The organism is Vibrio sp. ER1A (genome assembly GCF_000733315.1).
Classification (GTDB): domain Bacteria; phylum Pseudomonadota; class Gammaproteobacteria; order Enterobacterales; family Vibrionaceae; genus Vibrio; species Vibrio mediterranei.
The window spans coordinates 54,586-112,256 of sequence record NZ_JPJA01000092.1 but is presented as its reverse complement, the minus strand read 5'-3'; the positions used below and the strand labels follow the sequence as shown (position 1 = coordinate 112,256).

General features: G+C 44.9%; 58 protein-coding genes, 8 tRNA genes and 1 other RNA gene (2 of these 67 only partly in view). 27 read left to right on the top strand and 40 right to left on the bottom strand.

Annotated elements, in window-relative coordinates:
• Positions 1 to 83, bottom strand: the 5' portion of a protein-coding gene (locus HW45_RS19095; RefSeq protein ID WP_038228961.1) for a YecA/YgfB family protein. The gene continues 499 nt to the left of window position 1, outside the view; only the first 83 of its 582 coding nucleotides appear in the window; it begins with the start codon at positions 81 to 83; its stop codon lies beyond the left edge, outside the window.
• Positions 84 to 368: 285 nt separating this feature from the next.
• Between HW45_RS19095 and HW45_RS19090 the strand changes: the two genes are divergently transcribed.
• From HW45_RS19090 to serA, 5 genes are all read left to right on the top strand, one after another.
• Entirely contained in the window at positions 369 to 680 is a 312-nt protein-coding gene (locus HW45_RS19090) for a cell division protein ZapA (protein ID WP_038228959.1), read from the top strand.
• Between the two features lies 1 nt (position 681).
• Positions 682 to 865, top strand: a non-coding RNA gene (gene ssrS, locus HW45_RS28990) — 6S RNA.
• 3 nt (positions 866 to 868) lie between these two features.
• Positions 869 to 1,462, top strand: a complete 594-nt coding sequence (locus HW45_RS19085; protein ID WP_038228956.1) for a 5-formyltetrahydrofolate cyclo-ligase — start codon at positions 869 to 871, stop codon at positions 1,460 to 1,462.
• 151 nt (positions 1,463 to 1,613) lie between these two features.
• Positions 1,614 to 2,270, top strand: a complete 657-nt coding sequence (gene rpiA / locus HW45_RS19080) for a ribose-5-phosphate isomerase RpiA (protein ID WP_006075606.1) — start codon at positions 1,614 to 1,616, stop codon at positions 2,268 to 2,270.
• A 291-nt stretch (positions 2,271 to 2,561) separates the two neighbouring features.
• The gene (serA, locus tag HW45_RS19075) at positions 2,562 to 3,791 is read left to right on the top strand and encodes a phosphoglycerate dehydrogenase (protein WP_031493620.1); all 1,230 of its coding nucleotides are present in this window, start codon (positions 2,562 to 2,564) and stop codon (positions 3,789 to 3,791) included.
• Positions 3,792 to 3,836: 45 nt separating this feature from the next.
• On the opposite strand, the gene HW45_RS19070 is transcribed toward serA, so the two are convergent.
• Together HW45_RS19070 and HW45_RS19065 are read right to left on the bottom strand one after the other, a co-directional pair.
• On the bottom strand, positions 3,837 to 4,532 hold the full coding sequence (locus HW45_RS19070; RefSeq protein ID WP_038228953.1) for an oxidative stress defense protein: 696 nt from the start codon (positions 4,530 to 4,532) through the stop codon (positions 3,837 to 3,839).
• A gap of 104 nt (positions 4,533 to 4,636) precedes the next feature.
• Entirely contained in the window at positions 4,637 to 5,533 is an 897-nt protein-coding gene (locus tag HW45_RS19065; protein ID WP_006075602.1) for a LysR family transcriptional regulator ArgP, read from the bottom strand.
• A 142-nt stretch (positions 5,534 to 5,675) separates the two neighbouring features.
• Here HW45_RS19065 and HW45_RS19060 point away from each other — a divergent pair, with 142 nt between their 5' ends.
• Together HW45_RS19060 and HW45_RS19055 are read left to right on the top strand one after the other, a co-directional pair.
• On the top strand, positions 5,676 to 6,296 hold the full coding sequence (locus tag HW45_RS19060; RefSeq protein WP_038228950.1) for a LysE/ArgO family amino acid transporter: 621 nt from the start codon (positions 5,676 to 5,678) through the stop codon (positions 6,294 to 6,296).
• 2 nt (positions 6,297 to 6,298) lie between these two features.
• The gene (locus HW45_RS19055; protein ID WP_038228947.1) at positions 6,299 to 6,802 is read left to right on the top strand and encodes a YbaK/EbsC family protein; all 504 of its coding nucleotides are present in this window, start codon (positions 6,299 to 6,301) and stop codon (positions 6,800 to 6,802) included.
• A 37-nt stretch (positions 6,803 to 6,839) separates the two neighbouring features.
• Here the strand turns inward: HW45_RS19055 and mscS are convergent, their stop codons facing one another.
• From mscS to epd, 4 genes are all read right to left on the bottom strand, one after another.
• Positions 6,840 to 7,706: a small-conductance mechanosensitive channel MscS gene (gene mscS / locus HW45_RS19050; RefSeq protein ID WP_038228944.1), complete on the bottom strand. Its 867-nt coding sequence runs from the start codon at positions 7,704 to 7,706 to the stop codon at positions 6,840 to 6,842.
• A gap of 261 nt (positions 7,707 to 7,967) precedes the next feature.
• On the bottom strand, positions 7,968 to 9,044 hold the full coding sequence (gene fbaA / locus HW45_RS19045; protein ID WP_031494713.1) for a class II fructose-bisphosphate aldolase: 1,077 nt from the start codon (positions 9,042 to 9,044) through the stop codon (positions 7,968 to 7,970).
• 136 nt (positions 9,045 to 9,180) lie between these two features.
• Entirely contained in the window at positions 9,181 to 10,344 is a 1,164-nt protein-coding gene (locus HW45_RS19040; protein ID WP_006075685.1) for a phosphoglycerate kinase, read from the bottom strand.
• A gap of 152 nt (positions 10,345 to 10,496) precedes the next feature.
• Positions 10,497 to 11,522 (bottom strand): erythrose-4-phosphate dehydrogenase, encoded by a 1,026-nt coding sequence (gene epd, locus HW45_RS19035; protein WP_038228941.1) that lies wholly within the window; start codon positions 11,520 to 11,522, stop codon positions 10,497 to 10,499.
• A 189-nt stretch (positions 11,523 to 11,711) separates the two neighbouring features.
• Between epd and HW45_RS19030 the strand changes: the two genes are divergently transcribed.
• Positions 11,712 to 11,942 (top strand): hypothetical protein, encoded by a 231-nt coding sequence (locus HW45_RS19030; protein ID WP_038228938.1) that lies wholly within the window; start codon positions 11,712 to 11,714, stop codon positions 11,940 to 11,942.
• A gap of 66 nt (positions 11,943 to 12,008) precedes the next feature.
• Here HW45_RS19030 and tkt read toward each other — a convergent pair whose 3' ends face one another.
• A complete protein-coding gene (gene tkt / locus HW45_RS19025; RefSeq protein ID WP_038229628.1) occupies positions 12,009 to 14,021 on the bottom strand; it encodes a transketolase in 2,013 nt (670 codons plus the stop codon).
• A gap of 307 nt (positions 14,022 to 14,328) precedes the next feature.
• Here tkt and metK point away from each other — a divergent pair, with 307 nt between their 5' ends.
• The 8 genes from metK to ruvX all read left to right on the top strand — a co-directional run bounded on the left by metK (position 14,329) and on the right by ruvX (position 20,861).
• Positions 14,329 to 15,480, top strand: a complete 1,152-nt coding sequence (gene metK / locus HW45_RS19020) for a methionine adenosyltransferase (RefSeq protein ID WP_006075173.1) — start codon at positions 14,329 to 14,331, stop codon at positions 15,478 to 15,480.
• Between the two features lie 358 nt (positions 15,481 to 15,838).
• Positions 15,839 to 16,633, top strand: coding sequence for a DUF2189 domain-containing protein (locus HW45_RS19015; protein ID WP_038228936.1), 795 nt, complete (start codon positions 15,839 to 15,841; stop codon positions 16,631 to 16,633).
• A gap of 82 nt (positions 16,634 to 16,715) precedes the next feature.
• Positions 16,716 to 17,225, top strand: a complete 510-nt coding sequence (locus tag HW45_RS19010) for a SprT family zinc-dependent metalloprotease (protein ID WP_038228932.1) — start codon at positions 16,716 to 16,718, stop codon at positions 17,223 to 17,225.
• 97 nt (positions 17,226 to 17,322) lie between these two features.
• Complete coding sequence (locus HW45_RS19005; protein WP_038228930.1) at positions 17,323 to 18,033, top strand: endonuclease; 711 nt, start codon at positions 17,323 to 17,325, stop codon at positions 18,031 to 18,033.
• A gap of 80 nt (positions 18,034 to 18,113) precedes the next feature.
• Entirely contained in the window at positions 18,114 to 18,845 is a 732-nt protein-coding gene (gene rsmE / locus HW45_RS19000; RefSeq protein WP_038228928.1) for a 16S rRNA (uracil(1498)-N(3))-methyltransferase, read from the top strand.
• Positions 18,846 to 18,858: 13 nt separating this feature from the next.
• Complete coding sequence (gshB, locus tag HW45_RS18995; RefSeq protein WP_038228926.1) at positions 18,859 to 19,806, top strand: glutathione synthase; 948 nt, start codon at positions 18,859 to 18,861, stop codon at positions 19,804 to 19,806.
• Positions 19,807 to 19,823: 17 nt separating this feature from the next.
• Positions 19,824 to 20,393 (top strand): YqgE/AlgH family protein, encoded by a 570-nt coding sequence (locus HW45_RS18990; RefSeq protein WP_038229626.1) that lies wholly within the window; start codon positions 19,824 to 19,826, stop codon positions 20,391 to 20,393.
• Positions 20,394 to 20,435: 42 nt separating this feature from the next.
• Complete coding sequence (gene ruvX, locus HW45_RS18985) at positions 20,436 to 20,861, top strand: Holliday junction resolvase RuvX (protein ID WP_006075166.1); 426 nt, start codon at positions 20,436 to 20,438, stop codon at positions 20,859 to 20,861.
• Positions 20,862 to 20,951: 90 nt separating this feature from the next.
• On the opposite strand, the gene luxS is transcribed toward ruvX, so the two are convergent.
• The 22 genes from luxS to pncC form a co-directional block, all read right to left on the bottom strand.
• Positions 20,952 to 21,470 (bottom strand): S-ribosylhomocysteine lyase, encoded by a 519-nt coding sequence (gene luxS, locus HW45_RS18980; RefSeq protein WP_031493706.1) that lies wholly within the window; start codon positions 21,468 to 21,470, stop codon positions 20,952 to 20,954.
• Positions 21,471 to 21,563: 93 nt separating this feature from the next.
• Positions 21,564 to 23,156, bottom strand: a complete 1,593-nt coding sequence (gene gshA / locus HW45_RS18975) for a glutamate--cysteine ligase (protein ID WP_038228925.1) — start codon at positions 23,154 to 23,156, stop codon at positions 21,564 to 21,566.
• Positions 23,157 to 23,267: 111 nt separating this feature from the next.
• A complete protein-coding gene (locus HW45_RS18970; protein WP_038228924.1) occupies positions 23,268 to 26,126 on the bottom strand; it encodes a M16 family metallopeptidase in 2,859 nt (952 codons plus the stop codon).
• 9 nt (positions 26,127 to 26,135) lie between these two features.
• The gene (locus tag HW45_RS18965) at positions 26,136 to 26,591 is read right to left on the bottom strand and encodes a YqaA family protein (protein ID WP_031495418.1); all 456 of its coding nucleotides are present in this window, start codon (positions 26,589 to 26,591) and stop codon (positions 26,136 to 26,138) included.
• Positions 26,585 to 27,535 carry an NADP-dependent oxidoreductase gene (locus HW45_RS18960; RefSeq protein ID WP_038229624.1) on the bottom strand — a complete coding sequence of 317 codons (951 nt, stop codon included), beginning with the start codon at positions 27,533 to 27,535 and terminating at the stop codon, positions 26,585 to 26,587. The genes HW45_RS18965 and HW45_RS18960 overlap by 7 nt, the downstream gene beginning before the upstream one ends.
• A 192-nt stretch (positions 27,536 to 27,727) precedes the next feature.
• Positions 27,728 to 28,858: a sodium ion-translocating decarboxylase subunit beta gene (locus HW45_RS18955; RefSeq protein ID WP_006075160.1), complete on the bottom strand. Its 1,131-nt coding sequence runs from the start codon at positions 28,856 to 28,858 to the stop codon at positions 27,728 to 27,730.
• Between the two features lie 9 nt (positions 28,859 to 28,867).
• Positions 28,868 to 30,655: a sodium-extruding oxaloacetate decarboxylase subunit alpha gene (gene oadA / locus HW45_RS18950; protein ID WP_038228922.1), complete on the bottom strand. Its 1,788-nt coding sequence runs from the start codon at positions 30,653 to 30,655 to the stop codon at positions 28,868 to 28,870.
• A gap of 32 nt (positions 30,656 to 30,687) precedes the next feature.
• Positions 30,688 to 30,945 carry an oxaloacetate decarboxylase subunit gamma gene (locus HW45_RS18945; RefSeq protein ID WP_006075158.1) on the bottom strand — a complete coding sequence of 86 codons (258 nt, stop codon included), beginning with the start codon at positions 30,943 to 30,945 and terminating at the stop codon, positions 30,688 to 30,690.
• Between the two features lie 411 nt (positions 30,946 to 31,356).
• Positions 31,357 to 31,433 (bottom strand) — tRNA-Arg (locus tag HW45_RS18940).
• 76 nt (positions 31,434 to 31,509) lie between these two features.
• Positions 31,510 to 31,586, bottom strand: a tRNA-Arg gene (locus HW45_RS18935).
• Between the two features lie 76 nt (positions 31,587 to 31,662).
• A tRNA-Arg gene (locus HW45_RS18930) sits at positions 31,663 to 31,739 on the bottom strand.
• Positions 31,740 to 31,815: 76 nt separating this feature from the next.
• Positions 31,816 to 31,892, bottom strand: a tRNA-Arg gene (locus HW45_RS18925).
• 89 nt (positions 31,893 to 31,981) lie between these two features.
• Positions 31,982 to 32,058, bottom strand: a tRNA-Arg gene (locus tag HW45_RS18920).
• A 69-nt stretch (positions 32,059 to 32,127) separates the two neighbouring features.
• A tRNA-Ser gene (locus tag HW45_RS18915) sits at positions 32,128 to 32,220 on the bottom strand.
• A 26-nt stretch (positions 32,221 to 32,246) separates the two neighbouring features.
• A tRNA-Arg gene (locus tag HW45_RS18910) sits at positions 32,247 to 32,323 on the bottom strand.
• Positions 32,324 to 32,368: 45 nt separating this feature from the next.
• A tRNA-Ser gene (locus HW45_RS18905) sits at positions 32,369 to 32,461 on the bottom strand.
• Positions 32,462 to 32,670: 209 nt separating this feature from the next.
• Positions 32,671 to 32,868, bottom strand: a complete 198-nt coding sequence (csrA, locus tag HW45_RS18900; protein WP_004415691.1) for a carbon storage regulator CsrA — start codon at positions 32,866 to 32,868, stop codon at positions 32,671 to 32,673.
• 92 nt (positions 32,869 to 32,960) lie between these two features.
• Positions 32,961 to 34,148: an aspartate kinase gene (locus tag HW45_RS18895; RefSeq protein WP_038228920.1), complete on the bottom strand. Its 1,188-nt coding sequence runs from the start codon at positions 34,146 to 34,148 to the stop codon at positions 32,961 to 32,963.
• A 218-nt stretch (positions 34,149 to 34,366) separates the two neighbouring features.
• Complete coding sequence (gene alaS, locus HW45_RS18890; RefSeq protein WP_038228918.1) at positions 34,367 to 36,952, bottom strand: alanine--tRNA ligase; 2,586 nt, start codon at positions 36,950 to 36,952, stop codon at positions 34,367 to 34,369.
• Positions 36,953 to 37,099: 147 nt separating this feature from the next.
• On the bottom strand, positions 37,100 to 37,564 hold the full coding sequence (gene recX / locus HW45_RS18885) for a recombination regulator RecX (RefSeq protein WP_038228916.1): 465 nt from the start codon (positions 37,562 to 37,564) through the stop codon (positions 37,100 to 37,102).
• A 75-nt stretch (positions 37,565 to 37,639) separates the two neighbouring features.
• Positions 37,640 to 38,677: a recombinase RecA gene (recA, locus tag HW45_RS18880; protein WP_006073329.1), complete on the bottom strand. Its 1,038-nt coding sequence runs from the start codon at positions 38,675 to 38,677 to the stop codon at positions 37,640 to 37,642.
• Positions 38,678 to 38,874: 197 nt separating this feature from the next.
• Positions 38,875 to 39,375 carry a nicotinamide-nucleotide amidase gene (gene pncC, locus HW45_RS18875; protein WP_006073327.1) on the bottom strand — a complete coding sequence of 167 codons (501 nt, stop codon included), beginning with the start codon at positions 39,373 to 39,375 and terminating at the stop codon, positions 38,875 to 38,877.
• A 135-nt stretch (positions 39,376 to 39,510) separates the two neighbouring features.
• On the opposite strand from pncC, the gene mutS reads away from it, so the two are divergent.
• Entirely contained in the window at positions 39,511 to 42,072 is a 2,562-nt protein-coding gene (gene mutS / locus HW45_RS18870) for a DNA mismatch repair protein MutS (protein ID WP_038228914.1), read from the top strand.
• Between the two features lie 131 nt (positions 42,073 to 42,203).
• Here mutS and HW45_RS18865 read toward each other — a convergent pair whose 3' ends face one another.
• Together HW45_RS18865 and rraB are read right to left on the bottom strand one after the other, a co-directional pair.
• Positions 42,204 to 43,004, bottom strand: coding sequence for a glycosyl hydrolase 2 galactose-binding domain-containing protein (locus HW45_RS18865; RefSeq protein WP_038228912.1), 801 nt, complete (start codon positions 43,002 to 43,004; stop codon positions 42,204 to 42,206).
• A gap of 120 nt (positions 43,005 to 43,124) precedes the next feature.
• Entirely contained in the window at positions 43,125 to 43,541 is a 417-nt protein-coding gene (gene rraB / locus HW45_RS18860) for a ribonuclease E inhibitor RraB (protein WP_038228909.1), read from the bottom strand.
• Between the two features lie 563 nt (positions 43,542 to 44,104).
• Between rraB and arcA the strand changes: the two genes are divergently transcribed.
• From arcA to HW45_RS18835, 5 genes are all read left to right on the top strand, one after another.
• On the top strand, positions 44,105 to 45,325 hold the full coding sequence (gene arcA / locus HW45_RS18855) for an arginine deiminase (RefSeq protein ID WP_038228908.1): 1,221 nt from the start codon (positions 44,105 to 44,107) through the stop codon (positions 45,323 to 45,325).
• Between the two features lie 123 nt (positions 45,326 to 45,448).
• Positions 45,449 to 46,453, top strand: a complete 1,005-nt coding sequence (gene argF, locus HW45_RS18850; protein ID WP_006073317.1) for an ornithine carbamoyltransferase — start codon at positions 45,449 to 45,451, stop codon at positions 46,451 to 46,453.
• Between the two features lie 300 nt (positions 46,454 to 46,753).
• Complete coding sequence (pyrB, locus tag HW45_RS18845) at positions 46,754 to 47,683, top strand: aspartate carbamoyltransferase (protein ID WP_006073315.1); 930 nt, start codon at positions 46,754 to 46,756, stop codon at positions 47,681 to 47,683.
• 12 nt (positions 47,684 to 47,695) lie between these two features.
• Positions 47,696 to 48,157 carry an aspartate carbamoyltransferase regulatory subunit gene (gene pyrI, locus HW45_RS18840; RefSeq protein ID WP_006073314.1) on the top strand — a complete coding sequence of 154 codons (462 nt, stop codon included), beginning with the start codon at positions 47,696 to 47,698 and terminating at the stop codon, positions 48,155 to 48,157.
• Positions 48,158 to 48,262: 105 nt separating this feature from the next.
• Positions 48,263 to 48,652 (top strand): RidA family protein, encoded by a 390-nt coding sequence (locus HW45_RS18835; protein WP_038228906.1) that lies wholly within the window; start codon positions 48,263 to 48,265, stop codon positions 48,650 to 48,652.
• Between the two features lie 49 nt (positions 48,653 to 48,701).
• On the opposite strand, the gene HW45_RS18830 is transcribed toward HW45_RS18835, so the two are convergent.
• The 8 genes from HW45_RS18830 to mlaF form a co-directional block, all read right to left on the bottom strand.
• Positions 48,702 to 49,430, bottom strand: a complete 729-nt coding sequence (locus HW45_RS18830; protein WP_006073311.1) for a 1-acylglycerol-3-phosphate O-acyltransferase — start codon at positions 49,428 to 49,430, stop codon at positions 48,702 to 48,704.
• Between the two features lie 70 nt (positions 49,431 to 49,500).
• Positions 49,501 to 50,769 (bottom strand): UDP-N-acetylglucosamine 1-carboxyvinyltransferase, encoded by a 1,269-nt coding sequence (gene murA, locus HW45_RS18825; protein ID WP_006073309.1) that lies wholly within the window; start codon positions 50,767 to 50,769, stop codon positions 49,501 to 49,503.
• A gap of 9 nt (positions 50,770 to 50,778) precedes the next feature.
• Positions 50,779 to 51,033, bottom strand: coding sequence for a BolA family iron metabolism protein IbaG (gene ibaG, locus HW45_RS18820; protein WP_006073308.1), 255 nt, complete (start codon positions 51,031 to 51,033; stop codon positions 50,779 to 50,781).
• Positions 51,034 to 51,042: 9 nt separating this feature from the next.
• A complete protein-coding gene (locus HW45_RS18815) occupies positions 51,043 to 51,345 on the bottom strand; it encodes an STAS domain-containing protein (protein WP_420883067.1) in 303 nt (100 codons plus the stop codon).
• The gene (gene mlaC / locus HW45_RS18810) at positions 51,342 to 51,983 is read right to left on the bottom strand and encodes a phospholipid-binding protein MlaC (protein WP_038228904.1); all 642 of its coding nucleotides are present in this window, start codon (positions 51,981 to 51,983) and stop codon (positions 51,342 to 51,344) included. Before mlaC ends, HW45_RS18815 begins: the two co-directional genes overlap by 4 nt.
• A gap of 4 nt (positions 51,984 to 51,987) precedes the next feature.
• Entirely contained in the window at positions 51,988 to 52,470 is a 483-nt protein-coding gene (gene mlaD, locus HW45_RS18805; protein ID WP_038228902.1) for an outer membrane lipid asymmetry maintenance protein MlaD, read from the bottom strand.
• Positions 52,471 to 52,487: 17 nt separating this feature from the next.
• The gene (gene mlaE, locus HW45_RS18800) at positions 52,488 to 53,276 is read right to left on the bottom strand and encodes a lipid asymmetry maintenance ABC transporter permease subunit MlaE (protein WP_006073293.1); all 789 of its coding nucleotides are present in this window, start codon (positions 53,274 to 53,276) and stop codon (positions 52,488 to 52,490) included.
• Between the two features lies 1 nt (position 53,277).
• Positions 53,278 to 54,072 (bottom strand): phospholipid ABC transporter ATP-binding protein MlaF, encoded by a 795-nt coding sequence (mlaF, locus tag HW45_RS18795; protein WP_006073291.1) that lies wholly within the window; start codon positions 54,070 to 54,072, stop codon positions 53,278 to 53,280.
• Between the two features lie 292 nt (positions 54,073 to 54,364).
• Between mlaF and HW45_RS18790 the strand changes: the two genes are divergently transcribed.
• The 5 genes in view from HW45_RS18790 to lptA are tightly spaced (at most 8 nt apart) and all read left to right on the top strand, a layout consistent with a single transcriptional unit that may run on beyond the window.
• Complete coding sequence (locus HW45_RS18790; protein ID WP_038228901.1) at positions 54,365 to 55,336, top strand: calcium/sodium antiporter; 972 nt, start codon at positions 54,365 to 54,367, stop codon at positions 55,334 to 55,336.
• An 8-nt stretch (positions 55,337 to 55,344) separates the two neighbouring features.
• Complete coding sequence (locus HW45_RS18785; protein ID WP_086027636.1) at positions 55,345 to 56,316, top strand: KpsF/GutQ family sugar-phosphate isomerase; 972 nt, start codon at positions 55,345 to 55,347, stop codon at positions 56,314 to 56,316.
• A complete protein-coding gene (kdsC, locus tag HW45_RS18780) occupies positions 56,316 to 56,873 on the top strand; it encodes a 3-deoxy-manno-octulosonate-8-phosphatase KdsC (protein ID WP_038228899.1) in 558 nt (185 codons plus the stop codon). The genes HW45_RS18785 and kdsC overlap by 1 nt, the downstream gene beginning before the upstream one ends.
• Positions 56,870 to 57,433, top strand: coding sequence for an LPS export ABC transporter periplasmic protein LptC (gene lptC / locus HW45_RS18775; protein WP_038228897.1), 564 nt, complete (start codon positions 56,870 to 56,872; stop codon positions 57,431 to 57,433). Before kdsC ends, lptC begins: the two co-directional genes overlap by 4 nt.
• A protein-coding gene (gene lptA / locus HW45_RS18770) for a lipopolysaccharide transport periplasmic protein LptA (RefSeq protein ID WP_038228895.1) crosses the window boundary here: on the top strand, positions 57,414 to 57,671 show its 5' portion. Its footprint extends 240 nt past the window's final position; 258 of the gene's 498 nt are visible here — the first part of the coding sequence; it begins with the start codon at positions 57,414 to 57,416; its stop codon lies off the right edge, out of view. Before lptC ends, lptA begins: the two co-directional genes overlap by 20 nt.

Sequence of the window (57,671 nt, the reverse complement as noted above, 5' to 3'; positions counted from 1 at the left end):
AGTTCCGCTGGCGATACCGCCAATCCCGCTTGTTGCAGCTCAGTGGCAATCGTAATGTAATTAGGTAGTGTTGTTTCACTCATAGCAATACTCGTTTCAATGAATTAGCACCATGTTTATGAATAAGCTCGCTATTCATAACATAGATTTTTGAATCTGACCTGCAATGCTATCACTTCCCACCTCCGGCGAAAACGCCATCCCACACGTTTCTGAGTAGCTTTTGTGCGAATTGTCGATTTCGTGTGTTGTTAGCCACGCAATTAGCACCGACACTACAGAAAAGCTTGAATCTTAATGCTCGTTTACCTATAGTTTCTTCCTCAACATTACCTAATGTGGTGATACTTAAAAGAGTTCTTGTCATTATGGAAAATCAAGCTGTCGAAGTCGAAATCTTGGGAAAATTGACACGGGTGAATTGCCCCCCAGATCAGAGAGAAATCCTGATTAAAGCAGCCCAAGACCTAGATAATCGATTGCAAGAAATGTCCCAAAGGACTAAAGTAACCAACGAGCTTAAACTGCTTACCATTGCGGCATTGAACATGTCGTATGAACTCAATAATCGTAGCGATGAGTCACAACAAGAAGTGGCACAAATGAACGAGCGTATGGAACAGCTCGCCGCATCTCTAGAAGATGCAATTAGTAAAGTAAAGCAAGGACAGCAAACCTAATTTTACCCTGGGGTGTACGTCAGTGGATTTAAGTCCCTGAGCCGATAAGCAATACCAAAGGGTTAGTATTTGATAACTATTGAGCAAGCTCGGCTCGTACCGAGAAGCCTACGGTTAACATTGCTGATCCGCCTTGAACCAGCTGGTTCAAGGGCCACAATCCTCAACGGCACTCTGGGGTATTCCTAATGTCTCTTTCTACAAGACAACAAATACGTACTCTTGTACGCTCTCGTCGCCAATCGATAAACCAAGATCTACAAGCCATCTACGCCAATAACTTAATGACAAGAGTTGGCGAATTGAGCATCCTTAGTACCGCCAGAAAAGTCGCGTTGTACCTAGCCACAGATGGTGAACTGGATACGTTACCGACCATTCAATGGTTTTGGCAACAGGGTATCGAAACCTATTTGCCAGTGATTCATCCCTTCTCAAAAGGTCAGTTACTTTTCCTACGCTACGCTCAAGATACGCCTTTAGTCCTCAATCAATATAAGATTTTAGAGCCCAAGCTTGATCAGCGAGCTATTTGTCCTGTGTCCGAGTTGGATATTATCTTTACTCCTTTGGTCGCCTTTGATGATTCAGGTCAACGCTTAGGCATGGGAGGTGGATACTATGATCGAACGTTAGCTCCTTGGGAAAACACTGATTTAGGGCCGACTGCTATTGGCCTTGCGCATGATTGCCAACGAGTAGACACACTGCCTAGCGAGTCATGGGACATTCCACTAGCCACCATAGTCACACCAAGTAAGATCTGGCACTGGAACAAATAGCTTCCTACTTCACCTCCAAAGAGAAATAGAGCAATCGATTGCTGTTTTTCGCAGTTTTTTGTCATATCACTATTTTTTCAGCGCATTTGTCGCCGAAATTGATATATAATTCGCCCGCATTTTCACCTTAAATCAAAACTGGGATTCAACCATGACTCAAGACGAGATGAAGAAAGCTGCTGGTTGGGCGGCGCTAAAGTATGTCGAAAAAGATAGCATTGTTGGTGTTGGCACAGGCTCAACTGTAAACCACTTCATTGATGCACTAGGCACAATCAAAGAAGATATCAAAGGTGCAGTATCCAGTTCGATTGCTTCAACAGAGAAGCTAGAAGCGCTAGGCATTGAAGTCTTCGACTGCAACGATGTGGCTTATCTTGATGTTTACGTTGATGGCGCAGATGAAATCAACCCAACTCGTGACATGATCAAGGGCGGTGGTGCAGCACTAACACGTGAGAAGATCGTAGCCGCTATCTCAGACAAGTTTGTATGTATCGTTGATGGTACTAAGGCCGTTGATGTTCTTGGCCAGTTCCCACTACCTGTAGAAGTTATTCCAATGGCACGTTCTTACGTGGCTCGCGAACTAGTGAAACTTGGTGGTGACCCGGTTTACCGTGAAGGCGTGATTACAGACAACGGTAACGTCATTTTAGACGTACACGGTATGCAAATCACTGATGCTAAAGATATGGAAGACAAGATCAACGCTCTAGCAGGCGTGGTAACGGTAGGTTTATTTGCACACCGTGGCGCTGATGTGATCATTACTGGCACTCCAGAAGGTGCAAAAATCGAAGAATAATGACTAAACGGGTTCTAATAGTACCTAGCAAAGCTGGTCAATATATTAAACGCGATTACGTCATTAGACTACAAACGGCACCTTAGGTGCCGTTTTTTCGTTTTTCTATAAGAAAATTATGCCTTATTCCGTAATTTTCTTACCCAACGTACAACTTTTTTGTTACTTTATTGGTCACAAGACGCACAAGGAAAACGTTTGCCTCAAGCAGTTGGAAGCTCCCTCCTCGATATTCTCACTGTCAAATGTGCGCTAATTAAGCCCGAATTTCCCATGTTAAGGATGAGTTAAATGGCCAAAGTTTCACTGGAAAAAGATAAGATAAAGATTCTGCTACTTGAAGGTTTACATCCATCTTCAGTAGAAGTTTTGCAAGCGGCTGGATACACCAATATCACCTATCATAAAGGCTCCTTACCAGAAGAAGAGCTGATTGAAGCCGTTAAAGACGTTCACTTTATCGGGATTCGTTCACGAACTAACCTGACTGAAGAAGTGATTAATGCCGCAGACAAATTAGTCGCAATCGGCTGTTTCTGTATTGGTACCAACCAGGTTAACCTTGATGCTGCTGCGAAACGTGGCGTCCCTGTTTTCAACGCACCATTTTCTAACACGCGAAGTGTTGCAGAATTGGTTCTTGGTCAAATCCTGTTACTACTGCGCGGTATCCCTGAGAAAAATGCCCTTGCCCATCGTGGAATCTGGAAGAAGAGTGCCGATAACTCATACGAAGCGCGTGGTAAGCGACTCGGTATCATTGGCTACGGTCACATCGGTACCCAGCTTGGCATTATTGCTGAAAACTTAGGTATGCGTGTGTACTTCTACGATATTGAGAACAAACTATCACTTGGTAATGCAACTCAGGTTCATACCATGACTGAGCTACTCAATAAGTGTGATGTTATCTCTCTGCATGTGCCAGAGACCCCAGGAACCAAGAATATGATGGGAGCCGCTGAGTTTGAAAGAATGAAGCCGGGTGCCATCTTCATTAACGCTGCTCGTGGCACAGTAGTGGATATCCCTGCTCTTTGCGATTCCCTCGAAGCAGGTCACCTTGCAGGGGCTGCAATTGACGTATTCCCTGAAGAACCAAAGACCAATGCAGACCCATTTGAGTCTCCATTGATGAAATTCGATAATGTGATCCTAACGCCGCACGTCGGTGGCTCTACGCAAGAAGCTCAGGAGAACATCGGTGTAGAAGTGGCTGGAAAACTGGCGAAATATTCTGACAATGGCTCAACGCTTTCAAGTGTTAACTTCCCAGAAGTATCACTGCCAGAGCACACCGAGTGTTCACGACTATTGCACATTCACAAAAACCGCCCTGGTATTCTAACTCAGATAAACACCATCTTTGCGGATGAAGGTATCAACATTGCAGGTCAATATTTGCAGACAGCTTCAGATATCGGTTATGTGGTTATTGATGTCGAAACAGCACGCTCTGAAGAAGCGCTGGCTAAGCTAAAGTTGATTGAAGGCACACTACGAGCTCGTATTCTGCACTAAGCGAACAACAGCTAAAAAAACGCCCTGACTAGTCAGGGCGTTTTTTTATTTTCCAATTTGATAGGTAACATCCACTCGGTCACGAATAGTGATTACCGAATCTTGATAGCTATTAGACTCCATTTTACTATCCATCGCCATACTGCGCATCACTACGGGTTGGTTCATCGGTTGACGATATTCAATGCGCCATACTTTGCCAAGATTTTGATCAAATCCTTTCGCTAAAGAAGCAGCTTTGCTTTGCGCATCTTTAATGGCCGCCATGCGTGCCGCTTCCTGGTATTGACCTTGGTCTTTCACTTTAAGTTGAATGTTGTCAACTTGGTTAATCCCTGATTCAAGCGCAAGATCGAGATAGTTATTAAGATTCTCTAAGTCCATCACCTGAACAGTCACTGTACGCGATGCACGATAGCCAACCAACTCAGGTTTACCTTTTTCTGGATAATGGTACTGAGGCGATAAGTACAGGTTTGAGCTCTGAATATCTTTCTTTTCGATGCCTTCAGACATCAAGCCAGAAAGAAACTTGTCTACCACAGAGTCAACACCTTGTTTTGCTTGGTCAGCATTCATTTGAGACTGTACAACTCGCACTGAAAACTCTGCCATATCTGGTGTTGCCTCTATCTCACCATAACCCGTGGTCGAGATATGAGGGAAATCCGGTTGGTTAGCAAAAACTGGCGCAGCAAACAGGGCAACCACTAATGTACCTAGTGCAAATGAGCGTTTCATTGAAGAATCCTCGTTCTGTTTTTAACCTTTATACTCAAGATTAGGCATAAGTTGAGAATATAGGTTCCCTAAAAAGTAAACACTGACACAAACATGACGTTCCACTACTGAGGCAAGTACTGTCTCGCGTGACTAATAATGGCGTCTGAAACCTCACCAAGCACCCCACTTTCAAGTTGCCAGTGGTGCCAATAAATTTGATGAGACAGCAAAATATTAGGCGTAAGCTCAATTAACGCCCCCGATGCCAGTTCATCTTGAATTTGTAACTTGGGGATAAGACAGTAAGCCACACCGGCGACCGCAAGCTTCACAAAGGCTTCTGAGCTGCGCACCGTATGTTTGAGTATGCTGCCCGGCATAATATTAAAGTGTTGATTAACAAATCGCTGATGCATCTTATCATGTTGGTCAAAAGCCACTGCTGGCGCTTTAATTAAACTTTCTCGGTTCACTCCTTGGCTGAAGTAGCGTTTAATAAAGCTTGGGCTTGCCACACAAAGATAATCGACTCGCCCTAAATAGTCAGCCACACACCCAGGGATAGATTGCGACTCTAAACTTATTGCGCCGACTACTTCACCGTTTTTGAGCTTTTCGATGGTGCGACCTTCATCATCAACAATGAGATTGAGCTCAACTCGTTTCGCTTCCAAAAGCGGAAACAAACTCGGAAGCAGCCACGTCGCCAAGCTATCAGCGTTGGTTGCTAATGACACTGAAAGCGGTTTATCCCCCAAGTCAGCCGCGAGTTCTGGCACCAGTTCTTGCTCAAGTAGCCGCACTCGACGATATAAGCCTAAGAGCTTTTTCCCTACAGCGGTCGGTCTTGGTGGCTGCTCTCGAACAAGGACAGGCTGAGCCAGCCATTTTTCTAATTGCTTAACTCGCTGAGACACGGCAGACTGAGAAATATACAGGTGTTCTGCCGCTTTATCGAAGCTTCGTTGCTCAACAATTGCGTCCAACGCTTCGATCCATTTGTAATCTAATCCGCGCATAAATCGCCCTCTTTTTCATCGCTTTGATTACAAATCACACATCATAAGTATGACTTATTTCTCATTAATATTATTAACTATCCTAATCATAAACGAATCGCTATTCTCACGCTCTCTTTTATGCTGCGGTGAGGAAATTAAAGTGAATTTTTGGGTGCTTCTTCAAGGTTTCGGATTGGGCGCGACAATGATTATCCCAATTGGCGCTCAGAACGCTTACGTTTTAAATCAAGGAATTAAGCGTAATCATCATCTTACGACGGCAACGGTTTGTAGCCTGCTAGATATGACGTTTATCTCTTTGGGGATCTTCGGTGGCGGTGCGATATTATCACAAAATGAACTGTTGCTTACCGGGGTAACGTTAGGCGGCATTGCATTTTTAACTGGCTATGGTCTGCTCTCTCTAAAGAGCGCTTTTAAAAAGCCATCGGCTCAAGAGTCTTCAGGTGAAGTCTTAGCTCGCGGTCGCCGCACTGTCGTTCTAGGAGCATTAGCGGTTACGGTATTAAATCCTCACCTGTATCTGGATACCGTGGTCATTCTAGGCTCCATTGGTGGTCAGTTTGAAGGAAATGATCGTATCGCTTTTGCAATTGGTACTGTACTCGCATCGTTTGTTTGGTTTTATTCCTTATCACTTGGCGCCGCAAAACTGGGACCAACCTTGTCTAAACCAAAAGTGAAGAAAGGTATCGACTTGGCAGTGGCCGCTATGATGTTTACTATCGCCTTGCTACTGACTAAAGGATTGATGGCCTAACGATGGATAATACCCAGCAGATATATTTGACCAATGTCGCCCTACTCAATGAGCATGCTATTTCATTTAATCAATGGCAACATGAGCCTATTCTCGACTTTGCCACTGATGAACGAATTGCCAAAGAGCTAGGATGGACAGGCACTCATAGTAAGAGTCTATTTTTGAAGAAGAAAGGAGGCGGGTTTGCACTCTTTCTCACCGATAAAGATACCCGACTCGACAAAGCTCTATTGAAGCAAGCGGTGGGGAAGCGCACTTCAATTTGCAGCAACGAAGATATGACTGAACAAATAGGTTGTGTACCAGGAGCGGTCTGTCCTATTGGGTTACCAGACGAGATAATGATTGTCGTTGATAAGGCTTTGTTTTCAGCTCAGGAAGTCTTATACACCCCGGGGTTACCTGAATGGACTTTCGGTTTGTCAGGAACAGATTTACAACGAGTACTGTCTCTGCTGCCCAATGACATCATAGAAATAGACATGAAAAAAGGTGAAGCATAATGCTTCACCTTTTGCTTTTTTGACAATAAAACGCTGATTAGCTCTCAACTTTGTTCAAATGAACATCCATCTGAGGGAATGGAATTTCGATGCCTTCTGCGTCTAATGCTTCTTTGATCGCTTGGAGCGAATCAAAATATACATCCCAGTACTGCTCGGTACGAACCCAAGGACGTACAACAAAGTTCACTGAAGAGTCTGCAAGGGCTACAACGCCAATCGTAGTACCTGGCTCTTTTAGAATGCGCTCATCTGCCTCTAGTGTTCTACGAATCACTTCTTGAGTCTTCTTCAGATCTGCCCCGTAAGAGACACCGATAACATGGTCGATACGACGCGTGGCGTGGCGAGAGTAGTTCGTGATTGGTGAGCCAATAACCGAGGCATTAGGTACAACAACCATCTTATTGTCTGGCGTGGTAAGAATCGTTTGGAAGATTTGAATAGAGTCAACTGAACCAGCCACTCCACCGATCTCAACATAGTCACCTGACTTGAAAGGACGGAAACCCACAATCAAGACACCTGCGGCAAAGTTTGATAGTGAACCTTGCAGTGCTAGACCTATAGCTAAACCAGCGGCACCAATTACCGCTACCACTGACGCAGTTTGAACACCAATTCGGCTTAATGCGGCAATTAAAACAATAACGAATAATGTGTAACGAACAATACCGTGGATAAATTCAACAACGGCCTTATCCATTTTCTTCTTATGTAGCAATTTAGAAACGCTATTAGCCACCGCTTTTACAACGATGTTACCAATAAACAGAATCAGAATAGCTGAAATGATATTCACGCCATATTGAACAAGTAAATCGGAGTTGTTGGTTAACCACTGCTCCGCTTTCGACAATCCATCCACAATAGGTGCTTGGATATCAACTGACTCATTGGCCATATTGTTTACCTCTTGAAAATATAAATAGTGCGTAGCGAACCTTAGCTAATACCACTGTACTATTAGCAAAGGCGCACTTGGTGAGATGCATTGAGAGTATGAATACCAATACACATTACTTAACAAAAGGTTACGCAAACATATGCGTTTATGCCAGTTTTTTTAAGCACAATCACATAATTTTCATCAGGCACAAAAAAAGCCGCTCTAAAGAGCGACTTTTTTCATCTTACTATCAGTTAAATCTTATACGATTTAATCTTATAGTACGTCGATAGCGTTTAGGTCAGCGAATGCTTTCTCTAGACGAGCAACCATTGAAGATTGACCAGCACGTAGCCATACGCGTGGGTCGTAGTACTTCTTGTTTGGCGCATCTTCACCAGTTGGGTTACCGATTTGACCTTGTAGGTAATCGTGGTTCTCAGCTTCGTAAGAACGGATACCGTCCCAAGTTGCCCACTGTGTATCAGTATCGATGTTCATTTTGATAACACCGTAGCCGATAGACTCTTGGATTTCTGCTTCAGTAGAACCAGAACCACCGTGGAATACGAAGTTTAGAGCGTTAGGTGCAATACCGAACTTCTCTGCACAGTATGCTTGAGAGTCACGTAGGATAGTTGGAGTTAGAACAACGTTACCTGGCTTGTATACACCGTGTACGTTACCGAAAGAAGCAGCGATAGTGAAACGTGGGCTAACAGCGTGTAGTTTCTCGTATGCGTATGCTACGTCTTCTGGAGAAGTGTATAGCTCAGATGCGTCCATGTGAGAGTTATCAACGCCATCTTCTTCACCACCAGTACAACCTAGTTCGATCTCAAGAGTCATACCCATTTTCGCCATGCGAGCTAGGTACTTAGCAGAGATTTCGATGTTCTCTTCTAGAGACTCTTCAGAAAGGTCGATCATGTGAGAAGAGAATAGTGGCTTACCAGTTTGAGCGAAGAACTCTTCACCCGCATCTAGAAGACCGTCGATCCAAGGTAGAAGTTTCTTAGCAGCGTGGTCAGTGTGAAGGATTACTGGGATACCGTAAGATTCAGCAACTGCGTGAACGTATTTTGCACCAGCAACTGCACCTAGGATTTGCGCGCCTTGACCTTCAAGCTTAACGCCTTTACCAGCGAAGAAGCCAGCACCGCCGTTAGAGAACTGAACAACAACTGGAGCTTTAACTTTAGCTGCTGCTTCAAGAACACCGTTGATAGAGTCAGTGTTAACTACGTTTACTGCAGGAAGAGCGAAGTTGTTCTCTTTAGCAACTTCAAATACTTTTTGAACGTCATCGCCAGAGATAACACCTGGTTTTACGAAGTCGAAGATCTTAGACATGGAATAAGTCCTATTTTCTGTCGTTTTAAATAAAAATTGGCAATCGTTTGCTCACAATGGGCGGCATTGTATCAAAGTTAATCACCCATTGCAGCATAGATAAAAGCGGACCAATAAGCCCGCTCTATAAAGATGATTATGCTTTAGCACGCTCTTCAAGCATTGCTACTGCTGGTAGTACTTTACCTTCAACGAACTCAAGGAATGCACCGCCACCTGTAGAGATGTAAGAAACGTCAGCTTTGATACCGAACTTGTCGATAGCCGCTAGCGTGTCACCACCACCTGCTACAGAGAAACCGTCTGATTCAGCGATCGCTTTAGAAATGCCTTCAGTACCTGCTTCGAAGTTCTTGAACTCGAATACACCTACAGGGCCGTTCCATAGGATAGTTTTAGCATCTTTTAGGATTTTCGCTAGTTCAGCTGTTGAATCTGGACCTAGGTCGAAAATCATATCGTCGTCTTGAACTTCAGAAACGTGTTTGATTTCTGCTTCAGCGTTCTCGTCGAATGCTTTTGCACATGCAACGTCAGTTGCCACTGGAATTGCACACTCATCCATTAGCTTCTTAGCCGTATCTACTAGGTCTGCTTCGTAAAGAGACTTACCTACGTTGTGACCCGCAGCTGCGATGAACGTGTTCGCAATACCACCACCAACAACAAGTTGGTCAGCGATTTTAGATAGAGATTCAAGAACCGTTAGCTTAGTAGAAACTTTAGAACCACCTACGATAGCAACCATTGGACGAGCTGGCTTATCCATTGCTTTACCTAACGCTTCTAGTTCGTTAGCTAGTAGAGGACCTGCACATGCAACTGGTGCGTTCATACCAACGCCATGAGTAGATGCTTGTGCACGGTGAGCTGTACCGAATGCATCCATAACGAAGATGTCACATAGTGCTGCGTATTTCTTAGATAGCTCTTCTTCGTTCTTCTTCTCGCCTTTGTTGAAGCGAACGTTTTCAAGAACAACAAGTTCACCTGTGTTCAGCTCAAGACCTTCTAGGTAGTCTTTTGCTAGCTTAACTTCGCAATCAAGAGCGTCGTTTAGGTAGTTTACAACTGGTTGTAGAGAGAACTCTTCTGCGTACTCGCCTTCAGTAGGACGACCTAGGTGAGACGTAACCATTACTTTAGCGCCAGCTTCTAGACAGTGCTTGATGGTTGGTAGAGACGCTAGGATACGCGCGTCAGAAGTTACTTTACCGTCTTTTACAGGTACGTTCAGATCCGCACGGATAAATACGCGTTTACCTGCTAGTTCCAGGTCAGTCATCTTGATTACAGACATGTTTAGTCCTCTCAACTAAAAAATAAATAAAGTTTTTGAAAACCCGGCTTCTTGCCAAGTTTTGGAATTCATCAACTGCTTACTTATATTGGGCTTATGAATATTAATTTCAAGCATCAAAATTAATATTTTCCCAAATTGCGCCCTTGATACTACTTGGACGCCTGCATTGCTAAAGCAGTGTCTAACATACGATTAGCAAAGCCCCACTCGTTGTCACACCAAACCAACATCTTGACCAAGCGACCATCGCTTACTCGGGTCTGTGTCCCATCGACAATGGCACTGTGTGGGTCATGGTTAAAGTCTATCGAAACCAGCGGTGCTTCAGTATAGTCAACAATGCCGTCTAATGTACACCGAGATGCGTTAATAATGACTTGATTTACGTCATTAACTTTCACATTCGTATTTATAGTTACACTTAAATCCATAGCGGTGACGTTAATTGTTGGCACTCTGACAGAAATTGCTTCAAATTTGTTAGAAAATTTCGGAAAAATGCGTTCAATACCTTTATGCAATCTAGTATCAACTGGAATAATAGAATGGCTCGCAGCACGCGTTCTTCGTAAGTCACTATGATAAGCATCAATAACTTGTTGGTCATTCATCGCCGAGTGAATAGTGGTAATGGTACCGGAATCGATGCCGAATGCTTCGTCTAACGCTTGAATGACAGGAACAATACAGTTAGTGGTGCAAGAGCCGTTAGAAACAATAACCTGCTCTTGTGTCAAGGAGTCATGATTCACACCATAAATAATAGTGTTATCAAGATCGTGTGAACCAGGGTGAGAAAATAGCACTTTTTTAGCACCCGCAGCGATATGTTCTAGGCCATCGGCACGGCAACCAAATACCCCGGTGCAATCCAAGACGATATCAACGTCCAAATTACGCCAAGGCAGCAAATTTATCTCAGCAGAGTGTAAAATTCGAATCGTATCGAACTTGCCATCGCTGTGATTAACATACAGGTGCTCTTGATCGTGAGAGATCTTCTTGGCAAATCGACCATGACTAGTATCGTATTGAAGCAAATGTGCCATTGCTTCAGGTTGAGCAAGCTCGTTGACCGCGACGACTTGTATTTTATCGTTTTTGCCGCTTTCATAGATTGCTCGAAGTACATTTCGTCCAATGCGACCAAAGCCATTAATAGCCACTTTTAACATCGCACTACATCCTTAGTTCACGTTATGAAGGTGTGCATAGTAACCGATCAACTGTCATTTCGCATTAACAGTTGCGAGGCAAGTCTCCAAAACACGCCATCCGCTAAAAGTTCACTCTGCTACCATGGTTAAAGGGTGCATCTCTCGTGCCATTTAACGACCTCGTTTTCACTGCACAGGAGGTGTCCCATGTTTACTGGTCAGCATTACTGCCAATCATGTAATAAAGAAACTGTTCATAACGAAGTCTTGATACGTAAACCAAGTCGCTATGACAAAGACCCAAAGATCCTTGGTCGAATTAAGTTATTGCTGCACGCGTTTATCAATGGCGGGCACTACTATGATATGGACCGCTATGTCACCTGCCAAATCTGTGGCAGACGCGAGTTGGATAACAAAGGTAGTGAATTTGAATAGCCATAAAAAAGCCGAGCTCTAAGGCTCGGCTTTTCATGTACTAACGATGCTTATTGAGTCTTCTAATTAAGCAAGTAGCTCTTTTGCTGTGTTTACAACGTTTTCGGTTGTGAAGCCAAACATCTTAAACAGCTCACCCGCTGGCGCAGATTCACCGAATGTTGTCATGCCGATGATCTTGCCACCGAAGCCAACATACTTGTACCAGTAATCCGCAATACCTGCTTCAACAGCAATACGCTTAGTCACTGCAGCAGGAAGAACTGCTTCACGGTATGCTTCATCTTGCGCATCAAATACGTCAGTAGAAGGAAGAGACACTACGCGTACTTTCTTACCTTCAGCCGTCAGTTCAGCGTAAGCGTTTGTTGCTAGCTCAACTTCAGAGCCAGTAGCGATAAGGATAAGCTCTGGAGTACCTTCACAATCTTTCAGGATGTAACCACCCTTAGCAACATTGGCTAGCTGCTCTGCGTTACGATCTTGTTGTGCAAGATTTTGACGAGAGAAGATTAGCGATGTTGGACCGTCTTTACGCTCAATCGCGTATTTCCAAGCAACCGCAGACTCTACTTGGTCACATGGACGCCATGTGCTCATGTTTGGCGTTACGCGTAGTGATGCGATTTGCTCAACTGGTTGGTGCGTCGGACCATCTTCACCCAGACCGATAGAATCGTGAGTGTAAACTTGGATGTTTTGCACTTTCATCAGTGCAGCCATGCGCATTGCGTTACGAGCGTATTCCATGAACATTAGGAAGGTTGCACCGTAAGGGACGAAACCACCGTGCAGAGCGATACCATTGATGATCGCCGTCATACCGAATTCACGTACACCGTAGTGGATGTAGTTACCAGACGCATCGTCAGCCGTTAGCGACTGAGAGCCAGACCACATAGTGAGGTTTGATGGTGCAAGGTCAGCAGAGCCGCCCATGAATTCTGGAAGCATCTTACCGAACGCTTCTAGAGCATTTTGAGACGCTTTACGAGATGCAATGTTTGCTGGGTTCGCTTGAAGATCAGCAATGATCTTGCTTGCTTCTTGTTCCCACTGAGCTGGAAGCTCACCGTTCACACGACGCTTAAACTCAGCTGCTAGTTCTGGGTAAGCCGCTTCATAAGCCGCTAGCTTCTCGTTCCAAGCTGCTTCTTTTGCGCTACCCGCTTCGTTTGCATCCCACTCTGCTTTGATGTCAGCAGGGATTTCGAATGGACCGTGTTCCCAACCAAGGAATTCACGTGCTGCTGCAATTTCGTCGTGACCTAGTGGTGCACCGTGACAGTCGTGAGAGCCCGCTTTGTTTGGTGAACCAAAACCGATGATGGTTTTAGTACAGATAAGTGTTGGACGTGGATCCGCTTTTGCCGCTTCAATCGCTGCATTGATCGCGTCAGCATCGTGACCGTCAACTGCAGGAATTACGTGCCAGCCGTATGCTTCGAAGCGCTTAGGTGTGTCATCAGAGAACCAACCTTCCACTTCACCATCGATAGAGATGCCGTTGTCGTCCCAGAAAGCGATCAGCTTACCCAGACCTAGGGTACCCGCTAGTGAACACGCTTCGTGAGAGATACCTTCCATCAGACAGCCATCACCCATGAAGACATAAGTGAAGTGGTCGACAATATCGTGACCTTCTTTGTTGAACTGAGCTGCAAGAGATTTCTCAGCAATCGCCATACCAACCGCGTTGGTGATGCCTTGACCTAGAGGGCCAGTCGTCGTCTCGATACCTGGTGCGTAGCCGTACTCTGGGTGACCTGGTGTTTTTGAGTGCAGTTGACGGAAGTTTTTAAGATCGTCAATTGATAGCTCGTAACCGCTTAGGTGAAGCAGAGAGTAAATCAGCATTGAGCCGTGGCCGTTTGACAGTACGAAACGGTCGCGGTCAGCCCACTCTGGGTTTGACGGGTTGTGATTTAGGTGAGAACGCCAAAGAACTTCAGCGATATCTGCCATACCCATTGGCGCACCTGGGTGACCTGAGTTAGCTTGTTGAACACCATCCATGCTTAGCGCGCGGATTGCATTAGCGAGTTGTTTACGAGAAGACATGTAGGCTCCTGAGTGCATTAAGCGAATTCCAAGTTTTTCATAAGCTGAACGAATAATCAGCGGCGCTATTGTCGCAAAGCCCCATACTCTCTGCAAACGTTTTACCGTCATTTTTTGGCTTTTTGCCGCGATAATGTCTTACTAAAGCGCGTTTCTTTAACAAAATTAGGCAAACGATTGGCTATAACTTAAAAGCAAAAATCGCTTGCTAATCGAACATTGATGAATAGAATAGACGTCTAGATGTAGATACACCTACAATATATCATTGAATTTTCTATAAGTGAGTACGATATTCTCACTTTAAAATGTAATTGGAGCTCTCATGGCTAAGCACCTGTTTACTTCTGAATCTGTATCAGAAGGCCATCCAGATAAAATCGCTGACCAAATTTCTGATGCGGTACTTGATGCAATCCTAGAACAAGACCCAAAAGCACGTGTTGCTTGTGAAACGTACGTTAAGACTGGCATGGTGATGGTAGGTGGTGAGATCACTACTTCAGCATGGGTTGATATCGAAGAATTGACTCGTGAAACTGTTCGTGAGATCGGTTACGTTCATTCAGATATGGGCTTTGACGCTGATTCTTGTGCGGTACTAAACACTATCGGTAAACAGTCTCCAGACATCAACCAAGGCGTTGATAAAGCAGACCCTAAAGAGCAAGGTGCTGGTGACCAAGGCATCATGTTCGGTTATGCAACTAACGAAACTGACATCCTAATGCCAGCTCCTATTACTTACTCTCACCGTCTTGTTCAAAAACAAGCGGAAGTGCGTAAGAACGGTACTCTACCTTGGTTGCGCCCAGACGCTAAATCTCAGGTAACGTTCCAGTACGATCAAGGTAAGATCGTTGGTATCGATGCCGTTGTTCTTTCAACTCAGCACTGTGATTCAATCTCTACACCAGACCTACGCGAAGCTGTGATGGAAGAGATCATCAAACCAGTACTACCATCAGAGTGGATCAACAAAGAAACTAACTTCTTCATCAACCCAACCGGTCGTTTCGTAATCGGTGGTCCAATGGGTGACTGTGGTCTAACAGGTCGTAAGATCATCGTTGATACATACGGCGGCGCAGCTCGTCACGGTGGTGGTGCATTCTCTGGTAAAGATCCATCAAAAGTAGACCGCTCTGCAGCATATGCAGCACGTTATGTAGCGAAAAACATTGTTGCTGCTGGTATGGCAGATCGTTGTGAAATCCAACTTTCTTACGCTATCGGTGTTGCTGATCCAACCTCTATCATGGTGGAAACATTCGGTACTGAAAAAGTATCTCACGACATCATCGTCGAAGCAGTACGTCAAAACTTCGACCTACGTCCATATGGTCTGCAAGAGATGCTAAACCTTCTTCAGCCAATCTATAAGAAGACAGCAGCATACGGTCACTTCGGTCGTGAAGAGTTCCCATGGGAAGCGACAGACAAAGCAGCAATCCTACGCGACTTTGCTGGTTTATAATCTGCCAACTCTGAACTAATACTCTAAAAAGCCTTCAAAATATTTTTTGAAGGCTTTTTTGTATTTATTGCTAACCATTTCAAACACTTTGTTTCAACATTGTTAAAAATGGATATTGCAGCACGTGATTTATACCCTTCTAAAAATTGTGTTTTCTCACAACTCGGTTAATAGTTAATCAAAAGTGCCCTTGCAAACAGACCTTTTCAGGTCTGAGGTTCGTACTGTAAATAGAGCACTTATGAGGGGAAGACGCTAAACAACGACATTTTGCTAGATCTGTTCGTGCTGAATAACCAGCATCGTTAGCGCCATGCCCTGAGAAACGTAGGCCAGTTTGTCAAATCAGGGAGGACATATGCCTCGAACTGTAAATACCGACGACTTCCACAAGAAACACGAAGTCAGGGATCAAGATTACGCTAAAACTATTCCTTGCAATCAACTGAGTGTGTCAGCACCATTTCACTGGTTAGCACTTGGTTTGCATGACCTTATTCGGATGCCAATTATCAGCGCATTTTATGGCTTATGCTTTACTGCTGCCGCTGTCGCGATTGTGCTACTAGTACAATGGCAAGGAACTCATCTAGTCATCATGCCGAGTTTGGTGGTTTATATGCTCATAGGGCCATTTTTGGCACTTGGATTGTATGACGCTGCTTGGGAAAGAGAAAAAGGACACAAACCCAGTCTGTTCCACTCCATGAAAGCCATCGGTAGAAATTCCACCTCACAGTGGGCATTTGCTGTTTTACTCGCTGTAGCGATGATTTTCTGGATGAGAATCGCAGCCTTGTTGCACGCTCTCTACCCTTCTGTTCAAGGCGCACCCTTAACTGATTTTGCACCATTTTTGATTACGGGTAGTATTATTGGAGCTGTGATTGCTTCGATTATCTTCAGCATTTCAGCGTTCTCGATTCCACTCATGATGGAGAGACGCGTCGATGTGATGACCGCCGTGTTTACTAGCTTCAATGCGGTCAAATCTAATATTCCAGCCATGATTGTATGGGCTTTGGTAATCTGTGGCGGAATCTTGATTGGCTTCGCTACCTATGGCATTGGGATGATCATTACTATGCCAATCCTAGGCTATGGTACATGGCACGCCTATCACGAAACCATTAAGAAAAAACATCATCTTTAAGCCAACGAGCAATATATTGCAAACATAACCAATGTCTCTAGAATAACGCCCTCATTTGGGCGTTATTTTTTGATTGAGTTAAATGAAATCATCTCCATCCGAAGAGCTGCACTACCTCGCAGTAAAAAAGCTAGCACAATGTATCGAACAGGCTCGCCACTACTTAGAGCGAGACTTTCCTATGCCCGCCCTAAACTACCAACTTCGTGGCAAAGCGGCGGGAAAAGCCTACTTACAAACATGGGAGATACGATTAAACCCTGTCTTGTTTGCCGAGAACCAACTAGCTTTTATCAACGAAGTGATTCCACATGAAGTCGCTCATCTCATTACGTTTGCTTGCTTTGGTCGAGTGCGCCCACATGGAGCGGAGTGGCAAATGGTTATGAGCCAAGTCTTTTCGTTAACACCGAAGACCACACATTCTATGAATGTTCAATCCGTTCAAGGTCGTACCTTCGAATACCACTGTCAGTGCGACACTTTCCCCGTATCCATAAGAAGACACAACAAAGTGTTGCGTCAGCAGGCCAGTTATCGTTGCCGAAAATGTGGCAGCCAAATTAAATTCACGGGCAAACAACTCAGTTAAATTGAGGAGCCTTGCCGAGTAATCTACATATCTATCGGTAGATTAGGCACTTTTTGCGAGTTAAACTAGGTTATCTCAACCTTTTTAAAGACTTGCAATGAATCGTTATTTATCTTTTGTCTTGGCGCTATTCATCGGTTTAACCTCATTCTCAGCGCTTAGTGCTCCACCTAGTAGCTTTAGCAAAGCGAAGAAAGAAGCCGTCAAAATCTATGCGGATCACCCTATCAGTTTTTACTGTGGGTGTGATATTCAATGGCAAGGCAAAAGAGGCGTTCCAGACCTGTCATCTTGTGGTTATCAAGTCCGCAAACAGCAGAAACGTGCAAGTCGTATTGAATGGGAACATGTCGTACCCGCATGGCAATTTGGCCACCAGCGTCAATGCTGGCAAGAAGGTGGCCGGAAGAACTGCACTCGAAACGATAAAGCTTTCAAATTAATGGAGGCAGATTTACACAATCTCACACCGGCTATCGGTGAAGTCAATGGCGACCGCTCCAATTACAACTTCTCTCAGTGGAATGGTATTGATGGCGTCAGCTATGGCCGTTGCGAGATGCAAGTCAACTTCAAACAACGCAAAGTCATGCCACCAGACCGAGCTAAAGGTTCCATCGCCCGTACCTACTTATATATGAGTAAAGAGTACGGGTTTAAGCTATCCAAACAACAAACACAGTTAATGCAAGCTTGGAATAAAACTTACCCTGTCGACACTTGGGAGTGCACTCGCAATGAACGCATCAAGCGTATTCAAGGCAACGATAACCCATTTGTGGCAGAAGCCTGTAAAAATCCTAGCTAAATCGAGACGCCAGCCCTTGTAATTTTATGGGCGGGCATCCATCTTATACCTCTATACAGTTTTGTTCTTTGGAAGTTTTTATGCGTATACCTCGTATCTATCACCCTGAACCAATCCACGCTTTAGGGACTCTTGCACTAAGTGAAGATGCCGCTGGCCATGTGAGCCGCGTATTGCGCATGAAAGAAGGTCAAGAAGTGTTGTTATTTGATGGCTCGGGTCATGAATTTCCAGCCACTATTACTCAGATTGGTAAAAAGAATGTGGACGTCGACATACAAGAAAAAGTGTCGGCCAGCATAGAATCACCTTTGGATCTGCATTTAGGTCAGGTCATTTCTCGTGGTGACAAAATGGAGTTCACTATTCAAAAGTCGGTTGAGTTAGGCGTCAATACCATCACCCCGCTTATCTCAGAGCGCTGCGGCGTTAAGCTCGATGCTAAACGCTTTGAAAAGAAACTGCAGCAATGGCAAAAGATTGCTATCAGTGCTTGCGAACAATGCGGGCGTAACACCATTCCTGAAATTCGACCGATTATGTCGTTAGAGCAATGGTGTGCAGAGCCATCGGAAGCCCTTAAGCTCAACCTACATCCAAGAGCGAAATATTCAATCAATACCTTGCCAGAACCTGTTACTAAGGTTCGCCTGCTTATAGGCCCTGAAGGAGGTCTATCGGCGCAAGAAATTGAAATGACAGAACAATATCAATTCGAAGAAACCCTGCTTGGTCCTCGTGTTTTGCGAACAGAAACGGCGGCATTAACGGCCATCACTGCACTGCAAGTACGCTTTGGCGATTTAGGTTAACGGGAGAAAAATAATGCTCAAACTCGGTATCGTGATGGATCCAATTTCATCCATCAACATTAAGAAAGATTCTAGTTTCGCAATGATGTTGGAAGCCCAACGTCGTGGTTATGAAATCCATTATATGGAAATGAACGATCTGCATTTAGATCAAGGCACAGCCGTTGCCGATACCAAGATTGTCACGCTGAAAGAAGACCCAAATGGTTGGTATGAATTCACTTCTGAGCAAACTATTGAGCTGTCAGAACTTGATGCCGTATTGATGCGCAAGGATCCACCATTTGATACTGAATATATTTACGCCACATATATCCTTGAGCGCGCAGAAGAGAAAGGCACATTAATCGTTAACAAGCCACAAAGTCTACGTGACTGCAACGAAAAGCTGTTCACAGCTTGGTTCCCGGAGCTTACTCCAACGACGATTGTGACTCGCAAAGCCGAGAAGATTAAGCAGTTCCGTGACCAGCATGGTGACGTTATTCTTAAACCACTAGATGGTATGGGCGGAGCCTCCATTTTCCGCGTTAAGCAAGATGACCCTAACGTGTCCGTTATTATTGAAACATTGACCAATCACGGTCAAAACTACGCGATGGCACAGACTTTTGTTCCTGACATCAGCAATGGTGACAAGCGCATCCTTGTCGTTGATGGAGAGCCTATGCCATATTGCTTAGCTCGCATTCCAGCGAAAGGTGAAACGCGTGGTAACCTGGCTGCAGGTGGCCGCGGTGAAGCTCGTCCCTTAAGTGAGACAGACAAGCAAATAGCCGAAGCCGTTGCTCCAACTTTAAAAGAGAAAGGCCTAATATTTGTAGGTCTGGATGTAATTGGCGACAAACTAACTGAAATCAATGTCACCAGCCCAACTTGCATTCGTGAGATTGAGGCAGCCTTTGACATCTCTATTACTGGCAAGCTGATGGATGCCATCGAGCGCCGTTTAGGGAAGTAACCGTGGGAGAGGCCATGATGAACCTAGCCAACCATTTTCTTGTTGCTATGCCAGGGATGCAAGACCCCTACTTTCAGCGCAGTGTCATTTATGTATGTGAACATAATGAAGAAGGCGCAATGGGGATTATGATCAATACCCCTATTGATGTCACCGTTGCCAACATGCTCAAGCAAGTGCAGGTCGAGTTGCCCATTGCCTCTCAAACCACTCATAGTAAGAGCCTCGATGAACCGGTGCTCAATGGAGGGCCGGTGTCTGAAGATCGAGGTTTTATCCTCCATAAACCCAAAGATAAATATCAATCAAGCATACAGATCACGGACAAGGTTTCCGTCACGACCTCAAAAGATATTCTGGCGGTACTCGGTACTGATGCACAGCCTGATAACTACCTGGTCGCTCTTGGCTACTCTGGATGGAGTGCCGGCCAACTTGAATCTGAGTTGGCTGAGAACTCTTGGTTAACCATTGAAGCTGATCCGAGCATCATTTTCGAGACTCCAGTCGAAGAAAGATGGAGCACCGCCGTTGCTATGCTTGGCATTGATATTGCCCAGTTATCCACGCAAGTCGGGCATGCCTAACCTCCCGAACCGTTTACTGCACGACGTAAGAGACAAAACACTATGACATCCAGAACCATTATCGCCTTCGATTATGGAACCAAGAGTATTGGTAGCGCCATTGGTCAAGAAGTCACTGGCACTGCAAGTCCACTGAAAGCCTTCAAAGCCAAAGACGGCATTCCAAACTGGGATGATATTGAGGCTATGCTCAAAGAGTGGCAACCAGATCTGATCGTTGTTGGATTACCGACGGATCTGCATGGCAAAGCACTAGAGGAAATTACCGCACGAGCGAAAAAGTTTGCTAATCGAGTTCATGGCCGATTTGGGCTTCAAGTAGAGTTGCACGATGAGCGTCTGTCCACCGCGGAAGCGCGAGCAGAATTATTTGAGATGGGTGGTTATAAAGCTCTATCGAAGGGCAATGTCGACTGTCAGTCAGCGGTAGTGATTTTAGAAAGCTGGTTTGAAGCGCAATGGGCTTAAGTTCAGTAACAAAAAAGGATGACCAATGAGTCATCCTTTTTAATCGATTATGTCTACTCAACCTACTAAGGTCATTAATTAAACACGTAATTAATCGACTTTCAATTCTTGAAGCATTGACTCTGGCAGAGCTAACTCGTCGTTTTTGTTTACTTGAATACCCGCCGCAATAATCGCTTCCGCAATCGCTTTTGCCTCTTCTAAAGAGTGCATAGCCGCCGTACCACACTGATACTCATTTAGCTCAGGAATCTTGTTCTGGCTTTCTACCTTCAGAACGTCTTGCATCGCGCTTAACCAAGCGTCCGCTACTTGTTGCTCTGAAGGTGTACCGATTAAGCTCATGTAGAAACCTGTACGGCAGCCCATTGGAGAAATATCGATGATTTCAACAGCATCACCATTTAGGTGTGCACGCATAAAGCCAGCGTATAGGTGCTCAAGCGTGTGGATGCCTTTCTCAGAAAGGATATCTTTGTTTGGCGCCGTGAAACGTAAGTCAAACACCGTGATGGTGTCTCCTTTTGGGGTTTGCATTGTTTTCGCTACACGTACGGCTGGTGCGTGCATCTTTGTGTGGTCTACCGTGAAGCTATCCAGTAGTGGCATGATTGATTCTCCTTAGCGTTACTCACCGCAAAAGCCGTGAGTAAGTGATTAGTGGCTCGATTGTAAGGGGCTACACCAAGAGGTGCAACTCGCTTACTTGTTAATCGCCTGCATACGTTCTGGGGTGAGATACGCAAAATAGTTCGTTAAGAAATCATCGAAGCTTTCTTTGTCTGAAGCTTCAATCACTTTCTGAACTTCAACCGACCGAATCACTTCCGTTTCCATAAGGTCAGACGAATAAGCATGATATTGATGATCTAAGTTCTTCTGGCGGTATTCTTTACCAAGCTCGCAACCAACTTTACCTAGACCACCTAATGCCTTTGTTTTCTCAAGTAAACGGCCAGAAATGGACAGTTCAGGGTCGTCGTTCCAAGCTTCCAGTGTGTCACACACTTTTTGATATTCGTTGCCACCGTGAGCAGCATCCATATGTTTAGCGATTTCTCGAAGGTCGACAAACACACGTTTTACCCATGATTGGCTATCAAGCACTTCACCGTCACAACCAATTTTCAGTTCAAGACCAACTTGTCGGCCTTCAACAATCACTTTGTTCCAGTTTTCACGCCAGCATTCAAGTTCACAATTGTCCATAGGCTCAGAGTCTTTCAAAACGCACCAGGTTAAGAAGAGATCTAAGAAACGAATCTGATCCGCAGTAATTCCAATTGGACTAAATGGATTCACATCTAAAGAGCGAACTTCAATGTACTCAACACCTGCACGTGATAGCGCTTCTGATGGTTTTTCACCGCTTTGAGCCACACGCTTAGGACGAATCGGAGCATACAGCTCATTCTCAATCTGCAACACATAGTCGTTAAGCTGGCGATACTCACCTTCTACTTTTACGCCAATCTTGGCGAAATCTTCAGAAGGTGTGTGGATCGCTTGGTTTAGCCCTTCAAGATACTGGTCAAGGCTGTTAAAACCAATTTTAAGTGCACTCTGCGCGCTATTGGTATAACCCAAATCACTCAGTCTCAGCGACGTTGCTTTTGGCAAATAGAGCGTGCCGCCCACTTTCTCAAATGGCAGTTTAGTCTCCTTTCCTTGCAGGAAAGACGAGCAAATGGCCGGTGACGCACCAAAGAAATAAGGAATTAACCAGCCAAAACGGTAATAGTTTCGGATAAGACCGAAGTAGGCTTCCGATTTCGCATCTTGGCGTGCTTTTTCGTCTTGCTCACCAAATAGCGCATCCCAGAATGACTCTGGGAATGAGAAGTTAAAATGCACGCCGGAAATGATCTGCATTAAGCTACCGTAGCGATGCTTTAGTCCTTGACGATAAAGTGTCTTCATACGTCCAGAGTTCGAGCTGCCATATTGAGCTAAGGCGATATCATCTTCACTGCCCACATAACAGGGCATAGACAGTGGCCACAATTTCTCGTTGCCTAATTTCGTCTGAGTAAAATGATGGATATCAGATAACTGATTGATCAGCGTATCAACATCACGAGAAACTGGAGTAATAAACTCCAGTAGTGACTCGGAGAAATCCGTCGTAATGTATTCGTTCGTTAGGGCTGAGCCTAGCGCCTCTGGATGCGGCGTTGTCGCTAAGTGGCCATCGTCGGTATAACGCAACGATTCCCTTTCCACACCTCGTCCAAACTGTTTAAAAATGGTTTGGTCTTTAGCAACTTGATCCAGTCGCGCAGCAAATTTAGTCACAATGCGATTCGCTTATAGTTCGTTATTCCAATTGAAGACTGGGGACACCATACACGCTATCTTATTGAATAAACAAGAGCCGATGCCACCCATCCCTTCTATATGGTCACTCTATTGTGTGATTTCAAGTTCTTCAATTGGAATATTCAGTTTCTCAAGTTGCGGTTTTAGACTCTTCGCGTCTCCCACAACTATGATTTGGTATTTGTTTGGATCGAACCACTTCGCAGCCAGCTCATTAAGCACCGATTTGTCGACCGATTCTACAATGTCATTGCGCTGCTGGAGGTAATCCTTATCCAAACTATAGGTTAAAATTGACGACAACAAACTGGCTTTTTGACTTGGTGTTTCGTAAGTCAATGCATCTTGTTGTCCCACAGCAAGGCGCATAAACTCTAGTTCTTCATCGGTCATACCATTTTGGCTGTAGTCTTTTAACTCTTTAATGAGCTCTTCAATTGAAGGAATCGTCGCGTTAGCTCTCACTTGAGCACTAAAGACAATCGCTCCAATTTCACGATTACTCGCGAAATAACCACTCGCACCATAGGTGTAACCTTTGTCCTCTCGCAAATTCTGATTGATCCTGCTATTGAAGTTACCCGCCAAATTAAAGTTAGCCAGTCGACTCAAATACAGCTCGCCCGTTGCGTCAAACGGCAACCCTCGGCGCACCAAACGTACAATACTTTGTGGTGCAGCTGGCTTATCTACCAAGAAGATATGCTGACCAGTTAAAGGCGCTACTGCTTCCGGACAAATCAATGGCGCCGCTTCTCCACTCCAAGACTGCCAAAATGCCAATTGCTTCTTGATCTGTTTCTGGGAAATATCGCCAACCACCACTATTTGAGCCCCTTGTGGTGTGTAGTGCTTGCGATAGAAGCGCTTCACGTCATCAAGCGTAATTGAAGCAATCGACGCTTCAGTACCATCAGATGAGCGGCCAAATACAGAGTCTCCAAACAACACCTCTCTTGTCGCTTGTGATGCCATCCAGCTTGGTTTCTGATGTTGGTAAACCAATCCTTCTAGCGTTTGTGCTTTCAAGCGGTCAAAGTCTTCCTGTTTCATGGCAGGGTGGAATAGCGCATCCTCGAGCAGCGCTAAGGTCTCTGGCAAGTTCTTCGCTAGAGCCGAGACCGACACGCGTGTGGTGTAAGCTCCTGCGCTAAACCCAATTCGGCTACCTAATCGATCGAGCTCTGCTTGCAGTTCTTCCACGCTGCGTGTTGTGGTTCCTTCTTCCATCATGGAAGCTGTTAGCCCCGCTAAGCCTTCTTTTCCTTTCGCAACATAGCGATCGCCTGCAGGCAATTGGAAGTGAATCTCTACCGTTGGTGTTTCTCGTGTTTCTGTACCTAGTAGCTCACTGCCATTATCAAACTGCAAGCTGTAAAGTGCTGGCATCTTAGCTTTAACTCCTTCCGCTACTTTAGGCATAACGCTGCGATCAAAGGTGTCAACAGGTCGTCGGAATACCAATTGCTCTTCCGTCACTTTGCTATATTTCGGTAATGTTCTCGGCGGAGTCTCGAAGTTAGCAGGCTCTACCGCCATATCTTTACGGCCTTTAGGCACCACACTCAAGGTTACTTTATGCTTATCGTTGATGAAGGTGTCGTAAGCATTAGTCACATCCTGAGGAGTAACCGCACGTATCTGCTTTAATTGCTGTTCTAAGCGATCTGGTTGACCAAAGAAGGTTTCGTTAGAGGCTAACTGAGAGACCTTACCTTTGACACTTTGCAGTGCGAAAACAGCGCCTGATTCAGAAAGGCCTGTGATCTGTTTCAGCCTCTCTTCACTGATGCCTTGTTTTTCAAACTCATTTAACGTCGCTAACAACTCGTTGTATAGCGCTTTTAGACCATCTTTATCTGTTGAAGCGCCCATAGCGTACACGTAGAAGTTACAAGCTAGCTCATTACAATCGTTGAATGCCCCAGCATCGAGCGCCTTTTGCGTCTTGATCAGTTTTTGATACAACAAACTATTGGTGCCACCACCGATGGCGTCAGCCATTGCCTCAAGCACAGCTTGATCTTTTGCGCCTCGATAGCTCGTCGTAGGCCAACCAATCACTACCATCGGCTGACGAATACGATCTTCTAACGTCACGTAACGATCGTTTGGCAACACAGCTGGTTGTTTTGGATCTTTGTCGACTTCAGGTCCTCTCGGAATAGAACCGAAGTATTTTTCTACCCATGCCAATGTTTGTGCTTTATCGATGTCACCACCAATGGTGAGCACGGCATTATTTGGTCCATACCAACGTAGGAAAAATGCTTTAAGATCATTCACGTCAACACGATCAAGATCTTCAACATATCCAATTGGCTGCCAAGAATAGGGGTGCCCTTCAGGGAACATGGCTTCACCCATTTTCTCCCATATCAGGCCATAAGGACGGTTATCGTAGTTTTGAGCACGTTCGTTCTTCACCGTATCACGCTGAATTTCAAATTTTTTCTGAGAAACTGCCCCAAGCAAAAAGCCCATACGATCCGCTTCAAGCCACAACATTTTCTCTAATTGGTTAGATGGAACGGTTTCAAAATAATTAGTGCGATCGCGCGTGGTCGTACCGTTTAAAGTGCCACCCGCTTCGGTAATGATCTTAAAATGTTGCTGATCACCGACGTGTTCTGAACCCTGGAACATCATATGTTCAAAGAAGTGTGCAAAACCGGACTTTCCGACCTCTTCACGAGCCGATCCCACATGGTAGGTGACATCCACATGTACTAAAGGATCCGAGTCATCGGGCGCTAAGATAACAGTGAGGCCATTTTCCAAACGGTATTTAGAATAAGGAATCATGACCTTGTCTGGGTCAGCTTTGGCCTCTTCAATTAAAGTGACACCTTTAGGTAAAGCACTACTGGCTTGATTTGACGGCTCGTTACTACTGCAACCGTATAGAAAGACCAGCGATAGAACGCCGAGCCAGATCTTTTTCATAAATGCTCCTTAGAAAAGACCGTAGAAGATAGCGGTCAGCGCGATATAACGTAGCGCTTTACCAATCGCAATAAGCACAACACATGGCAGAAACTTCATCCGCAGCCAACCTGCTGCTAAACACAAAGGGTCGCCAATGACGGGTAACCAACTCAACAATAACGTCCAGTAACCATATTTCTGTATCCATGCCATGGCTTTATGACCATGTTTCTCTTCCTGAGTTCGATTTGGCAACCAAATACCAATCCAGTAGTTGGTTAACCCTCCAAGAGTATTCCCTATGGTAGCAACCAAAATCACCATGGCCGGAGTGTATTGTTGCAAACTTAAGGTTGCCACTAGCCCGGCTTCTGAGCCACCTGGAAGTAAGGTCGCACTTAAAAACCCAGAAATAAAAAGAACCGCAAGTGCGGAGTCGGCAAACCATGACTCCGCTAGGTATTGAGAAAATGTTTCTAGCATTGCATATCAAGTAGGACTTTGCCGCGAGTACGGCTGGTTTCGACTTGTTGGTGAGCCTCAACCACTTGTGAATAAGGGAAAACGTGCTGAATTTCGGTTTTTAACAGTCCAACACCTACCATATACAGTAAGGTTTCCATTTGTTTGGTATCGGGAGACACTAACATTCCACTCGCTTCAAAACCAAGAAGTTTGGCTTTTTCGCATACTAGCTCTGCCGTAATCGTCGGAATGGTGATAACTCTAGCATTATCTTTAAGACACTTAAGTGCATCTAACGCGACATCACCACCGACTAGGTCAATCAGTACATCGACATCGCTTAGTCGCTCTGAAGCTGGCGCGAATTCATAATTGATAGCATGAGCGCCTAATGTAGCCAAATAATCGAGATTGCGCTCACTGCAAGTGGTGTACACCTCTGCTTTAGTCGCCACTGCTAGTTGAACCGCGATGTGACCAACGCCACCTGCACCCGCTAGGATTAACACTCGCTCGCCCTCTTGCACCTGAGCTTTATTAATTGCTTGTGCTGCTGTTTGCCCAGCCAATGGCAACGCTGCTGCTGCCTCTAAGGTAACCGTGTTAGGCAACGCAGTAAGCTCTGTTTCGGGTACACACACATATTGACTATAACCACCCGCACGAAGAGGAAACCCAATAAATCCCACGACCTCTTGACCTACTTCAAACGCCTGTGCGCCTTCACCTAAACCAGCAATTGAGCCCGAGATATCATAACCCGGTACCCAAGGTAAGTTATCTTTGTTTTCAGCTGCCGCCCACCCCAATCCAGCACGCGTCTTCACATCAATAGGATTAATGCCAGCATAGGCGACTTTTACCAGCACCTCACCGGCTTTTGGTTGAGGAATATCGACCTCCTGAAATGCCAATACTTCTGCTGAACCAAATTCTGGGATGACTATTTGTTTACACTTCATCGCGGCTTCCTCTTCCAATTTGAGATTCCATAGTAACGAAATACCGGTTTGAGTCTAGATTATCTTTTCATCAACCCACATCCAGTATGTAACAAATTCAATCACTTTTGTGACTCATTATCTTGGCCTGATAACCAAAGATAAAAAAAGGGGAGCCTAAGCTCCCCCGATTAATACAATATGGATTCGCATTTAGCCTACCAGAGCTAACAAGATACCTGCAGCTACTGCCGAGCCTAATACGCCAGCTACGTTAGGACCCATTGCATGCATCAAAAGGAAGTTTTGTGGGTTAGCTTGTAAGCCCACCTTATTTACGACACGCGCAGCCATAGGTACCGCAGAAACACCAGCAGCACCAATCAACGGGTTAATATCTTCTTTGGAGTACTTGTTGAGCAGCTTCGCCATTAACACCCCTGCCCCAGTACCGATACTAAAGGCAACAGCGCCGAGAGCGAGAATACCCAAGGTTTCAAAATTTAGGAACTCTTCTGCTTGAAGCTTCGAACCCACACCAAGACCTAAGAAGATCGTCACAATATTGATGAGCTCATTTTGTGCCGTTTTCGATAATCGGTCGACAACGCCCGCCTCTCGCATCAAGTTACCCAGACAGAACATACCCACTAAAGGTGTTGCTGAAGGGAGGAACAAGATAGTCATCAACAACACGGCCAACGGGAATAAGATCTTCTCACCTTTACTAACATGGCGAAGTTGCGCCATCTTAATAGTACGCTCTTCTGGCGTGGTCAGTGCTTTCATTATCGGTGGCTGGATAATAGGAACCAATGCCATGTAGCTATATGCAGCGACCGCAATTGCACCGAGAAGATCCGGTGAAAGTCGGCTTGCTAAGAAGATAGCTGTTGGGCCATCCGCACCACCGATGATGGCAATGGAAGCAGCATCTTGCATCGAGAACTCCATACCCGGTACATAGTTCAGCAAAATTGCACCAAACAAGGTGGCGAAGATACCAAACTGAGCCGCAGCCCCTAACCATAAGGTTTTCGGGTTAGCGATTAATGCTCCAAAGTCAGTCATTGCTCCGACACCCATAAAGATGAGTAATGGGAACACGCCAGACTCGATACCGATATAATAGACGTAGTACAGCAAACCACCCGGCTCGGTAAAACCAGCATTTGGAATGTTCGCTAAAATAGCGCCAAAGCCAATAGGTAAAAGTAGTAGTGGTTCAAAGCCCTTACGAATCGCTAAGAACAGCAAGGTGCATCCGACCAAGATCATGCAGATTTGGCCGAATTCAAAGTTAGCGATCCCTGTTTCTGACCATAAGGTCATCAATCCTTCCATGGTGCTCCCTTACGCTAAGCTAACAAGAGGTGCGCCTACAACAACAGCATCACCTTCTTTCACGTGTACATCTTGAACCACGCCGCTTTGCGCAGCACGCACTTCTGTTTCCATCTTCATCGCTTCTAAGATAAGTAGCACATCACCTTCTTGAACCTGAGCACCAGATGCAACATTAACTTTAAAGATATTCCCCGCTAACGGAGCAGAAACCGCTTCAACATTCGTTGCAGCTGCAGGAGCTGTAGTGGTGGCAGGTGCTGCGGACGCTGGAGTCACTGAAGTAAGCTCACCTTTGGGACCCACTTCAACATCATAAACCTGACCATCGACTTTCACGCTATAAGATTCAATACCCGCGGCACTTGCTGCTGGAGCTGCAACAGGGGCAGCAGGTTTTGCTTCTTCTTTACCTGGAGCTGGCTCAAACGCATCAGGATTATGGCGATTCTTCAGGAACTTAAGGCCCACTTGAGGGAAGAGCGCATAAGTAAGTACATCATCCACTGTATCTTCTGCAAGAGAAATACCATCGGATTTTGCTTTTTGCAGCAGATCTTCCGTCAATGTGTCGAGTTCCGCTTCCAATAAATCAGCTGGACGACAGGTAATCGCGTGGGCACCATCAAGCACTTTTGCTTGAAGTTCAGCGTTAACTTCTGCTGGTGCCTTACCGTATTCCCCTTTAAGTACACCAGCTGTCTCTTTAGTAATGCTCTTATAGCGCTCACCCGTTAATACGTTGATCACCGCTTGAGTACCAACGATCTGTGATGTTGGCGTCACCAAAGGAATAAAGCCAAGATCTTCACGAACTCTTGGGATTTCTTCGAGAACTTCATCAATACGATCCGCTGCACCTTGTTCTTTTAGCTGCCCTTCCATGTTGGTCAGCATGCCACCTGGAACTTGCGCAATAAGAATACGTGAATCAACCCCTTTCAGTTGCCCCTCCCATTTCGCATACTTCTTACGAACTTCACGGAAATACGCTGCGATAGGTTCAATCTGCTCGAGCTTAAGATTGGTATCACGTTCAGTGCCTTGCAGCATTGCCACAACGGTCTCTGTAGGCGTGTGGCCATAAGTCTGACTCATTGAAGAGATAGCGGTATCTAGAATATCTATCCCAGCTTCGACTGCTTTAACCGCCGTTGCCGTTGATAGCCCGGTTGTTGCATGGCAATGCAGCGCCAGTGGCACTTCACATGATGATTTTATGCGTGAGATTAGTTCTTCGGCTTCATAAGGTTTAAGTAAACCAGACATGTCTTTGATACATAAAGAATGGCAACCTAAATCTTCTAAGCGCTTGGCTAAATCAACCCATGTATCCGTGTTATGTACAGGGCTTGTCGTATAAGACAGTGTACCTTGCGCGTGAGCACCAACATCTACAGCAGCTTTTACCGCTTTTTCGAAGTTGCGTACATCATTCATCGCGTCAAAAATACGAAACACGTCCATACCATTGGCATGGGCACGTTCAACAAATTTTTCCACCACATCGTCAGCATAGTGGCGGTAACCCAATAGGTTTTGTCCGCGCAATAGCATCTGCATTGGTGTGTTTGGCATGGCTTTTTTAAGTTCGCGTAAGCGCTCCCAAGGATCTTCACCCAAGAAACGAATACACGCATCAAAGGTGGCTCCCCCCCACGTTTCTAAAGACCAATACCCCACTTTATCGAGCTCGGCTGCGATAGGTAACATATCTTCAATACGCATCCGCGTTGCGAACAGAGACTGGTGGGCGTCACGAAGTACCACGTCCGTGATAGCTAGTGGTTTAGACATGCTCATTAACTCCTTTTAAGCTTTAACTCAATCTATTTAGCGGCCGAAGTGCGGTATTGATGAACAGCGGCAGAAATCGCTGCAACAACACTTGGGCTAACACCATTTGAGGGGGATTGTTGTGTTTTAATTTTTGTAGGAACTGCGATCGGTTCGGGCACTTCTTCTGGTACCAATTTCGACATTAACCGAACGAGATAAACGAGGATTGTTAGGAATACAAATACAACAGCCATACCCGTGAACATTAGGGCGGCTGCGTCTCCTAGCAGGCTTCCAATATTAGTCATGTTGCGTCCTTTCTTTGTCATCCTGACAAGTTACTCAATCATAAAACGTGGCGTCACTGCACACAGATTGACAAGCAATGGTTCTTGCATTGATCCATTGCAAGAGGTCTAGGATTATCTCGATTGGTGAAAGTTTGTCAATTTTGTTTAATCTACAGTCGTCATTAAAACGTCATTCAAATGAAAAACTATGATGAGCACGACAATTTATGGTGTATTTGTACTTACACAGAACTTCATACTATGACTCAACCATAGATTTCAACATAAACAAACTGGAGTTGGAAAACTGAGACAGGCTTAAAATTACCGCGATTTATCCTTAAAAAACATCACGTTGTAATCATAAGGTTATTGATATGATAAATTTTTGTTAATAAAAAACCCCGCCTAAGCGAGGTTTCTAAATAATGGCGCGCTCGGAAGGATTCGAACCTTCGACCGCCTGGTTCGTAGCCAGGTACTCTATCCAGCTGAGCTACGAGCGCGCAACAAGTCTTTGTAAAGCTTATGCTATAACAGGTGTTGAATTAAGTTCTCACTTAAATCTTTTACCTAAATAAATGGCGCGCTCGGAAGGATTCGAACCTTCGACCGCCTGGTTCGTAGCCAGGTACTCTATCCAGCTGAGCTACGAGCGCGCAACAAGTCTTTGTACAGCTTATGCTATAACAGGCGTTGAATTAAGTTCTCACTTAAATCTTTTACCTAAATAAATGGCGCGCTCGGAAGGATTCGAACCTTCGACCGCCTGGTTCGTAGCCAGGTACTCTATCCAGCTGAGCTACGAGCGCGCAACAAGTCTTTGTACAGCCTATGCTATAACAGGTGTTGAATTAAGTTCTCACTTAAATCTTTTACCTAAATAAATGGCGCGCTCGGAAGGATTCGAACCTTCGACCGCCTGGTTCGTAGCCAGGTACTCTATCCAGCTGAGCTACGAGCGCGCAACAAGTCTTTGTACAGCTTATGCCGTAACAGGTGTTGAATTAAGTTCTCACTTAAATCTTTTACCTAACCTATCATTCGAAAAGAATGGCGCGCTCGGAAGGATTCGAACCTTCGACCGCCTGGTTCGTAGCCAGGTACTCTATCCAGCTGAGCTACGAGCGCGCAAGGTTGTGAAGCATATCACATTTAATTTCTTTTTGAACAAAAAAATTGACTGAAACAGTCAATAAATGGCGGTGAGGGAGGGATTCGAACCCTCGATACGGCTACAAACCGTATACTCCCTTAGCAGGGGAGCGCCTTCAGCCTCTCGGCCACCTCACCGCAGTATTTCTTTCCGAAGAGAGAAATGGCGCGCTCGGAAGGATTCGAACCTTCGACCGCCTGGTTCGTAGCCAGGTACTCTATCCAGCTGAGCTACGAGCGCGCAATATGTTCAATAAGAACAGTGTTATACAACACTTCGCAAGAATGGCGGTGAGGGAGGGATTCGAACCCTCGATACGGCTACAAACCGTATACTCCCTTAGCAGGGGAGCGCCTTCAGCCTCTCGGCCACCTCACCGTCTTGCGGAGGCACATATTACGATTTACCAAAAATAAGTCAAACATTTTCTTGGTAAAATTAGGAAAAAACAGACTAAGCGTTGGCAAATTAACCAAACCACCATTTAATCGTAGCTTTCCTACACAAAATCCGACTTAGTGCCTCTATTAAGCGACGAATTTTGCGCAACAAAAAGGCCGGCATAACGCCAGCCCTCTCAGTTTGGATTAGTAGTTGCCTGAAGCAACGTTACCATTTCCTTTTTCCGCCTGAATGCGCATGTAAATTTCTTCACGATGCACTGAAACTTCTTTGGGAGCGTTAACACCAATGCGAACTTGGTTACCTTTAACACCTAGTACAGTAACAGTGACTTCATCACCAATCATCAACGTTTCGCCAACACGGCGAGTCAGAATCAGCATTCTTTGCTCCTTGAGTATTCTCTAATTATCTTGCTACGAAACTTATTATCCAACAAAAGTTATATTTTCGTAAACTATCTTATGAAAAGTATTTACCCCAAATGTACCTGTTTTTCTTCTCTCATAACGGATTCACTGGTGATAATGTAGTTATCATGCAGTACGTTAGCCGCTTTGTCGATAGCTCCCGGTTCCATTACTAACGTAATTGAGTGCTTATCCTCACAAAAGTGTAGAACAGATATGTCTGATAAGTTGAGAAGTTGTTGATATTGTGATGCTTGCGCCTTTGCATCGGCGCCAACAAGCGTCAATAACGCAACCTCTTGAGTCGCTACCACTTTCTCATCAATAACCAGTCGAAGCTTATCGCAACACTCTTGGCCCACTAACAATTGCTTGTAGGTGGAATCTGTCACCCAATGGCAATCATCAACCCCTAGCATTTGGCGCTGTTTATCAACGATATCAGCGTGCTCTGCCATCATACATAGAGCCATTATTTGTTTTCGTATTGCTAAGCCGCTAATTCCAGGCCTCGATTCCATGCCAGCTACTAAGGTCCCTTCGCCCGGTTCGAAACTCGACAACACACGAAGCGGCACTTGATGTTTCCATGCATAAGCAACACAAGGCAAATGTAAGACTTTCGCCCCTTTGTGTGCCATTTCATGCATGGTAGGAAAATCAATGGTATCAAGCCTTTCTGCTTTACTGACAATTCTTGGGTCGCAACTGTAAACGCCATCAACGTCTGTGAATATCTGACACTCTTGAGCTTCAAGCGCTCCGGCTAACGCGACCGCCGTCGTATCAGAGCCACCTCGACCTAAAGTCGTAATGTCACCAATTTCATTCACGCCTTGAAAGCCCGCCACAATGACAATTTTGTCCTGAGCCAAATAGTCATCAATCACACTGGTATCAATACTACTAATCGTTGCGTTGTTGTGGTTGTTGTTAGTGGCAATTCTTGCCTGTCCGCCAGTAAGAGAAACCGCAGCGTGTCCAAGTTTACTTAACGTCATGGATAGCAATGCCATAGAAATTTGCTCACCGGCAGATAACAAGACATCCAGTTCACGAACATTGGGTACTTTGTCGATCTGTTTAGCCAGATCAACCAATCGATTGGTTTCTCCTGACATCGCAGATACGACAACAACAACTTGTTTGCCCGACGCTTTAGCTCGAATTACGTGCTCTGCAACATTATGAATGCGTTCTACAGAGCCAACAGAAGTTCCACCGAACTTTTGCACGATTAGTGGTCTTTTCACCAGTCTTCACCTTCCCAAGACAACTTTACGTTGTCGATTTTTGAAATTACGGCCAATTTAGCCGCTCCCTTATATTAAGCGACGTCCACACGCACACTTATTAAATCAGCTCTTCAGCAGAGTATTATGCAATTCGTACTTTAAATGCACTGAGACCAAAAGCAACAATGCCCAATCAACGTACATTGATTGGGCATTTTATGATATCGATTAAAGAGTTATAGACGCTCTTCTAACCAGCTACGAATCGATTTTAACGCTTCAGGTAGCGCTTCAACATCAGAGCCCCCTGCTTGCGCCATATCAGGACGACCACCGCCCTTACCGCCAACTTGCTCGGCAACCATCTTAACAAGGTCGCCTGCTTTTACTTTGCCTGTAAGGTCTTTCGTCACACCTGCAATCAAACCAATTTTGCCATCTGCTACGTTCGCAATAAACGCAATACCGCTGCCCATTTGGTTTTTCGCATTGTCCATCATAGTACGAAGGTTCTTGCTATCAGCACCTTCTAGAGCTGCAACAAGAACTTGCGTACCCGCAATCTCTTCTACTTTGCCCATAATGTTGGCACTTTCAACCGCTGCAAGTTTATCTTTCAGTTGCTGAATCTCTTTTTCTAATGACTTAGCTTTACTTGCCGCATCAGTTAGTTTCTCTTCATATTGAGAAGCTTGAGCTTCGATAGCGTCTAGTGCCGCTTCACCAGTCACGGCTTCGATACGACGAATACCAGCAGCAATACCACCTTCCGATGTAATCTTGAACAGACCAATATCACCTGTATTGCTAGCGTGAATACCACCACAAAGCTCAGTTGAGAAGTCACCCATAGATAGAACACGAACTTCGTCATCGTACTTCTCACCAAACAGAGCCATCGCTCCTTTGGCTTTCGCTGATTCGATATCCATCACGTTAGTTTCAATAACGTGGTTAGTGCGAATCTGCGCGTTAACCAGACGTTCAACTTCTTTGATCTCTGCTTTCGTCATCGCTTCTAAGTGAGAGAAGTCGAAACGTAAGTTATCAGGCTTCACCAAAGAACCTTTCTGTGTAACGTGCTCACCAAGTACTTGGCGCAGTGCAGCGTGCAACAAGTGAGTTGCAGAGTGATTCAATGAAATAGCAGCGCGACGCTGTGCATCAACAATCGCATCGACTTCATCACCTTTTGCTAGAACACCTTCGACAAGCTCACCATGGTGTGCAATCGCGTTGCCCAGTTTTTGGGTATCTTCTACTTTGAATAGACCAGCCGCCGTTTTCAGTACACCAGCATCACCACACTGACCACCTGACTCTGCATAGAACGGCGTTTGTTCTAACACTACAATTGCTTTGTCGCCCGCTGATAGCGCATCAACTTCTGCGCCTTCAACAAACATAGCAGCAACAGAACTTGAACCTTCCGTGCCTGTGTAACCGCAGAATTCAGTGTCGGTATCGACTTTAATCGCAGCGTTGTAGTCCGTGCCAAACTGACCAGCTTCACGAGCACGCTGACGCTGTGCTTCCATCGCTTTCTCAAAGCCTTCTTCATCGATAGTAAACTCACGTTCACGAGCCACATCGTTAGTTAGATCTGCTGGGAAGCCATAAGTGTCATAGAGCTTGAATACTGTCTCGCCATCAAGAACCTTTTCATCACCAAGGTTATCAAGAGCTTCTGTCAGGATTGTCATACCACGTTCAAGAGTACGCCCGAAGTTCTCTTCCTCGATGCGAAGTACTTTTTCAACAACGGCTTGTTGCTTCTTAAGTTCTTCGCCCGCACTCCCCATAACAGAGGCAAGAGTACCAACAAGCTTGTGGAAGAATGCACCTTGCGCACCGAGCTTGTTACCGTGACGAACTGCACGGCGAATGATACGACGTAGTACGTAACCACGACCTTCGTTAGATGGCATCACACCGTCAACGATTAGGAATGAACATGAACGGATATGATCTGCAATTACGCGTAAAGATTGGTTTGATAAATCTTGGTAACCAATAACTTCAGCTGCAGCTTTGATCAATGTTTGGAACACATCGATTTCGTAGTTTGAGTGAACGCCTTGCATGATGGCAGAAATACGCTCAATACCCATACCAGTATCAACCGATGGTTTAGGTAGCGGTTCCATAGTACCGTCTGCATGACGGTTGAACTGCATAAATACGTTGTTCCAGATCTCGATGAATCGGTCACCATCTTCTTCAGGAGTACCAGGACGACCACCCCAGATGTGCTCACCGTGATCATAGAAAATTTCTGTACATGGACCACAAGGACCAGTATCACCCATTTGCCAGAAGTTGTCTGACTCGTATGGCTTGCCGTCTTTCTTGTCGCCAATGCGAACAATGCGATCCGCTGGCACGCCAATTTGCTTGTTCCAGATTTCAAACGCTTCATCGTCGGTTTCATAAACCGTTACAAGTAGGCGATCTTTTGGCAGTTTCAACGTTTCTGTTAAGAACTCCCAAGCAAAGCTGATAGCATCTTCTTTGAAGTAGTCACCAAAGCTGAAGTTACCCAGCATCTCAAAGAAAGTATGGTGACGAGCAGTGAAGCCAACGTTCTCAAGGTCGTTGTGCTTACCACCAGCGCGAACACAACGCTGGGCCGTAGTGGCACGAGTGTAGTTACGCTTTTCTAAGCCAAGGAAACAGTCTTTAAACTGGTTCATACCGGCGTTGGTGAAAAGCAGAGTTGGATCATCGTGTGGAACCAACGATGAACTGTCTACGATTTGGTGCCCTTTGCTCTCAAAGAACTTAAGGAACGCGTTGCGAACCTCGTCTGTGCTCATGTACATGCAGCTCTTCCTGAAATAATTCGAGTTAGATTTTGGGGACGTATTGTAACCCCATGAGTAAGGATTCGCCTAGTATTCTGGTAAAAAAGGCAGGAAACTGGAAGAAATTAGAGATTAATCGCGTTAGGACAAGTGGTTGCAGGTGAACTAAGGATTCTCAAGAGCATTTAGTGCATAGTTAATCTGTTCAAATGTGTAACCTCGATACTGCAAAAAGCGCACTTGTTTGGCGTATTCTTTCGGATCTTTTGATTTTCCGAGTCGAAACTTTTTCTCCGCCGTTGTTTTAGCCAACTCAAACCAGTCCACTTGCTCCTCTAACATCGCTTCATCAACGACAGAATCTGAGACACGCTTTTGGTTTAATTCTTGGCGAATTCTACGCTCACCATGACCCTTGTATACATGCTGACGAATTTGGCTCTTGGCAAAACGCAAGTCATCCAAATAGCGACAATCACGACAAAAATCTAACGCCGCTTCTACTTCAGATTCTTCGTAGCCTTTAAAAGCAAGTTTTTGATAAAGCTCATACTCACCATGATCTCGACGACTCAACAATTGAATCGCGGCTTCTTTCGCTGACAATGATGGTGGTTTTCGTTGAAACATAGTCACTCGACGAACAAAGTACAGATACAACAAAGCCCTGCTCTGCAGGGCTTATCTCAATGAGGTTGTTAACGCTTACAACTCTTCAGCTGGCGCTTCACCTTGCTCTGGAGCTTCTTCCAGTGCTGGTGTTAGTAGCATTTCACGAAGCTTCGCATCAATCGTTTGTGCCGCTTCTGGGTTTTCGCGAAGGAATTTACATGCGTTCGCTTTACCTTGACCAATCTTATCGCCGTTGTAGCTGTACCATGCACCCGCTTTTTCAACAAGCTTGTGCTTAACGCCTAGGTCAATAAGCTCGCCATAACGGTTGAAACCTTGGCCGTATAGAATTTGAGTCTCAGCTTGTTTAAATGGTGCTGCAATCTTGTTCTTAACAACTTTGATTCGAGTTTCGTTACCAACAACCTCGTCACCTTCTTTGATAGAACCAGTACGACGAATATCAAGACGAACAGACGCGTAGAACTTAAGTGCGTTACCACCTGTTGTCGTTTCTGGGTTACCAAACATCACACCAATCTTCATACGGATTTGGTTGATGAAGATACACATACAGTTAGACTGCTTAAGGTTACCAGTTAGCTTACGCATCGCTTGAGAAAGCATACGCGCTTGAAGACCCATGTGGCTATCGCCCATTTCACCTTCAATCTCTGCTTTTGGCGTTAGAGCCGCAACAGAGTCGACTACCATCACGTCAATAGCACCAGAGCGTGCTAGTGCATCACAGATTTCTAGAGCTTGCTCACCTGTATCTGGTTGAGAGACAAGTAACGAATCAATATCAACACCAAGCTTCTTCGCGTAGATTGGGTCTAGGGCATGTTCTGCATCGATAAACGCACATGTTTTACCTTGCTTCTGTGCCGCGGCAATACACTCTAGCGTTAACGTTGTTTTACCTGATGATTCCGGACCGTAGATTTCTACGATACGACCCATCGGAAGACCACCAGCACCTAGAGCGATATCTAGAGAAAGTGAACCTGTTGAAATGGTTTCAACGTCCATGGTGCGGTTATCACCAAGGCGCATAATCGAGCCTTTACCAAATTGCTTTTCAATCTGACCTAATGCAGCGGCTAACGCCTTTTGTTTATTCTCGTCCATTACTTTCTCCACAACTATCCTTTACGGATATAGGCTCTACGCAAGTTACTTGCTTTGGCAGTTTTCTAATTAGTGAGCGATGCATAAAAGCATCGCGATATGGTTTTATTATACTGTTGATTCATACAGTGTCTATACCTGTATGAAAATTTTTCCGACACAAACAGCAAATCGTTGATGCCGCGAGTGTTATTTTGTTAACAGTAAGGCTCGTCTTCCAATACGTGACGATACAATATCAATAGCGCATGCATTACAGCTTGCTGACGTACTGCGGCTCGGTCACCTTCAAACAAACAGGTTTCGACCTTGAGCCAACCTTGTTGTGAAGCCCACGCAAAGCAAACGGTTCCTACCGGTTTGTCTTCACTCCCCCCTCCAGGACCAGCAATTCCACTAATGGCAACGCTAAGCGTCCCTTTAGAATGCTGCAGCGCACCCTGTGCCATTTCAACAACAACGGCTTCACTCACCGCTCCATTCTGTCCAAGGGTTTCAGTTGCGACGCCAAGCATATCGATTTTTGCGTCGTTGCTGTAAGTAACAAATGCTCGATCAAACCACGCAGAGCTACCAGCAATATCAGTGATTGCCGTCGCCACACCGCCACCAGTACAAGACTCCGCGGTCACAAGGATATGATCTTTCTGTTCGAGTAACGCGCCTAGGTTGAAACTTAACTCTTCAATAGTGTTCATCTAGCAAACTCCTAAACAACTCAATGTTTGACAACGACCCCAAGCCATAGAGCCACTTTTTTATATTCCCTTTTCGCTCACGTCGGTTTCACGTATCCTAAGCAGCAATTGAAACAAGCAGCTAAAGATGTGACAGTGAAAGCGGAACAAAAACATACGCCAATGATGCAGCAATATCTGAAACTCAAAGCCGAGAATCCAGATATCCTGCTTTTCTACCGAATGGGTGATTTTTACGAGCTCTTTTATGACGACGCGAAACGTGCGTCTCAACTGCTCGATATTTCTCTAACCAAACGGGGCGCATCCGCGGGCGAGCCTATTCCAATGGCCGGTGTCCCTTTCCATGCCGTGGAAGGCTACTTAGCAAAACTGGTTCAACTGGGCGAATCTGTCGCTATCTGCGAGCAAGTTGGCGATCCTGCTACCAGTAAAGGTCCAGTAGAGCGTCGCGTGGTTCGAATTGTCACGCCAGGAACCGTTTCAGATGAAGCCTTACTATCGGAACGATTGGATAACCTAATTGCCGCAATCTACCACCAAAACGGTAAATTTGGCTATGCCACGCTAGATATTACCTCAGGTCGCTTTCAACTTTGTGAACCTAGTACCGAAGAAGCGATGTTGGCAGAACTGCAACGCACGGCACCTAAAGAGTTGTTATTCCCTGAGGATTTTGAACCCGTTGAACTGATGGCTAACCGCAATGGTAATCGCCGTCGTCCAATCTGGGAGTTTGAGATTGATACAGCAAGGCAACAACTGAATCAGCAATTTGGTACCAAAGATCTTATTGGGTTTGGGGTCGAGAAATGCGAACTCGGACTCTGCGCTGCAGGTTGTTTAATTCAGTATGTTAAAGATACTCAGCGCACGGCTCTACCACACATCCGTTCATTGACGCTAGTGAGCCAAGACCAATCTGTAGTACTTGATGCAGCCACGCGTCGTAACCTTGAGCTAACTCAGAATTTGTCGGGCGGACAAGACAACACGTTAGCCGAAGTCTTGGATCACACCGCAACAGCAATGGGTAGCCGAATGCTGAAGCGCTGGATCCATCAACCGATGCGCTGTATTAAGACTTTGAACTATCGCCTTGATGTTATCTCAGAACTCAAACAAGATGCGTTGTATACCGAGCTTTCGCCTACGTTGAAACAAATTGGTGATATCGAGCGTATCTTGGCACGTTTGGCACTTCGCTCTGCAAGGCCACGAGATATGGCTCGATTACGCAGTGCTCTGAACCTCTTGCCCGAGCTGGCACTAAGTCTTGAAACCGTTGCTCACCCATACTTGCAGCAACTGGCTCAATACTCCGCACCTATGGACAGCATGGCAGAACTGCTTGAGCGCGCTATCAAAGAAAACCCACCCGTAGTAATTCGCGATGGTGGCGTCATTGCTGATGGCTACAATGCCGAATTGGACGAGTGGCGTGATTTAGCTAATGGTGCGACGGCTTACCTTGAGAAACTGGAGCATGATGAACGAGATCGCCACGGTATAGACACACTGAAGGTTGGTTACAACAATGTACACGGCTTCTACATTCAAGTCAGTCGCGGTCAAAGTCACCTAGTACCACCGCACTATGTGCGCCGCCAAACCTTGAAGAATGCTGAACGCTATATTATTCCAGAGTTAAAAGAGCATGAAGATAAAGTGCTTAACTCTAAGTCTAAAGCGTTGGCAATTGAGAAGAAGCTATGGGAAGAGCTGTTTGATTTGTTGCTGCCACAGTTGGAGCAACTGCAAAATCTAGCTTCAGCGCTATCGCAATTAGACGTTTTGCAAAACCTAGCTGAGCGTGCTGAAAGTCTCGATTATTGTCGCCCAGTCCTCAGTGACAATGCCGGTATTCTGATTCAAGGTGGCCGCCACCCTGTCGTTGAACAGGTGATGGATGAGCCATTCATTGCCAACCCTATCTCGCTCAACCCAGAGCGAAAAATGTTAATCATTACCGGTCCGAATATGGGTGGTAAGTCGACCTATATGCGCCAAACGGCACTGATTGCACTAATGGCTCACATTGGCTCTTATGTCCCTGCAGAGTCCGCTGAAATCGGTTCACTGGATCGCATCTTTACGCGTATTGGGGCATCCGATGATCTTGCCTCTGGTCGTTCTACGTTCATGGTCGAGATGACCGAAACGGCAAACATCTTACACAATGCGACAGAAAACAGCTTGGTGTTAATGGATGAAATCGGCCGTGGTACCAGCACCTATGACGGTCTATCGCTAGCCTGGGCAAGTGCTGAATGGCTAGCGACCAAAGTTGGCGCTATGACCTTGTTTGCGACCCACTATTTTGAACTGACAGAAATGCCAAACCAGCTACCACATCTCGCTAACGTTCACCTTGATGCGGTAGAGCATGGTGACTCCATCGCCTTTATGCACGCGGTTCAAGAAGGAGCGGCGAGTAAATCCTACGGCCTTGCTGTCGCCGGATTGGCCGGTGTACCAAAAGCGGTCATAAAGAATGCGAGACAAAAACTCACTCAGTTGGAACAATTAGGTCAAAAGCCAACGACCAACGATTCTCCACAAGTCGACATTGCCAATCAGTTGAGTTTGATTCCAGAGCCAAGCGAAGTGGAAGAAGCTCTGGCACAAATCGACCCTGACGATCTAACACCGAGACAGGCATTGGAAGAGCTATATCGTCTGAAACGTTTGTTATAGAAGTAACGACTTGCTCTCTTGTTGAGATTTTTAGCAAGAGAGCAAACTTGATTATGCACTCATGATTGTCATAACTAGCAATGTTGAATGCCAGATAACAAATAAGACTATATCGCTACATAACTTCATAGCTACATAGCTACATGAGTCACGCAAAGTGATTGACTTAACGCCACATCAAATTCCTGCACTTGCCCATCTAAATTCACTATCAGACTGTACAAGTCATCTGGATTAGGCTGCGCCGGATCAGCATATTTAGGTGCTTCAACCTGAAACAGAGCCGATGCTTGATGTGCTCGAACATCAATAGGCAAATGTAATGTCATACCGTTAAATCTGACTGACGCTGATACTAAACCTGCACGGTAGGTACGATAATGAAGGTCGACTTTAAACTCACAGCCACCACCGTGGTGCCAGATCTGTTCCATTGCTACATGCTCTAACCTAACATGTGGAATAAATTGCAAATAAGGCATTTGCCATACACCGATACGTGTCTCGGTTGCAGGTTTGGTAACAGATAAAGAACACTGCGGCGCTTCATCAAGATCAATCAACAAGTCTTCTTCATCATACTCTAAGAACAAGATTTCAATGCGATTGGGTCCCTGTTGTAAATGGGCTCTTACTTCGCGACGATACGTCGCTTCACTGCCATCACAATCCAACACTGCACGACCATTAATACGAATTTCTGCATAATGCTCAACACCACCGATCACTAAATCGACCGCCGGATTCTGCAACTCTTCTTCCGCTAACTCAAAGTCATGCATGAGGTGCCATTCTTGGTTGGCAATCATTTCTTCGGTAAGCTCTGAAGGTAAGACCTGACTTAAAGCGCCAGGGAAAGAGAGATCATCTTGAGGTATAGAGAGATCCGTAAGTGGGGACAGCTGCCATAGGCCAGCCAAATTCTTTTTCATGGTGTGAATTGACCTAGATCATATTTAGCGCAGTATAATCAAATCCGTTATCGAAAGATAGTTGAACCCGCAAGATAGCAAAAAGGCCAGCTAAGCTGGCCTTTCAACAACAATTAAGGCTTACTCTTCGTCGCCTTCATCTTCATCGGTATAAAGAGCATCTTCGCCCTCGTAGTATGTACCCCAACCGTCATAGATGATGTCGTACTTCTCAGCTAAGTTCACTAGCTTTTCAACTTGTGCGTCAATCTGCTCTGCATTCAGAGTCGATTCCATTGTCGCGTCGCAGCACAACAGTTTGTTACCGTCTTCGTCTTCGGTCTCTTCCGCTTCTAGCACTTCGAAGCCCATTTTGAACGCTTCAACAACCGCCTTCTCTAGACGATCGAAATCTTCAGCAAACAGGTGGTGTTCGATCTCATACAATGCCTCTGGATCACTTCCATCTTCAATTAAGGCCTGAATGATATCGCGAGTTTCTTCCTTTTGAATTTCGATCAAATCTTCAACGGACATATACTCATCTTGTTGAGACATAAAGTGCTCCAGCTATAAATAGGTTATCGGCATGAATGATACGAGAAGTCAGCTGAAATCGAAAGATCAAACCGAGATCTTTCCTGACTATTTTTCAGTTATCGAACTCAAACCGAGCAAGATCGAGATCACAGAAACATAATTTTAACATTTCATTACTTACCTCTGATTTCAGCATAAACTTAGACAAAAGCCATAGCTAATCAGCAACAATCGCCCAGAAAGGTTATGAGGCAATTTTGCATATCAAACACTCTATTCTTAAGTTTGACCTGGTTTTGCTTTAGTCATAATACCCAGTATTTTCTACAAATTTGCGTTTTTTTATGCACATATCATTCATGAATATTGTATTAAAACTGCTCAAGAGGCCTGCATACTCAAGCAAGAATTCACAGAAACTAGCACAACTCTCTTATAAAAACTTTATCTGTATTTCTCTACTTAAATCCACAATATCACTGCAATTTTAAGTTTTTGCAGTAACAAACACTGACATTTTGACTTGCATCTTGATAACAAGCTTGTCATAAATAGCGCAATCAAAACTGAAAGGAATCACAATGAGTAAGTTGTACGTTGGGTCGGAAGTAGGCCAATTACGCCGTGTATTGTTAAACCGTCCAGAACGCGCCCTAACCCACCTCACGCCATCAAACTGCCATGAACTACTGTTTGATGATGTACTGGCTGTAGAAGCCGCTGGTGAAGAGCATGACGCTTTTGCCAATACATTACGCAGCCAAGATGTGGAAGTACTGCTGCTTCACGATTTATTAGTAGAGACTCTTGCCGTCCCTGAAGCGAAGGAATGGCTTCTCGAAACGCAGATTTCTGATTTACGTTATGGTCCTATCTTCGCTAACGAACTTCGTAACTATCTGACAGAAATGGACGACGAGCACTTAGCAACTATTTTGTTGGGCGGCCTCGCATACTCTGAGCTACCAATAAAAACCCCTTCTATATTACAAAAGATGAGTAAGCCGCTTGATTTTGTCATTGAGCCACTGCCAAACCACCTTTTCACCCGTGATACCTCTTGCTGGGTGTATGGTGGCGTATCGCTGAACCCAATGATGAAACCCGCTCGTCAACGCGAGACAAATCATCTAAGAGCCATTTATCGCTGGCATCCAACCTTCGCAGGTCAAGACTTCATTAAATATTTCGGCGATGAAGATCTTCATTATGATAACGCCAACATCGAGGGCGGTGACGTTCTTGTTATTGGTAAAGGTGCAGTATTAATTGGTATCTCTGAGCGCACCACCCCACAAGGCGTGGAAAACTTGGCGGCGAATCTATTTAAATCCGGACAAGCGTCTCAGGTCATTGCCATTGACCTTCCGAAACATCGCTCTTGCATGCATCTTGATACCGTTATGACTCATATGGACGTGGATACCTTCTCAGTTTACCCAGAGATCATCAACGACAAACTGGATACTTGGCGTCTAACCGCCGACAGCAAAGGCCAAATGCAAGTTGAAAAATTACCTAACTATCTTAAAGCCCTAGAAAGTGCGCTTAACGTTGATCAATTGAAGATCATCACAACGGGTGGTGATAACTACGAAGCAGAGCGTGAGCAATGGAACGATGCTAACAATGTGCTCACCGTCAAACCCGGTGTCGTTATCGGCTACGAGAGAAATGTGTATACTAATGAAAAGTATGACAAAGCGGGCATTCAGGTCCTAACCATCCCAGGTAATGAGCTAGGACGTGGTCGGGGCGGAGCCCGTTGTATGAGCTGTCCAATCGAACGAGATGGCATATAAACATAATTATTTATCAAACGCCCCTATTAGGGGCTTTTTTTGCATTAAATTAAAATACTTATTCACAATAAAAGAATTTTTATGTATAAATAAACCAAGAAACTAAATAAAAGGGTACGAATCATGGCTTACAACTTACGAAATAGGAATTTTCTCAAGCTTCTCGACTATTCACCAAAAGAGATTCAGTTTCTTCTCGACCTGTCTAAAGATCTTAAAGCCGCTAAATATGCCGGCACAGAGCAAAAAAAACTGGTAGGGAAAAACATCGCACTGATCTTCGAAAAAGCCTCGACTCGTACCCGATGTGCTTTTGAAGTTGCCGCTTTTGATCAAGGTGCTCAAGTCTCTTACATCGGCCCTTCCGGATCCCAAATAGGCCATAAGGAATCGATGAAAGACACGGCTCGTGTACTAGGTCGTATGTACGATGGCATTGAGTATCGTGGTTTTGGACAAGATATCGTTGAAGAGCTAGGCGCTCACGCTGGCGTACCTGTTTGGAACGGTTTAACCAATGAATTCCACCCAACGCAAATTCTCGCTGACTTTTTAACCATGTTAGAGCACGGCAAAGGCAAGTTATTACACCAAATTAAATTTGCCTACTTAGGGGATGCTCGCAACAACATGGGGAACTCTCTAATGGTCGGGGCCGCAAAAATGGGAATGGATATTCGTTTGGTTGCGCCAAAAGCTTTTTGGCCAGAGCAAAGCCTCGTTGATGAATGTCAGACCATCGCATTATCAACAGGTGCTTCGATTACTCTCACCGAGGACGTACAACAAGGTGTAGCCGATTGTGACTTCTTGTATACGGACGTTTGGGTCTCTATGGGCGAGTCAGCCTCGGCGTGGGAAGAGCGTATTGCCTTAATGAAACCGTATCAGGTAAACATGGATACGATTAAAGCTACCAATAACAAAGATGTGAAATTTATGCACTGCTTACCTGCTTTCCATGATGACCAAACCACAATAGGTAAAGAAATCGCCGAAAAATATGGCTTGAATGGTCTCGAAGTCACAAATGATGTATTCGAGTCGGATTACTCCATCGTGTTCGATGAAGCCGAAAACCGAATGCACACCATCAAAGCCGTCATGGTCGCCACATTAGGCAGCTAGTCAAATTCACTTGCAGTTTAACGATAAACCTTTGATGTAATCGCTTGCGCTCACGATTTTTAGGCGTATAATTCTCCGCAATTTGTCTGGGGAACAATCAATGGCGCAAGCGAGTTTTACAACACATCACGCTCTCGATAAGCTTTTTGCTTATCACGCACCGTTATTATTTCCTGTTGATTACTAAACCTCCCATTATGGGGGGTTTTTTTATGCCTGCATTCCTAGCTGTGATTGAGCACGCTCTTTTCGCACTTGGAATATCCATCTGGTCTGGTTTTAACTATAGGGAAGATAAACATGGCGAATACGCTCTTTCAAAAGCACATTATCTCAATTCCAGAGTTGTCACGTGACGAGCTAGAACTCATTGTACAGACAGCCGGTCAACTAAAATCAAACCCTCAACCTGAACTCATCAAAAACAAGGTTGTTGCTAGCTGTTTCTTTGAACCTTCAACACGTACGCGTCTGTCATTTGAAACCGCCATTCAACGTATCGGCGGAGACGTGATTGGTTTCGATAGCGGTGGTAATACCTCGCTTGCTAAAAAAGGTGAAACACTGGCAGATTCAGTTCAGGTTATTTCGTCTTATGTTGATGCGTTTGTCATGCGTCACCCACAAGAAGGTGCGGCACGTCTGGCTTCTGAATTCTCAAACGGTGTGCCAGTTATCAACGCAGGTGATGGCGCCAACCAACATCCAACACAAACACTGCTAGACCTATACAGCATCTACGAAACCCAGGGTCGTTTAGATGATATTAACGTTGCCTTTGTTGGTGATTTGAAATACGGCCGCACGGTACACTCGTTAACGCAAGCCCTAGCGAAATTCAATAACGTTCGCTTTTTCTTTATCGCTCCCGATGCACTTGCGATGCCTGACTATATCTGTGAAGAGCTTGAAGAAGCTGGCATCCAATTTAGCCTGCATACCGACATGGAAAGTGTAGTATCTGAACTGGATGTCCTATACATGACGCGAGTACAGAAAGAGCGTTTTGATGAGTCTGAGTACGCGCACATTAAATCGGCTTATATTCTCTCTGCTGATACATTGAAAGGCGCGCGCGATAACTTGAAAGTGCTTCATCCGTTGCCACGAGTTGACGAGATTACTGTCGACGTAGATAAAACGCCTTATGCGTATTATTTCCAACAAGCTGAAAACGGTGTGTACGCCCGTGAAGCTCTACTCGCTCTAGTTCTAAACGAAACGCTTTAAGGAGGATTGATCATGTCTAAAGAAACCCAGTTGCAAGTAGAAGCAATTAAAAACGGCACGGTTATCGACCATATCCCAGCAAACATTGGTATCAAAGTTCTCAAACTGTTCGCTATGGATCAATCCAAACAGCGTGTCACGATTGGTCTGAACCTTCCTTCTTCAGCATTAGGTTGTAAGGATCTATTAAAGATAGAGAACGTGTTTATCACTGAAGAACAAGCGAACAAGCTGGCACTCTATGCACCACATGCTACCGTCAACCAAATTGAAAACTATGAAGTGTGTAAAAAGCTGGCGTTAAAACTGCCAGAAACAATCACGGGAGTATTCGAGTGCCCTAATAGCAACTGCATTACTCACAATGAACCCGTAGACAGTAGCTTCAAGGTGTTCGAGAAACATCAAGACATTCGTCTCAAATGCAAATACTGCGAAAAAGTCTATTCGCGTGAGATCGTTACTGAAAGCTAAGAATGACACGATTATTAAACAAGCCTACACATTGTAGGCTTGATTTTTATTGAGCCTAGAGGCAGTCTAGACTCTCTTTGAATTCACAGAACAATGGATAAAACGATGACAAAAGTACTTCATACAGAATCTGCACCAGCAGCAATCGGTCCTTACGTACAAGGTGTCGACCTTGGTAACATGGTACTGACTTCAGGTCAGATCCCAGTAAATCCGCAAACAGGTGAAGTGTCAGAAGATATCGCTGAACAAGCACGTCAGTCTCTAGACAACGTAAAAGCGGTTGTTGAAGCATCTGGCCTAACGGTTTCAGACATCGTAAAAATGACGGTTTTCGTTAAAGATCTCAACGACTTTGGTACAGTAAACGAAGTGTATGGTAAGTTCTTTGACGAGCACCAAGTGGCTAACTACCCTGCGCGTTCTTGTGTTGAAGTTGCTCGTCTTCCTAAAGATGTGAAGATTGAAATCGAAGCTATCGCAGTACGTAAGTAAGTTCTGCTATGTATTAAAAAAGGGTTGTCATTGACAACCCTTTTTAGTGTTATTTTTTGCTGTTTAACTCAGCAACTTCAGCATCAAGCTGCTCTAGCTTCTCTGCCATCTGCTCTCGGCATACATTCGCCAGTTTTCTCACATCTTCTTTGCCGTAGCCTTCGATAGAGATAGGTGGCAGCATCTCAACGATGATATGACCATTATCCCACTTATTAAGCTTTAGATGGCTCGTACTGCTACACACAATAGGAATGATTGGTGTCTTTGCCCCAATCGCTGCATGAAAAGCACCCGTTTTGAATGGCAATAAGCCGCGTCCACGAGAGCGTGTACCTTCCGGGAACATCCAAACTGAAAGGTTACTTTTCTTCATGCTATCAACAACTTGGTCAATCGTACCTTTCGCTTTACTGCGGTTAGCACGATCAATCAGAATATTACCTGTTAAATAATAAAGCTGACCAAAGAATGGCATCCATAGCAGGCTCTTTTTACCAACAGTTACCACATTTGGTGTAACGGCAGAAGATACCGTAAACAAATCCCAGTTGTTCTGGTGATTAGCGATATAGATGTGTTGACCGCGTTTATAGGCATCTTCAGGTAAACGAAGATCGAGTTTAATACCAAAGATCTTCGACATAGCGCCAAAATAACGCCCGAACGTAAACACGTGTTTAGGATTTCTCGGACTCAGTAAACAGTAACCACATCCAAATACGAACATAATTACCGCAAATATCGCCACTGCAATGCAGCGTAGGAAAGCAACCATTTTGGTCTCCGCTAATGGCTTCAAAAAAAAGCCGAAACCTTAAGATTTCGGCTATTTATATCTATCGTTATTATTCAGCAGAACCCGCGATACGTGTGATGTTAGCACCTAGTGCAGACAGCTTATCTTCAATACGCTCATAACCGCGATCGATATGATAAATACGGTCTACAATTGTCTCACCATGCGCAATACAACCAGCGATAACCAAGCTTGCCGAAGCTCGCAGGTCAGTCGCCATGACTTGTGCACCACTCAATGATTCAACATCACCACAAATCACAGTGTTGCCTTCAATTTCTGCTTTTGCGCCCATACGCATTAGCTCAGGAACGTGCATAAAACGATTTTCAAAAATCGTTTCAGTAATCACACCGCCACCTTTTGCCATCATATTAAGCAAAGTAAACTGAGCTTGCATATCTGTAGGGAAGCCTGGGTGTGGAGCAGTACGAATTGAAACCGCTTTAAGCTCTCTGTCGGTCATATCCAGTGAGATCCAGTCATCGCCAGTCTCGATCTTAGCCCCAGCTTCTTCTAACTTCGCTAATGCCGCTTCTAATAGATGAGCATGCGTATTGCGACAAACAATCTTACCGCCTGATACCGCTGCCGCTACTAGGAAAGTGCCTGTTTCAATGCGATCTGGAACAACAGAGTGCTTGCCACCACCAAGACGTTCTACACCTTCGATAGTGATAGTATCGGTACCTGCTCCAGTGATTTTTGCGCCTAACTTGTTCAAGAAATCAGCGGTATCGACGATTTCAGGTTCACGAGCCGCATTATCAAGTACAGTAGTACCTTCAGCCAATGTTGCAGCACACATTATCGTGATAGTCGCACCAACGCTCACTTTGTCCATCACAATGTGAGCACCCTTCAATCGACCTTCCACTTCCGCTTTCACATAACCATCTTCTAATGTGATGGTGGCACCGAGCTGCTCAAGACCATGAATATGCAAATCTACCGGACGCGCACCAATGGCACAGCCACCAGGAAGTGAAACTTGTCCTTTGCCAAAACGAGCAACCAGTGGACCTAACGCCCAAATCGATGCACGCATGGTTTTCACCAAGTCATAAGGTGCACACAACTCGTTAATCTGGCTACCATCAACATGAACAGAACCGTTGCGATGCACTTTGGCACCTAAACGGCTAAGTAGTTTCATTGTCGTATCAATGTCACGAAGATGTGGTACGTTGGCCACTTCTACAGGCTCCTCAGCCAGAATAGAAGCGAATAAAATAGGCAGTGCTGCATTTTTAGCACCTGAGATCGACACTTCGCCAGATAACGGCTGATCCGATCCAATAACTCGAAACTTATCCATTAATAAACCTTACAAAGACATCAGCTTTTTATCACGAGCCCACTCTTCTGGAGTATAGGCTTTAATTGAAACTGCGTGGATGTCATTACGCTGAATATAATCCATCAGAGGACCATAGATCATCTGCTGCTTTTTAACTCGGCTCATGCCTTCAAATTGAGCATCTACCGCAATCACTTCGTAGTGGCTACCTTCACCTTTTACGTGTAGCTCTTCTAGGTTCAATGCGTTTTGTAATAGTTCCTGTACTTTTGTGCTATCCACAAGATACTCCTAAATGTGTTTCTCAATAACTGATTCAACGTTATACAGCTGAAACAGTATTTTCAGCTCATCGGGCACGAAGCTGAGCATTATATGACACTTTCGATTTTTTGCATGCTCTAATAAGTGAATTAGCATCACCAATCCCGCAGAATCGAACCGTTTTACTTTATCTAACGCCAATTCCATCTCAGGCTCATCAAAATTAACGCTTTGAATAGTATTCCAAAGCTCAGGTACAGTATCACGATCAACGTTACCAATTAGCTCTAATACACCTTCGTTACGAACCACTAATTTAGTGTCCATTATTTTTTGCTGCCTTCAAAACGAATCGGCGCCTGTGCCAACTGCTCAAGTTCTTCTGCTACCGCTAATATGCCATCTTGACGAATTTTGCTGTTCCATTCAGATTGCTTGCTAGAGAGCAAACTAATGCCTTCTGCAATCATATCAAAGGCCTTCCATTTGCCTGTTTTCTTATCCTTTCTGAGTTTAAACTCGAGATTAATATTAGGTCTCGGTGAGTCCATAATTGTCACACGAACACCGATAATGGTCGTCTTATCATCAATTTTTGGTTCTGGACCAAATTGAACATCCTGTCCAGTATATTGGGTTAAAACTTGCGCATAAGAAGTAATCAAGTACTCTCGAAATGCTCTGGCAAACTCTAACACATCTTCTCGTTTAGCACCTTTTAAGTTAGGACCCAGTAGCTTCAATGCTGCGTAGCGATCGTTCACGTAAGGCATTAGTTCCTCTTCGACTACCACCTTAAGATAGTCAGGATTTTTCTGAATTTGCTCTTGCTCATTCGCTAAACGAGTAAACGCTTTATCGGCGACTTTCTGCATCATGTCATAGGGCTTGGTGGCATCAATCTCATTAGCATGTAGACCAAATGAGAGCATCAAGGCACTAAATATCAGTAAACATTTGTTGAACATCACTTTACTCCTTTTTCTCCTCGGAACCGCCAATGCTATAGAGCACTTGACCTATCATATCTTCGAGCACCAACGCTGATTTGGTGTCTTCAATTCTGTCACCATCGGCTAGATAACCTTCATCATCAAAGATAAACCCAGGCACTAGACCTATATATTGCTCACCAATCAACCCTGATGTTAGCACTTGTGCACTCGAGGTATCTGGGAAACGGTAGTCCGAGCTAATAGATAAGGTTACCACCGGTAAATAGCTCTCCTTATCAAGACTAATATCACTGACTCGGCCAATAACGACGCCACCAACTTTCACAGGAGAACGAACTTTTAGGCTACCGATATTATCGAACCTTGCTTCCAGCTTATAAGTATCCCCTGAGCCCAACCCTTTCACGTCAGCAACCTGAAAAATCATAAACAAGATTGCGCAAAGTCCGATGATGACAAAACTGCCTACCCACAATTCTAACTTTCTGGTTTGTTGCATTGAATTGTCCTTTACTCTTAATTGCCAAACATCAGTGCTGTAAGCACAAAATCTAAACCTAATACCGCCAAAGATGAGTGCACGACGGTTCTCGTTGTCGCCTGACTAATACCTTCCGAAGTCGGTATGGCATCATACCCATTAAATAGCGCAATCCACGTCACCGTAATCGCAAACACCAAACACTTAATGACGCTATTACCAATGTCTCGACCCAGCTCTACGGACGATTGCATCGCTGACCAAAAACTGCCGTGATCGATACCTTTCCAGTCCACACCAACCAGTTGGCCCCCCCAAATACCTATCGCCATAAAGATCATAGCCAATAGCGGCATGGAAATAACCCCGGCCCAAAAACGAGGCGAGATCACTCGTTTAAGAGGATCAACGGCCATCATTTCCATGCTCGATAACTGTTCAGTGGCTTTCATTAAGCCAATTTCAGCGGTTAGTGCCGAGCCTGCACGCCCAGCAAATAATAGTGCAGTAACAACTGGACCCAACTCTCTTAATAGCGATAACGCCACCATCTGTCCTAAACTGCCTTCCGCCCCATAATCGACGAGAACTACATACCCTTGCAGGCTGAGGACCATTCCAATAAACAGCCCTGATACCATAATAATGGCCAATGATTGCACACCAACGTTATGTAGCTGTTTTATTAATAGTGGAAAGTGCTTTTTAGGCTGTGGTTTGGAAAACAGGACACCAAATAGCATAAAGGTTGCCCTACCCCATGATTGGCAAAGAGATAAGGTTCGCTGACCGACTTTTTGAATCCATACTGAAGGAAACGACATATTAGAACAGCTCCTCAGTTAATGCTTTTGCTGGATAACGGAATGGAACGGGTCCATCGGCTTCGCCGAGCAAGAACTGTTGGACTCGAGTATCAGGGTTACTTCTCAATTCATCAGGAGTACCACAAGCAACAACTTTTCCATCAGCGAGCAAGTAAACCCAATCTGCGATGGACATAACTTCAGGAACATCATGAGAAACAACAATAGAGGTAAGGTCTAGTGCCTTGTTCAACTTGCCAATAAGCTCCACCAGCACTCCCATCGTTATAGGGTCCTGACCAACAAAGGGCTCATCGTACATGATTAATTCAGGATCAAGCGCAATAGCTCTTGCGAGCGCCGCACGTCTTGCCATGCCTCCAGAAAGTTCACTTGGCATAAGTTGAGATGCTCCACGTAATCCGACAGCCTCTAACTTTAGCAGCACTAAAGTACGAATCATCGACTCACTCAGTTCTGTATGCTCACGCAAAGGAAACGCGACATTGTCAAAGACGTTAAGGTCGGTAAATAGTGCACCCGATTGGAATAGCATGCTCATTTTCTTGCGAACATGGTAAAGACGTTTTCTAGAAAGCGTAGGAATATTGTCGCCTTCGAACCAAATCTCCCCATGGTCAGGCGAGATTTGTCCACCGATCAGACGAAGTAATGTTGTTTTACCAATTCCCGATGGTCCCATGATGGCTGTTATCTTACCTTTTGGTACATGCAACTCGACGTCATCAAAAATGACGTGTGAGCCACGCGCAAAAGTCAGTCCCTTAACGGAAACCAAGTCATTGTTTGACATACATTTCCTTATCATCCTAACAGTAGTCCTATGCTAAACAATAATAATGATACAAGCGGACAATTAAAACCCTTATATCCAAATGGTTGGATAATTACAGAGTCAAACCCCATTACAACAAACTTGCGTCATTACGCGCATTTATGACTTCGCTCCTAACCTTAGTCTATCTATTAGCGTATTAGCTTCGGCGCACTATTGTTATTTTATTTGTTGATTAGCTTCCATTTTGGCCGACAAACCGTCAAAATTAGCCGCCAAATGTCTCAGAAAAATAGAAGTGGATAAAAACATGCTTGAAGCCGTAGTGTTTCTGATAATTGGACTGGTTTTTCTCGTTTGGAGTGCTGATAAATTAGTATTCGGCGCCGCGGCACTGGCACGCAATGTGGGTATTTCGCCACTAGTTATCGGTATGACTATTCTTGCTATGGGGTCATCAGCGCCAGAAATGATGGTTTCGGCCACCGCCGCCCTAGAAGGGAAAACGGATACTGCGGTTGGTAACGTACTAGGCTCCAACATCGCCAATATTGCGCTTATTCTTGGTATTACGGCTATGATTAAGCCTCTTTCTATTTCATCTGCGGTTCTGAGACGCGAGCTACCTTTAATGATCGCGGTAACGCTTATCGCGGGTCTTATTCTTTGGGATAGCCACCTTGGTTTCTATGAAGGTATTATTCTGTTTGCCTTATTTGGCGCATTTATCCTTGCCATGCTTCGTATCAGCAAAGCAGAAAAAGAGAGTGGTAACAATGACGCCATGCTAGAGGACCAAGAGTCCGAAATTCCAGAAGGTGTGAGTAACGCTAAAGCAGCCATGTGGGTGGTGATTGGCCTAATCATCCTCCCTATCGCAGCAGATAGACTGGTAGATAGCGCCGTAACGATCGCCCAGTATTTTGGTATGAGCGACCTTGTTATTGGTCTAACGATTATCGCGATTGGTACCAGCCTACCAGAACTGGCCGCTTCTCTTGCTGGTGTTCTAAAAGGCGAAGATGATATGGCGGTAGGTAACATCATAGGTTCAAACGTCTTCAACATCCTCGCCGTTATGGGTATTCCAGGTATCATTAACCCTTCTATACTCAGTGAACATGCTATGGGCCGTGATTTCTGGGTTATGCTGGCCGTTTCGCTATTACTGGTTGTAATGGCACTGGGCAAATCTAAGAGCATTAATCGAGTCGAAGGCTTTATTTTGTTCGTGCTATTCCTTGGTTATCAGGTTTATCTATTCGCTAATATGGCAGCTTAGGAGCGGTTATCATGTCTGGTTTTGATTATGTTAGCGCGGCAAAGCGTGTTTTAGATACCGAAGTACAAGCACTTCAACACCTTGAGCGCTACTTTGACGAGCAATTTGAATCGGTATGTGATGCGATTCTCAACCACCAAGGCAAGGTTATTGTCATGGGGATGGGTAAATCAGGACACATTGGTAAGAAAATTGCGGCTACGCTTGCTAGCACTGGCACATCAGCGTTTTTTGTCCACCCAGGAGAAGCTGCTCACGGCGATTTGGGTATGATTGAAGCTCGCGATCTCGTTATCGCCATCTCTAACTCTGGTGAGTCACACGAAATCATTAGTTTGTTTCCTGTCTTTAAGCGCCTTGGTATTACTACCGTAAGTATGACTGGAAAGCCTGAATCTAACATGGCAAAGCTCTCTGATTTTCATTTGCAAATCACTGTTCCTAAAGAAGCGTGCCCACTTGGCCTAGCACCTACTTCTAGCTCGACGGCAACTCTGGTTATGGGAGATGCATTAGCCATCGCCTTATTAGAAGCTCGTGGCTTCGGTGAAGAAGACTTTGCCCTGTCTCATCCGGGCGGCGCATTGGGTCGTAAGTTACTACTTAAACTGAGTGATATCATGCATTCAGGTAAAGCGCTGCCTGTCGTCGGTCCGCAGACCTTGGTACGCGACGCACTACTAGAAATTTCCGATAAAGGACTTGGCATGACAACTATCGTGGACAACGATATGAACTTGCTAGGTATCTTTACCGATGGAGACTTGCGACGTATTCTTGATAAACGAGTCGATATTCATGACACCACCATTGGTGAGGTCATGACCGTTAACCCAACCACTGCTGCGCCTAATATGCTAGCGGCTGAAGGGTTAAACTTAATGCAATCGAAGAATATTAACGGTCTTGTACTACTCGATGATAACAAAGTCGTGGGTGCACTCAATATGCATGACTTATTAAAAGCAGGAGTAATGTAGTGTCTAAACAAGTTGAAACGCTCTATGGTTTGGTGGCTTCATCCACTTACGATAAAGCAGCAGACATCAAACTCCTGATTTGCGACGTGGATGGCGTCTTCTCCGATGGTTTGATTTATATGGGCAACCAAGGTGAAGAACTTAAAACCTTTCATACTCGTGACGGTTACGGTATTAAGGCTTTAATGAGTGCAGGCGTAGAAGTCGCCATCATTACAGGCCGTCGCTCACAGATCGTTGAGAATCGTATGACCGCACTTGGTATTTCTTTGATTTACCAAGGGCAAGATGACAAAGTCGCCGCTTATCAAGACATTTGCCAAAAGCTTGCTATCCCAGCATCGAAAACTGCTTACATCGGTGATGACCTTATCGATTGGCCTGTCATGGAACAGGTCGGCTTAAGCGTCTGCGTGGCGGATGGACATCCACTGCTCGCCAGAAAAGCGGATCACGTCACTACGATTCCAGGTGGACGCGGTGCAGTTAGGGAAGTTTGTGATCTGATCCTAGAATCAAAGGGAGAACTAGAGCTTCACAAAGGTCTTAGTATATGAGTTTGTCTCGTATTCTTTATAGTCTACTTGCCATTATTTCTATTGGGTGTGCTTACTACTTGTACACCAACGATGACTCACGTGTACTCCAAGTTGTTCCAGATCTTGAGTTGCCAGCGTTTAGCGGTACGAATTTACACAATATTTCATACAGTGATACTGGTGTTCGTAGCTATAGTATTACCTCTTCACATTTAGAGCATTTCTCCAAAAAAGGAGAAACCGTGTTTGAACAACCCATATTGCGTATTTTTGCTAATGGTACGACTCAAGAATGGGAAATTTCTGCTGCAAAAGCGATTTTGGATAAACATGAAGTGCTAACTCTTTATGATGATGTAGTCGCACGAAATTTGCTTCCGGACTCAGGGTTTGACACTCTATCGACTCAACGAATGAGCATACAGTTAGATAACCGTGACTTCTGGGCCAACACAGACGTTCTCATGTTGGGACCACAATTTGAAACCCGCGGACAAGCAATGAAAGGAAACTTTGCTGACAATCTCGCGGAGCTATATAACAAAGTGAATAGTAAATATGAAACTCTCGCACCTTAGTCTTAGTCTTTGCCTACTGCTTCCAGTCTCTGCATTCGCTCTTTCGACAGATACTGAACAACCAGTTTATATCGACTCCGACACTCAACAGCTTGATATGAAGAGTAATCGAGTCACATTCGCGGGCGACGTTAAGTTAAAACAAGGCAGTATTAACATTAATGCCGCAAAAATCGTGGTCACTCGCCATCCGCAAACTGGCGCTATTCAGGTAATAGAGGGCTTTGGGAACTTAGCT

Bases quoted from the DNA above. Each gene is read 5' to 3' on its own strand.
- mlaF (WP_006073291.1), bottom strand. From the start codon at position 54,072: ATGTCAAACAATGACTTGGTTTCCGTTAAGGGACTGACTTTTGCGCGT.
- alaS (WP_038228918.1), bottom strand. From the start codon at position 36,952: ATGTACATGAGCACAGACGAGGTTCGCAACGCGTTCCTTAAGTTCTTT.
- argF (WP_006073317.1), top strand. From the start codon at position 45,449: ATGGCTTACAACTTACGAAATAGGAATTTTCTCAAGCTTCTCGACTAT.
- ruvX (WP_006075166.1), top strand. From the start codon at position 20,436: ATGACATCCAGAACCATTATCGCCTTCGATTATGGAACCAAGAGTATT.
- HW45_RS19055 (WP_038228947.1), top strand. From the start codon at position 6,299: ATGGATAATACCCAGCAGATATATTTGACCAATGTCGCCCTACTCAAT.
- HW45_RS18790 (WP_038228901.1), top strand. From the start codon at position 54,365: ATGCTTGAAGCCGTAGTGTTTCTGATAATTGGACTGGTTTTTCTCGTT.
- metK (WP_006075173.1), top strand. From the start codon at position 14,329: ATGGCTAAGCACCTGTTTACTTCTGAATCTGTATCAGAAGGCCATCCA.
- HW45_RS18835 (WP_038228906.1), top strand. From the start codon at position 48,263: ATGACAAAAGTACTTCATACAGAATCTGCACCAGCAGCAATCGGTCCT.
- HW45_RS18960 (WP_038229624.1), bottom strand. From the start codon at position 27,535: ATGAAGTGTAAACAAATAGTCATCCCAGAATTTGGTTCAGCAGAAGTA.
- HW45_RS19065 (WP_006075602.1), bottom strand. From the start codon at position 5,533: ATGCGCGGATTAGATTACAAATGGATCGAAGCGTTGGACGCAATTGTT.
- csrA (WP_004415691.1), bottom strand. From the start codon at position 32,868: ATGCTGATTCTGACTCGCCGTGTTGGCGAAACGTTGATGATTGGTGAT.
- HW45_RS18965 (WP_031495418.1), bottom strand. From the start codon at position 26,591: ATGCTAGAAACATTTTCTCAATACCTAGCGGAGTCATGGTTTGCCGAC.
- HW45_RS19040 (WP_006075685.1), bottom strand. From the start codon at position 10,344: ATGTCTGTAATCAAGATGACTGACCTGGAACTAGCAGGTAAACGCGTA.
- arcA (WP_038228908.1), top strand. From the start codon at position 44,105: ATGAGTAAGTTGTACGTTGGGTCGGAAGTAGGCCAATTACGCCGTGTA.
- pyrB (WP_006073315.1), top strand. From the start codon at position 46,754: ATGGCGAATACGCTCTTTCAAAAGCACATTATCTCAATTCCAGAGTTG.
- gshB (WP_038228926.1), top strand. From the start codon at position 18,859: ATGCTCAAACTCGGTATCGTGATGGATCCAATTTCATCCATCAACATT.
- HW45_RS18830 (WP_006073311.1), bottom strand. From the start codon at position 49,430: ATGGTTGCTTTCCTACGCTGCATTGCAGTGGCGATATTTGCGGTAATT.
- HW45_RS18945 (WP_006075158.1), bottom strand. From the start codon at position 30,945: ATGACTAATATTGGAAGCCTGCTAGGAGACGCAGCCGCCCTAATGTTC.
- mlaE (WP_006073293.1), bottom strand. From the start codon at position 53,276: ATGTCGTTTCCTTCAGTATGGATTCAAAAAGTCGGTCAGCGAACCTTA.
- lptC (WP_038228897.1), top strand. From the start codon at position 56,870: ATGAGTTTGTCTCGTATTCTTTATAGTCTACTTGCCATTATTTCTATT.
- serA (WP_031493620.1), top strand. From the start codon at position 2,562: ATGGCCAAAGTTTCACTGGAAAAAGATAAGATAAAGATTCTGCTACTT.
- murA (WP_006073309.1), bottom strand. From the start codon at position 50,769: ATGGATAAGTTTCGAGTTATTGGATCGGATCAGCCGTTATCTGGCGAA.
- HW45_RS18990 (WP_038229626.1), top strand. From the start codon at position 19,824: ATGAACCTAGCCAACCATTTTCTTGTTGCTATGCCAGGGATGCAAGAC.
- HW45_RS19005 (WP_038228930.1), top strand. From the start codon at position 17,323: ATGAATCGTTATTTATCTTTTGTCTTGGCGCTATTCATCGGTTTAACC.
- fbaA (WP_031494713.1), bottom strand. From the start codon at position 9,044: ATGTCTAAGATCTTCGACTTCGTAAAACCAGGTGTTATCTCTGGCGAT.
- HW45_RS19070 (WP_038228953.1), bottom strand. From the start codon at position 4,532: ATGAAACGCTCATTTGCACTAGGTACATTAGTGGTTGCCCTGTTTGCT.
- tkt (WP_038229628.1), bottom strand. From the start codon at position 14,021: ATGCACTCAGGAGCCTACATGTCTTCTCGTAAACAACTCGCTAATGCA.
- mscS (WP_038228944.1), bottom strand. From the start codon at position 7,706: ATGGCCAATGAGTCAGTTGATATCCAAGCACCTATTGTGGATGGATTG.
- luxS (WP_031493706.1), bottom strand. From the start codon at position 21,470: ATGCCACTACTGGATAGCTTCACGGTAGACCACACAAAGATGCACGCA.
- pncC (WP_006073327.1), bottom strand. From the start codon at position 39,375: ATGAACACTATTGAAGAGTTAAGTTTCAACCTAGGCGCGTTACTCGAA.
- recA (WP_006073329.1), bottom strand. From the start codon at position 38,677: ATGGACGAGAATAAACAAAAGGCGTTAGCCGCTGCATTAGGTCAGATT.
- HW45_RS18970 (WP_038228924.1), bottom strand. From the start codon at position 26,126: ATGAAAAAGATCTGGCTCGGCGTTCTATCGCTGGTCTTTCTATACGGT.
- pyrI (WP_006073314.1), top strand. From the start codon at position 47,696: ATGTCTAAAGAAACCCAGTTGCAAGTAGAAGCAATTAAAAACGGCACG.
- HW45_RS18865 (WP_038228912.1), bottom strand. From the start codon at position 43,004: ATGAAAAAGAATTTGGCTGGCCTATGGCAGCTGTCCCCACTTACGGAT.
- HW45_RS19085 (WP_038228956.1), top strand. From the start codon at position 869: ATGTCTCTTTCTACAAGACAACAAATACGTACTCTTGTACGCTCTCGT.
- mlaC (WP_038228904.1), bottom strand. From the start codon at position 51,983: ATGTTCAACAAATGTTTACTGATATTTAGTGCCTTGATGCTCTCATTT.
- recX (WP_038228916.1), bottom strand. From the start codon at position 37,564: ATGTTTCAACGAAAACCACCATCATTGTCAGCGAAAGAAGCCGCGATT.
- HW45_RS19010 (WP_038228932.1), top strand. From the start codon at position 16,716: ATGAAATCATCTCCATCCGAAGAGCTGCACTACCTCGCAGTAAAAAAG.
- rpiA (WP_006075606.1), top strand. From the start codon at position 1,614: ATGACTCAAGACGAGATGAAGAAAGCTGCTGGTTGGGCGGCGCTAAAG.
- oadA (WP_038228922.1), bottom strand. From the start codon at position 30,655: ATGTCTAAACCACTAGCTATCACGGACGTGGTACTTCGTGACGCCCAC.
- mlaD (WP_038228902.1), bottom strand. From the start codon at position 52,470: ATGCAACAAACCAGAAAGTTAGAATTGTGGGTAGGCAGTTTTGTCATC.
- epd (WP_038228941.1), bottom strand. From the start codon at position 11,522: ATGTTAAAAGTGGCTATTAATGGCTTTGGTCGCATTGGACGAAATGTA.
- HW45_RS19030 (WP_038228938.1), top strand. From the start codon at position 11,712: ATGTTTACTGGTCAGCATTACTGCCAATCATGTAATAAAGAAACTGTT.
- rsmE (WP_038228928.1), top strand. From the start codon at position 18,114: ATGCGTATACCTCGTATCTATCACCCTGAACCAATCCACGCTTTAGGG.
- HW45_RS18955 (WP_006075160.1), bottom strand. From the start codon at position 28,858: ATGGAAGGATTGATGACCTTATGGTCAGAAACAGGGATCGCTAACTTT.
- rraB (WP_038228909.1), bottom strand. From the start codon at position 43,541: ATGTCTCAACAAGATGAGTATATGTCCGTTGAAGATTTGATCGAAATT.
- HW45_RS19090 (WP_038228959.1), top strand. From the start codon at position 369: ATGGAAAATCAAGCTGTCGAAGTCGAAATCTTGGGAAAATTGACACGG.
- HW45_RS19015 (WP_038228936.1), top strand. From the start codon at position 15,839: ATGCCTCGAACTGTAAATACCGACGACTTCCACAAGAAACACGAAGTC.